The sequence below is a fragment of the Agromyces sp. ISL-38 genome, assembly GCF_018613935.1.
Classification (GTDB): Bacteria; Actinomycetota; Actinomycetes; order Actinomycetales; family Microbacteriaceae; genus Agromyces.
In genome coordinates, this window is sequence record NZ_JAGGPF010000010.1 from 229,418 (window position 1) to 287,088 (window position 57,671).

A 57,671-nucleotide genomic window follows, 5' to 3' on the forward strand; every position below is an offset into this window, starting at 1 on the left:
GACGCTGACCCTGGCGGGTGACGGCACCGCCCTCGAGATCGAGACTACGGTCGATTGGCATGAGCAGCAGAAGCTGCTGAAGCTCGCCTTCCCGCTCGACGTGCACGCCGAGCGTGCAGCATCAGAGGTGCAGTTCGGTCACGTGCACCGGCCGACGCACGTGAACACCTCGTGGGACGCGGCCCGCTTCGAGACGTGCGCCCACCGATGGGTGCACGTCGCAGAGCCGGGTTTCGGCGTCACGGTCGCCAACGACTCGACCTACGGCCATGACATCACCCGGACGACGAGAGCGGACGGCGGCACCACGACGCTGGTGCGGCAATCGCTGCTGCGTGCCCCGCTGTTCCCCGACCCGCAGAGCGACCAGGGCCGTCACCGCCTGCGCACCTCGGTCGGAATCGGCGCCGACGTGCTGGACGCTGCCGGTGAAGGGTACCGGCTCAACCTGCCGCTTCGGATCGTGGACGACGCGAGCACCGTGGCACCGCTGGTTCGCAGCGACTCGCCGAGCATCGTGGTCGAGTCCGTGAAGCTCGCGGAAGACCGATCCGGCGACCTCATCGTGCGTCTCTACGAGGCCCGCGGGGCCCGGGCAGGGGGGATGGTGACGGCTGGATGCGAGGTGTCGGGCATCGTGGAGACCGACCTGCTCGAGCGTGCCGTTGCGGAGCCTGCTGCGCTGGCCGCCGTCGACGTCGATGGTGCGAGTGCCGAGCTGCGACTTCGTGCCTTCCAGCTCGTCACCCTTCGCTTCCGTCGCAACGAGGGCTCCGGAGAGCAGACGCGAGCGTAGTCTCGAGAGATGCCCGAACTGCCCGAGGTCGAAGTCGTCAGGGCCGGGCTCGCGCTCGCCGTCACCGGCGCCCGGGTCACGGCGGTCGACGTGCTCGACACGCGCGCGCTGACACGCCACGACGAGGCATCCGGCGACTTCGAGGCGCTCCTCACCGGCGCGAGCATCGAAGCGGCGGTGCGGCGGGGCAAGTTCCTCTGGCTGCCGATCGGCCACGACCGCGCCGTCGTGGGTCACCTCGGCATGAGCGGGCAACTGCTGCTCCGCACCCCCGACCATCCGGGAGACGACCGGCACGCCCGGATCCGCCTGCACCTCGAGCATCCCGAACTCGGGGAACTGCGCGTGGACTTCGTCGACCAGCGCACCTTCGGTTCGCTCGCCATCGATCGGCTCGTGGCCGCAGCCGACGGTGAGATCGCCGGATTCTCGGCTGGCGTCACGGGGGAGTGGTCGCGATCGCTGCCATCGCAGGTCGCGCACATCGCGCGCGACCCGATCGACCCCGCCTTCTCCGACGACGCATTCGTCGACGCGCTCGCGCGCAGGGCTTCGGCGGTGAAGCGAGTGCTCCTCGACCAGGGCGTCGTGAGCGGCATCGGCAACATCTACGCCGACGAGGCGCTCTGGGCAGTCCGGATGCACGCCGAGCAACCCGCTGCTTCGCTCGGGCGGCGCCGCTCCCGCGAGCTGCTCGCCGCAGTGCGCGAGGTGCTCGAACGCGCGCTCGCCGAGGGCGGCACGAGCTTCGACGCCCAGTACGTCAACGTCAACGGGGCCTCCGGCTACTTTGCGCACTCGCTGAACGCCTACGGGCGGGCCGGGTTGCCGTGCCCCCGCTGTGGCACGCCGATGGTGCGCGAGCCGTTCATGAACCGGTCGTCGCACCGGTGCCCCAGATGCCAGCGGCTCCGGATGCCGCGCCACCCGGCCTCCGCCTGAATGCGGCTCCTCCGGCAGCCGGGCCACGGCGCTCCCTGCTTTTAGTTGACGTATCAACAAGCCTCGCGGCCGGTTCGGTCGCCTCAGTCGCGCTGCCAGACCGCCTCGAGGCCGCACCGGCGGAAGCCGAGCGCGACGTTGATCGCGAGCATGTGGTCGTTCTCGTCGGCGTTCCAGGTGTAGACCACGGTGCGTTCGGGCGCGACCTCGGTGAGCCGTGCCAGGTTCGCGAGCTTGGTGAGCATGCCGAGGCCGTGCCCCCGGTGCGGGCCGACCACCAGGGTGTCGCTCTGGAAGGCGACCTCGCGTTCGAGCGGCAGTTCCAGCTCGGTGTATCCGGCGAGGCTGCCATTGGGAGCCACCGCAGCCGCCACGAGCAGGGTCCTGCCGCCGTCGAGTGACTCGCCTTCGCGCTCGCGAACGCGCGCGGCATCCCAGCGCTCCTCGTCGATCGTGATGCCGCCGGCCGGGACGTCGAGGGCCATGCGCCCCCTGGCAGCCGCGTACGCGTCGACGAGCCGCGCCGGGGTGCGGTCGGTCCAGAGCTCGAGCCGGTAGCCGAGCGCGTTCGCACGCGCCGTGCGCGTATCGAGCTCGCTGCGGAACTCGTCGGCTCGGCCGCTGACGACGAGGCTGCTCACGCGCTCGAGCTGGGCGAGGTCGTATCCGTGCGCCGCGGCGAAGCCGGCGGCGGGAACGGATGCCGGCAGCGCGGCGTCCCCCTCGGGCGCGCGCAGCACGGGGCCGTCAGCCGGGGCGCTTTCGGCGTCCGCATGATCGGAGTACGCGACGATCGTGGAGCGGCCGAGGTCGCGAGCTGCGTCCTCGGCGGCGGCGAGCAGACGTGAGCCGACGCCCTGTCGCCGATGCCGCGGCTGCACGCCGAGGGTGAGCTCGACAGTGCTCGCCCCGGCGTCGCGCTCCCACTCGAGGCCCGCCCGGCCGATCATCGTGTCGCCGTCCCAGGCGCCGATCCAGGCGTGCCCGCGGTGGCGATCGTTGCGGTGCGCGGCGAGGAGCTCGGCCGCGCTGTACGCGAAGTCCTCGTGTCCCCAGTTCGCGCGCTCGAGCTCGACGCCGAGCTCCGCGGACGACTCGAACTCCCGGGCCGCGGGCGTGCCCAGGGCATCGGGCACGGCCACCGGGCGGATGTCGATGGGCATGTGCTCTCCTCCCGCCACGTCTGGGCAGCCGCCCAGACTAAACCCGGTGCCGTCGTCATGGCAAGAGCGATCCGCGTCATCGCGGCGAGGGCGAATGGGGAGGGAGGCGAACCTCGGATACGGTAGTCCGCAGCGCGCTCGCGAGTCGGAAGGGTGGGACGTGTACCTCAAGAGCCTGACGCTGAAGGGATTCAAGTCCTTCGCGCAGCCGACGACCTTCGCCTTCGAACCCGGCGTGACCTGCATCGTCGGCCCCAACGGCTCCGGAAAGTCCAACGTCGTCGACGCGCTCGCCTGGGTCATGGGGGAGCAGGGGGCCAAGACCCTCCGCGGCGGCAAGATGGAGGACGTCATCTTCGCCGGCACCTCCACCCGCGGTCCGCTCGGCCGCGCCGAGGTGAGCCTCACGATCGACAATTCCGACGGTGCGCTTCCGATCGAGTACAGCGAGGTCACCATCTCGCGCACGCTGTTCCGCAACGGTGCGAGCGAATACGCCATCAACGGCGAGACCTGCCGGCTCCTCGACGTACAGGAGCTGCTGAGCGACTCCGGCTTGGGCCGTGAGATGCACGTGATCGTCGGACAGGGACAGCTCGACGCCGTGCTGCACGCCACCCCCGAAGACCGCCGCGGCTTCATCGAAGAGGCCGCGGGCATCCTGAAGCACCGGCGCCGCAAGGAGAAGACCCTCCGCAAGCTCGATGCGATGCAGGCGAACCTCACCCGGCTCTCCGACCTCGCGGGCGAGATCCGGCGCCAGTTGAAGCCGCTCGGACGCCAGGCCGAGGTCGCACGCGAGGCTGCGACGATCGCCGCCGTCGTGCGCGATGCACGCGCGAGGCTCCTCGCCGACGAGGTGGTCGGCCTCCGCCGCGCGCTCGAGGAGCACGGCAAGAGCGAGCATGAACGGCACAGCGAGCGCCTCGTGCTGCAAGATGAGCTCGAGCAGCATGAGGCGCGCGTCGCGCGGCTGGAGCAGGCGCAGGGCGGCGACGCCGTCGATGCCGCCAGGTCGACGACCCACGCGCTCGAGTCGGCGCAGGAGCGGCTCCGCGCGCTCGACTCCCTCGCTCGGCAGCGCATCGCCCTGCTCGGGGGAGCGAGCGAGCAATCGGATGCCGCGCCGAGCGTCACCCGCTCGATGATCGACGACGCCGGGGCCGAACTCGACACGATCCGCGCCGGCGTCGGCTCGGCGGCATCCGCCCTCGACGTCGCAGTCTCCCAGACTCGCGAGGCCCGCGACGCGCTCGACCTCGTCGACGAGCGGATCGCGGCGCAGAGCGCTCGCGTCACCGCATACGACCTCGAGGTCTCGAAGCTCGCCGGACAAGCCGACACCGCCGCCTCGAACCTCACCGCCGCTCGCGGCGAAGTGCTCCGGCACACGAACGCGATGGAGGCGTCCGCCGCCCGCGGCCGGGTCGCCGCGGAGGAACTCGCCCGGATCGAGGCCGAAGCCGACGCAGGCGAGATCGGCGAGACCGATCTCGACGAGGCCTACGAGCTCGCGCAAGCCGCCGTGTTCGAGGGCGAGGGCGAGATCGAACGACTCCGCGAGGAGCTGCACACGCACGAACGCGAACGCGATGCGCTCGCAGCCCGCAGCGCGGCGCTCTCGCTCGCCCTCGACCAGAAGGACGGCTCGGCCGCGCTCGTCGCGGCCGGCGTCGGCGGCGTACGCGGGCTCCTCGCCGAAGCGCTGCATGTCGAGCCGGGCTTCGAGCCGGCGATCGCCGCCGCGCTCGGCTCGCTCGCCGATGCCGTGCTCGTCGACGATCGAGCCGCCGCCTACCGGGCGCTCTCGCACGCCGAAGAGGGCGCCATGGGCCGGGTCGCGCTCGCGTTCGCCGACCCGGGCGTCGCTCCGGCGGCAGCGCCGGCGATCGAGGGGCTCACCGCGGCATCCGAGGTCGTCACCGCTCCAGCCGGCGTGCTGGGCCTGCTCGCCGAGGTGCTCATCGCCGACGACCTCGCCGCGGCTCGCGCCGCCGAGGAGCGCGTCGCAGCGCTCGCCCGGCCCGCCACCGTCATCACGAAGGATGGCACGGTCGTCGGCCGCTTCGTCATCCGCGGTGGAACCGGCCAGCAGCAGAGCCGCATCGAGCTCTTCGCCGAGCGCGACCGCGCGAGCGCGCGGCTCGAGGAGGTGCGCAGCGAGATCGAGCGCTCGCGCTACGACCTCACCGAGCAGCGCGCGATCGTCGAGCGGTCGAAGGAGCAGTCGAAGCAGGCCCTCGCTGCACTTCGCGAGTTCGACGCGCAGCTCGCGCAGCGCACCGAGCGGCTGAATCGCGCCCGAGTGCAGGTCGAGGCGGCGACCGCGGAGACCGAACGCCTCGAGCAGGCGGCGCAGAAGGCACAGGAGCGCGTCGCCGACGCCGAGCTCGCGGCGACCGAGGCGAAAGCGGCACTCGATGCCGCCCGGGCAGTGGCTCGGCCGGTGCTCGACACCACGGAGCGCGACGGAACACTCGCTGCGCTCGAACGCGCCCGCGAAGGCGAGGTCGAGGCGCGGCTCCGGCTCGAGACGGCGAAGGAGCGCGTGCGTGCCGAGGAGGCGCGTGTTCGAGCGATGGAGCGCCAGTTCGAAACGGAGCAACAGGCTGCCGCGGATGCCGCGCGCCGCGCCGTCATCCGTCGCGCCCAGCTCGAGGCGGCCGCGCGCGTCGCCGAGTCACTGCCGGCAGCCCTCGCCTCCGTCGATGGTTCGGTCGCCGAGGCGCGCGTCGCGCTCGGGCGCGCAGAGGCCGAGCGTGCCAGCCGCAACGAGGAGCTCCAGGGGCTCCGACGTCAGGAGGCCGTGGTGCGCGAGCGCCTGCACGCCGTCACCGAAGACGTGCACGGCCTCGAGTTGCGCATCTACGAGAAGAAGCTGCACGTCTCAGGACTCGTCGAACGGGCAGAGTCCGAGCTCGGACTCACCGAAGCGGTGCTCGTCGCCGAGTACGGGCCCGACGAGGAGATCCCCGCCGAGACCGAAGACGGCGAGCCCCGCCCGTTCCGCCGCGAGGAGCAGCAGCGCCGGCTGCAGGGCGCAGAACGCAAGCTCGCGCAGCTCGGGCGGGTGAACCCGCTCGCGCTCGAGGAGTTCGCCGCGCTCGAGCAGCGCCACGTGTTCCTCACCGAGCAGCTCACCGACCTCGCCAACACCCGGAAAGACCTGCTCACGATCATCGACGAGATCGACGGCAAGATGGAGTCGATCTTCCGCGGCGCCTTCGAAGACACCCGCGATGCGTTCGCCGCGGTGTTCCCGGTGCTCTTCCCGGGCGGCACGGGCAGCATCTCGCTCACCGACCCCGAGAACATGCTCACGACGGGTATCGAGGTGTCGGTGAAGCCGGCCGGCAAGAAGATCGAGCGCCTGTCGCTGCTGTCGGGCGGCGAGCGCTCGCTCGCGGCGGTCGCCTTGCTCATCGCGATCTTCAAGGCTCGACCGAGCCCGTTCTACATCCTCGACGAGGTCGAGGCGGCACTCGACGACGCGAACCTCGGGCGCCTCCTCACGACGCTCGAAGACCTGCGCGAGTCGAGCCAGCTCATCGTCATCACCCACCAGAAGCGCACGATGGAGATCGCCGACTCGCTCTACGGGGTCTCGATGCGCCAGGACGGCGTCTCGGCTGTCGTCGGGCAGCGGGTGCGCGAGGACCGCGAGGCGCGCGCGAGCTGAGCGGATGCCGCGGCATCCACTCGACCGGGCTCACGTGAGCCTGCGGTCGTCGGGCTCGACGATGCGGAACCAGCGATAGCCGTAGGCGTCGAGCTGCACGTCGATGCGCCCGGACGCGTCGAGGTCGTAGCGATCGTCGTGGAAGAGATCGGACAGGACCGACTCCTCGGCGACCGGCCCGAGCGCAAGACTGACGATCGCCGGCCTCGATGCGAAGTTGTGCAGCGCCACGAACCGGCCCACATCAGCCGTGATGCGATGCGCGAGCACGGCGTCATCTCCGCTCTCGAGCACATCGAGGGCACCCCAGCCGATCTCGGGAGAGCTGCGATACCGCTCCGCGAAGCTCCTGATGGTGCCGAACAGTGATTCGGGGTCGTGCATCTGCGCCTCGACGTTCACGTGCGCCGGTGCATAGCCATCGGTCGGCGGCGTCGCGATGAGCTTGCGCGGCGCGGCACGGGAGAAGCCCCCGTTCGCCTCGCCGGTCCACTGCATCGGCGTGCGCACCGTCATCCGGCCGCCCTCCTCGCGGTTCTCGCCCATCCCGATCTCCTCGCCGTAGAAGAGCGCCGGAGTTCCCGGCAGCGAGAACAGCAGGCTGTAGACCATCCGGATGCGGCGGGGTTCGCCGTCGAGCATCGGCGGAAGGCGCCGGGCGATACCTCGTCCGTAGACGCGCATCCACTCCTCCGGCGCGAACGCGTCGAACACCTCCCGGCGTTCGTCGTCGCTCAGCTTGTCGAGCGTGAGCTCGTCGTGGTTGCGCACGAAGTTGACCCATTGCGCCTCGGGTTCGAGCGCCGGGCGCCGGGCGAGCATCTCGGCGAGCGGCCGGGCGTCCTCCCGGGCGAGCGCGAGGTAGAGCCGCTGCATCCCGAGGAAGTCGAACTGCATCGTGAGCTCGGGCGGATCGCCCGGTTGGCCGAAGAACTCGAGTTGCTGGTCGTACGGCAGGTTCACCTCACCGAGGAGCACCGCGTCGCTCGAGCGACGCTGCAGGAACCGGCGGATGTCGCGGAGGAACTCGTGCGGGTCGCCGATCTCGACCCCTACGGGCGGCTCGATGAGGAACGGAACGGCGTCGACCCGGAATCCCGAGATGCCGAGCTCAAGCCAGAAGCCGATGGTCTTCGCGATCTCGTCCCGCACCCCCGGGTTCGCGATGTTCAGGTCGGGCTGGTGCCGATAGAAGCTGTGCAGGTAGTACTGGCCGGTGCGCTCGTCGAGCTCCCACACGCTGTCCTCCTCGCCCGGGAAGACCGTCTTCGCCTGCTTCGCGGGCGGTTCGTCGCGCCAGACGTAGAAGTCGCGGAGCGGCGCCGTCCGGCTCCGCCGCGCGGACTTGAACCACGGATGCCGGTCCGACGTGTGGTTCATGACGAAGTCGATGATGACCCGCATGCCGCGATCGCGCGCGGTGCGCGTGAACTCCGCGACGTCGCCGAGCGATCCGAGGCGGTGATCGACACCCGTGAAATCGGTGATGTCGTAGCCGTCGTCTCGGTCGGGCGTCGGCTGGAACGGCATCAGCCAGATGCAGGTGACACCGAGATCGGCGAGGTGGTCGAGCCGATGCGCGAGGCCCTCGAAGTCGCCGGTGCCGTCGTCGTTCCAGTCCATGTAGGTCTCGATGTCGAGGCAGTAGACGACGGCGGTCTTCCACCAGAGGTCGCTGCGGTCGGTGATCTTCATCGGCCCACCGCCTTGAGCGCCGGCAGCACGTGCTCGCCGAAGGTGTCGATGAACGCGTCCTGCTCGGTGCCGACATGATGCAGGTAGATGCGGTCGAAGCCGAGTTCGGCGAGTTCGGTGAGCTTCGCGAGATGGCGCGCCGGGTCTGCCGAGACCTGCACGGTCCGGGCCACGTCGTCGGGCGTGGCATCCGCCGTGCGCTCGTCGAAGGCCTGGGGCGTGTCGAGCTCCCAGGCGAGGGGCGCGGGCACGAGGCCGCTGCGCCACTGCTCGTGTGCGATCGCACGTGCCTCCTCGTCGGTCGGCGCCCAGCTCAGGTGCACCTGCACGGCGGTGGGACCATGACCGCCGGCGTCGCGATACGCGTCGATGACGTCGCGCAGGGCGTGCCGGGGCTGGTCGACGGTGATGAGGCCATCGGCCCACTCCGCTCCATCACGCGCGGTCTCGGCGCTCACGGCCGCGATGATGAGCGGCGGCGGCACGTCGGGCAGGCTCCAGATCCGAGCCCGGTCGACTCGTACGAGGCCGTCGGTCGTCACTTCCTCGCCCCTGAGGAGGCGCCGGATCACGTCGACCGTCTCGCGGAGCCGCGCGTCGCGTTCCTCCTTCGGCGGGAAGGGCTCGCCGGTCACGTGCTCGTTGATGGCCTCGCCGCTGCCGAGCGCGGCCCAGAACCGGCCCGGGAACATCGAGGCGAGCGTCGCGGCGGCCTGCGCCGTCAGCGTCGGATGGTATCGCTGGCCCGGCGCGGTGACGACCCCGAACGGCAGCCCGGTCGCCTGCATGGCGGCACCCAGCCAGCTCCAGGCGAAGCCCGACTCGCCCTGCCGGACGCTCCATGGTGCGAGGTGGTCCGAGCACATCGCGGCGTCGAAGCCCGCCCCCTCGGCGCGTTGCACCGCGTGCAGGAGACGTGCAGGGGGGAGTTGTTCGTGCGAGGCGTGGAATCCCACGATCGTCATCCGCTGTCCTTTCGTCCAATCGAGGCTCTCGTGGCGGATGGAGGGCGACAACCCCTTGCGTCGCGGCGCACGATCGGTGTAACCGCGCGCTCTAGGCTTGACGCATGGCAGAACGCGCATCCTGGTCGCTCGGATCCGCCCTTCGCGGCGTCTTCGGGGCGAAGACGATCGACGACGAAACGTGGGACGACCTCGAGGCAGCGCTCATCCGGGCCGATTTCGGTCCTGCCGTCACCGAGGAGATCGTCGAGGCCATCAAGGCGCAGGTCGAGCGATTCAAGACCACCGACCCGCGCGACGTGCAACGGATGCTGCGGGAGCTCATCGAGGAACGCCTCTCGAAGTACGACCCCACGCTGAAGCTGACCGAGCGCCCCGCCGTAGTGCTCGTCGTGGGCGTGAACGGCGTCGGAAAGACGACGACGATCGGCAAGTTCGCGAAGTTCCTCCGCAACTACGACCGCAGCGTCGTCGTCGGTGCGGCCGACACGTTCCGCGCCGCGGCGGTCGACCAGCTCGCGACCTGGGCCGAGCGCGCGGGCGCGTCAGTGGTTCGGCCCGAGCGCGAGGGTCAAGATCCGGCATCCGTCGCCTTCCAGACCGTGGAGCAGGCCAAGCGCGACGGCACCGAGATCGTGATCATCGACACCGCCGGCCGCTTGCAGACCAAGGGCGGGCTCATGGACGAGCTCGGCAAGATCAAGCGCGTCATCGAGAAGCAGGCGCCGATCTCCGAGGTGCTGCTCGTGCTCGACGCCACGACGGGCCAGAACGGGCTCGCACAGGCCGAGGCGTTCATCCTGCACGCGGGCGTCACGGGACTCGTGCTCACGAAGCTCGACGGCTCGGCGAAGGGCGGATTCGTCATCGCCGTGCAGGAGAAGACCGGGCTCCCGATCAAGCTCATCGGCCAGGGCGAGGGCATCGGCGACCTCACGGGATTCACCCCCCACGTCTTCGCGCAGAAGCTCGTCGGCTGACAGAAGAGGAACGACATGGCGATCGAACACGACTACTTCGGACTCATCGGCGACTACTGGGCGGAGCGCAAGGAGTACGGCGACCAAGACGTCGAGGTCGTGCTCGACGCCGACGACGACAGGGTCTCGACGGCGTCGCTCGACGCGGCAGCCGGCATGGTCGGCGAGCTCGAGCTCATCGACGACGAACTGCGCTCGTCATTCGTGAACCAGATCGACTCGGGCGGCAGCGCGGTGATGCGCTTCCTCGAGGCGATCCTGAACGGCGAAGAGGCGGATGCCGCCCGCGCGGCGATCCACCGCGACTCCGGCGATCACGACATCGACGTGCTTCGCTCACTGAGCCTTGTTCGCGTCGACCTCCGGCCCGACGCCGATGGCCCCGGCGAGGTCTTCGCCGAGTTCGAGTACGGGCTCGCCCCAGAAGACACCGAGGCCCGGCTCGTCGCCTCGATCGACATCGGGCGCGAGATCGTCGACGTGCGCTTCGACGCCTGAGCTCAGGCCCGAGAGCCGGCGCGCGCCGCGAGTGCGTTCGCGGCGTCGCGGTACCGTTCGCGCATCGCGGCATCGGGGTGCGCGGGCACCGACGTCGCGATCTCAGCCGACCACGCGGGGAGTGCCCCGTTGAGCGCCCACGCCGCTTGCCTCGCTGCACCGTCGGCGACGTACTCCGAGGGCGCGGGCACGTCGACGGCGACGTCGAAGACGCGGCCGGCGATCTCGCGCACTGCGGGATTCGCAGCCGCGCCCCCGATGAGGAGCACGCGGTCGACCACGACGCCGGCGCGACGGATGCCGTCGAGCCCGTCGGCGAGTGCGCAGAGCATCCCTTCGACCGCCGCTCGTGCGAGGTTCTCGCGCGTCGTCGAGGCGAGCGACATGCCGCTGAGCTCTGCGCGCGCGTTCGGCACGTCGGGAGAGCGTTCGCCCTCGAACCACGGCACGAGCACGAGCCCGTCGGCGCCCGACTCGGCGGCGAGTGCGAGCGTCGCGAGCTCGTCTGCGTCGACGCCGAGGAGGGACGCGATCGAGCCGAGCACGCGCGCCGCGTTCAGCGTCGCCACGAGGGGCAGGAAGGCGCCGCTCGCGTCGGCGAACCCGGCGACGGCGCCAGTCGGATCGTGCACCGGTCGCCCGGTGACGGCGAAGACCGTGCCGCTCGTGCCGATGGAGACGACGGCATCGCCCTGGCCGGCGCCGAGTCCGAGTGCCGCGGCGGCGTTGTCGCCGGCGCCGGCTGCGACGAGCGCTCCGGCGGGTGTGCGTCCGGCCGCTTCGGCGGGCCCGAGCACTCGGGGCGTGCGGGGCGTCCGGCCGAGCGCGAGCTCCAGGAGCTCGGCGTCGACCTCCCCGGTCTCGGGGTTCCAGTAGGCCGTGCCCGACGCGTCGGACCGATCGGTCGTGAGTGCGTCGAGGTCGGGGCCGAGCGGGGCATCCGCGGCATCCGCAGGGCCGTAGCCCCGAAGCCGCCATGTGAGCCAATCGTGGGGGAGGGCGACCGCCGCGACCCGCTCGGCGTTCTCGGGCTCGTGGTCGCGGAGCCAGCGCAGCTTCGTCGCGGTGAACGAGGCCACCGGCACGAGACCCGTGCGGCGCGCGTACTCGGCGGCGCCGAGCTCCTCGGTGAGGGCCGCGGCGGCATCGGCGCTACGTGTGTCGTTCCAGAGCAGGGCTGGGCGGATGACGCGGCCCGACGCGTCGAGCGCGACCATGCCGTGCTGCTGCCCGGCGATCGAGACCGCCGCGACATCGTCGAGTCCGCCCGCGTCGTCGATCGCGGCCTGGAGCGCGAGCCACCAGTGCTCGGGATCCACCTCGGTGCCGTTGGGGTGCGGCGCCCGGCCGGTGCGAACGAGCGCACCGGTCGCGGCGTCGCGCACGACGACCTTGCACGACTGCGTCGATGAGTCGACGCCGGCGACGAGCGGCATTGAATGTTCTCCCTCAGGTCGTTGCATGTCTCGATCTCGAGGCTCGCGCTGCATACCCGTCGGCGCTGGAGGCGCCTCCGGGTATGCAGCTGCCCCCTTCGGGCGAGGCTAGAGCCTCGCGCCCAGCAGGTGCTCGGTGGCGAGCTGCTGCAGGCGCACGAAGCCGAAGCCGTGGCCGCCGAGGTAGGCGGCCGTGTCGAAGTCCTCGAAGGCGCTGCGGTCTGCGAGGAGGTCGTCGTACGACTCGCCGTCGTTCAGCGTGGGCTGGCCGAGTTCGAAGACCTGCGCCGCCTCGAGCGCCTCCTGCACCTCGGGGTCGGCGCGGAAGGCCGCGGCGCGCTCCTTCAGCAGCAGGTAGGTGCGCATGTTCGCGGCGGCCGAGTCCCAGACGCCCGTCTCGTCCTCGGTGCGGCTCGGCTTGTAGTCGAAGTGGCGGGGACCGGTGTAGGTCTGCCCGCCGTCCGAGCCGGCGAACTCGAGCAGGTCGACGAGGGCGAAGGCGTTGTGCAGGTCGCCGTGCCCGAACACGAGGTCTTGGTCGTACTTGATGCCGCGCTGGCCGTTGAGGTCGATGTGGAAGAGCTTGTCGTGGTACAGCGCCTGCGCGATGCCGGCGGCGAAGTTGAGACCCGCCATCTGCTCGTGTCCGACCTCGGGGTTCAGCCCGACGAGCTCGGGTCGCTCGAGCGAGTCGATGAACGCGAGCGCATGGCCCACCGTCGGCAGCAGGATGTCGCCGCGCGGCTCGTTGGGCTTCGGCTCGATCGCGAAGCGAAGGTCGTAGCCCTTGTCGGTGACGTAGTCGCTGAGCAGGTTCACGGCTTCGCGATAGCGCTCGAGCGCCTGGCGGATGTCTTTGGCTGCGTCGTACTCGGCGCCCTCGCGGCCGCCCCACATCACGAACGTCTTCGCGCCGAGCTCGGCGGCGAGGTCGATGTTGCGGAGCACCTTGCGCAGTGCGAAGCGGCGCACGGCGCGGTCGTTCGACGTGAACCCGCCGTCCTTGAACACGGGCGCGCTGAAGAGGTTCGTGGTGACCATCGGCACGATGACGCCGGTGTCGGCGAGGGCCTGCTTCAGCCGGTCGATCTGGGTCTGGCGCGCGGCATCCGTCGATCCGAAGGCGAACAGGTCGTCGTCGTGGAAGGTGAGGCCGTAGGCGCCGAGCTCCGAGAGCTTCTCGACGACATGCACGACGTCGAGCGCTTCGCGGGTCGGGCCGCCGAATGGGTCGGTGCCGTTGTAGCCCACCGTCCAGAGGCCGAAGGAGAACTTGTCGTCGCGGGTGGGCGCGCTGGCCATGGGGATCCGCCTTTCAGCGTCTTCGATGATTTGTTGGCAAAATCAACATAACCTGCTCGTGGGGTGGATGCAAGCCGGCGAGCCGCGATCCGCCGGGGCGAGCCCGGCGGATCGCGTCGTCAGCGCGGCGGGACCACGTGCAGGACCTCCGACACCGCCAGGTCGTCGCATGAGGGACCCGCTGCGACCCGGTACGCACCGGGTTGCACCCGCAGGGCCCCGGCGTGCACCCAGTCGTCGGGGGCGCCGTCGATGCGCACCTCGTCGTCCCACACGGCGAGCCGCTCGGCCGCGAACCCGAGCTCGACCACGCGCACCTCGCCGGGCTCCAGGCGCACGCGCTCGAAGGCCACGAGCAGGCGGCGCGGAGCCGCCAGGCGCAGTGCCGGGTCGGGCAGCGCGTAGAGCTGCACCAGTTCCTCAGCCGCCCGGTCGCCGAGATTGCGCACGGTGACGAGCGCGCGAACGTCGCGATCGCCCGGCGCGGCGACGAGGGCGGGATGCCGGTGCGTCGGCGACGGCGGCGTCGTTTCGTCGTCGACGAGCTCGACGCGTTCGTACGCGATGCTCGAGTACGTCAGCCCGTGCCCGAACGCGAAGGCCGCCCGGCCGGGCCGGTGCCGATAGGTGGCCTGCTGGCGCAGCGTGTCGTAGTCGAACAGGTCGCCGGCCTGCGCCGGGTTGGCCGGCCACGACTGCGTGAGGCGTCCCTCGGGCTCCCGGTCGCCCGACAGCACGTCGACGAGGCCATGCCCGAGCTCCTGACCGCCGTGGCTGCTCCACACGATCGTCGCCGCGTCATCGGCGTCGCCGAGCACGTAGGGATAGCTCGACACGATCACGAGCACCGCCTGCTCTGAAGACCCGCTGGCGGCCCGCCAGACGTCGACCGCCGCGTCGGGCAGCATGAGATGCGGGCGGTCCTCCGTCTCACGGCCGGAGAGGTGCGGATCGTTGCCGACGGCGACGATCACCACGTCGGCCGCGGCCGCGGCATCCGCCACCGCGTCGAGTCCGCTTCGCACGGTGCGCACGTCGAATCGCTCCGCTTCGGCGAGCGTGACCGCCTCAGCGGCGAGCAGGCCCGCATCGCGCGCCACCCGCACCCAGCGGCCGGATCCGCGGTGCAGCAGCGACCACGTGCCGTCGGCGTGCACGTGGCGGAGGAAGCTCTCCTGCACGACCCAGCCGCCGACCCGGGAGGCGTCGGCCCGCATCGGCCAGGCCCCGCCCGTGAGCAGGCCCCCGCTGGCGTGGGAGCGCAGCGTCAGGATGCCGTCGCCCCAGTCGACGACGTCGAACAGCGATGCGGTCGACTCGCCGTCGCCCGCGGCCTCGACCACGGAGCCGGCCTCGTCGGCGACGACGTACCGGCCGTTCGAGGCGGCGCGCAGCGCGACCGTGTCAGCACCGGTCGCGACCTCGACGGCGGCGTCGGGGAAGCGCTCCGCGAGCGCGGAGGCGAGACCCACGGAGTACGGCGGCGTGCCCGAGTACCAGTCGGTGAGCACGGTGTCGGCCATGGGACCGACCACGGCGATCGACGCGGGCGGACGCAGCGGCAGCGCACGCCGGTCGTCGCGCAGCACGACCACCGAGCGGCCGACGGCCTCCCTGGCCAGCTCGCGGGCCGCCGGCAGGTCGATCGCGTCGGGCCCGGTCGCCGCGTACGGGTCGCCGTCGCCGTCGAACTCGCCGGTGCGCACCCGCAGTTCGAGCAGCCGCAGCACCGCCCGGTCCACGTCATCCTCGTCGAGCAGGCCGGCCTCGAGCGCAGCGGTCACGTTGTTGATGGTGGGCACGGCGTTCGCGCCGTCGTCGGTGAACGAGTCGACGCCCGACCGCACCAGCGCCGCGGCGCCGTGCACGTGATCGGGTTGTGCACGCTGGATGTTGACGAGGAACGACGGCGCACCGGCATCCGAGACGACCGCCAGCGATCCGTCCGACCAGCCGCGCGCCTCAGCGACCAGCTCCGGCTGCGTATGCGCGGGCGTGCCGTTCACGCGGTTGTAGGCGAGCATCATGCCGCCGGCCACGCCCGCCTCGATGGGCTCGCGGAACGCCGGCAACTCCTCCTCGTGCAGCGTGCGCAGCGACATCTCCGACGAGGTGGCCGAGCGGTCGGTCTCGTTGTTGTAGGCGAGGAAGTGCTTGAGCGCCGGCACCGTGCGCCAGACCCGCTCGTGGTCGCCACGCAACCCGCGGCAGTACCCCGTCGCCAGGTGCGCCGTCAGGTGCGGGTCCTCGGCGTATCCCTCCTCGTTGCGCCCCCAGGCGGGATGGCGCAGCGTGTTCACGACCGGCGCCCACGCGTTGAGGCTGACCAACGGGTCGGCGGCCTTCTTCGCGCGGACCTCGGTGGAGACGACCTCGCCGACCCGGCGGAGCAGGTCCGCATCCCACGAGGCGGCCAGGCCCACCGGCTGGGGGAACACCGTCGCCGTGCCGAGCCACGCCACGCCGTGCAGCGCCTCGCAGCCGGTGCGGAACTCGGCGATCCCGAGCCGCTCGATCGCGGGCGCCACCTGGTGCAGCATCGCGATCCGCTCCTCGCGGGTCAGGCGGCCGAGCAGGTCGCCGGCGCGTTCGGCGGCGGGCCTGCTCGGGTCGCGGAACGGCTGGCGGAACGCGTCGCCCGTCATCACGCCGCGAGCAGGGGCGTCATGCCCGGTCTCGTCAACGTAGTCATCCGTGAACTTCACGCCGTTCGCCTTTCGCTCAGTACTCTCACGTCTTCGGGTGCCACGACGACGGTGGCTCCCGTGCGCTCATCGGTCAGGAGATCGACCGCGCCGGTCGGCACGTGGACTGAGACGGGTTCGTCCCCGTGGTTCAGCAGGAACAGGAGGGAGCCGCGACGCACCGCCTGGAGGCCGGGCGGCAGGAACTCGTGGCGCGCGTCGGCCGGCAGGTCGTGTGCCTCGGCAGACGGCTGCAGGGCGCCGTGCACCCCGGCGTATGCGAGCACCTCGTGCAGCACCGCCGACAGCAGGTCGTCCGACGGCACCGCGCCGACGTACCAGGCGACGCCGTTCCCGACCGCGTTCCGGGTGACCGCGGGACGGCCGGCGAGGAGGCCGGTCGCGAAGGTCGCGCGGACCTCGGCGCCGTCGGCGCGCAGCTTCTCCGCGATGGTCGAGGCCGCGAGCTCGCCGTCAGGAGTCCAGCCCGCCGCGGCGCGAATCGGCGTCGTGCCGGGCAGCGGGCACCATTCCTCGCCGCTCACGCCGACGAGGTCGCGCAGCAGCACAGGCGATCTGCCCTGCAGGATGTGACCGCGTTCGTCGGCGACACCGCTGAACGGACCGATCGCCAGATGAGCGCCGGCGGCGACGGCGTCGTGAAGTGCAGCGGCGGCGGCCGGCTCGATCACGTAACTGTGCGGCACGAGAATCGCGCGGTACGCCGAGAGGTCGTCACCCGGCGCGACGATGTCGGCGGAGATGCCGCGCCGCCACAGTTCGCGATACCAGCGCCTGAGCTGCTCGAGGGTGGAGAGCCGATCGGTGGGCCGGCCCGGTGTCTCGCCGGCCCACCAGCTCGTCCAGTCGAAGAGCAATGCGACGTCGGCGGATACCGTGGTGCCGACGACCTCGCGCAGCGCGCGCAGCTCGGCGCCCTGCCTGCAGATCCCGGCGAAGACCTCGGTATCGGCGCCGGCGTGCGGCAACATGCCGGAGTGGAAGCGTTCCGCGCCGGCGCGGGACTGGCGCCATTGGAAGTAGCAAATGGCGTCGGCGCCGCGCGCGACGGCCTGCAGCGAGTCGAGCCGGGCGCGCGCGGGCGACTTCGGCACGTTGTGCGGCCGCCACGACATGGTGGCGGCCTGCTCCATGAGCATCCAGGGGCGGCCCCCGCCGAGGGAGCGCATCAGGTCCTGCACGAGGGCGTAGTCGGCGGGCGAGTCCGGGTCGGAGGGGTCCGGGTACTGGTCGTCGGCGATGACGTCGACCTCGCCGGCCCACGACCGGTAGTCGACGTGCTCGAACGGCCCCATGAAGTTCGTCGTGATCGCTTGCCTCGCCCCGGCGTCCCGGATCGCGTCGCGGAGTTCGACATAGCAGCGCAGCAACTGGTCGGAGGTGTACCGACGGAAGTCGAGCGACTGCGTCGGGTTGACCAGGTACGGCATGCGCCGCGGCGGCATGATCTCCTCGAAGTCGTCGTATCGCTGCGACCAGAAGGTCGTCGCCCAGGCCTCGTTGAGCTGCTCGATGGTGCCGTAGCGAGCACGCAGCCAGCTGCGGAACTCGCGGGCGGCCTCGTCGCCGAAGTCGAGTTGTCCGAACTCGTTGCCGACATGCCACATGTGCACGGCCGGATGATCGGCGTACCTCGCGACGAGGTCGCGCGTGATCGCGAGCGCGTGCTCGCGATAGACCCTCGACGCGGGGGAGAACTGGTTGCGCGAACCGGCGACGAGGCGCACGCCGTCGGGGTCGACGGGCAGGGTCTCGGGATGCCGCACCCCGAGCCAGGGCGGCGGCGACGCGGTGGGCGTGGCGAGGTCGACGGCGATGCCGGCAGCGTGCAGCAGGTCGAGCACCTCATCGAGCCAGGCGAAGTCGCGCACACCGGGAGACGGCTCGATGCGCGCCCAGCTGAAGACGCCGACCGTGACCAGGTTGACGCCGGCCTGCTGCATCAGCTCGACGTCTTCCCGCCAGACCGACGGCTCCCACTGCTCGGGGTTGTAGTCGCCGCCGAACAGGATGCCGCGTTCGGCCGTCAAGGTCCCGAATGCGCCGGTGGCAGGTGTCTCCATCGACATTTTCTCTCTCATCTGTGCGATTGTCGAAGCGCTTCAACAACGAGACCATATACTAGCCACGTGCCGATGTCCACGATGCTTCGCGAAGCCCTTCACGTGCTGCGTTCCGATCGCACGGCCGAGCGGTGGACCGACGCCTTCCCGGTGGGCAACGGCGTGCGCGGGGCATCCTGTCAGGGCGGCCCCGGCGCCGAGCGTTTGTGGCTGAACGACATCACCGCGTGGTCCGGCATACCCGGCGATCCGTTGGCCGGCGTCGCCGATCGCGGTGACGCCGCACTCGACGCGGTGCGCGCCGCCATCGCTCGCGGCGATGCCGCAGAGGCCGAACGGCTCCTCCTGCGTCAGCAGACCCCGTGGGTGCAGGCGTTCCTGCCGCTGGGCTGGATCGACGTCGAGGTCGACGGCGTCTTCGGCGACGGATGCCGCCGCAGTCTCGACCTCACGACGGCGACCGCCCGGCTCGAGTACGGGCGCGTGCGGCACGAGACCTGGGCGGACTCCGCTGGCGGCGCGATCGTGCATCGAATCGAGTCGGATGCTCCGGTGCGCGTGCGGCTGCGCGTCGGGAGCCTGCTTCGACCGGCCGGGCCGGATACCGCCGTGCCGAACGGCCTCGTCCGTGAACTGCTGCTGCCGATCGACGTGGCCCCGGGGCACGCGACCACGTCGGAACCGGTCCGCTACGGCGAGGGGCGCAACGGCGCGATCGCCGTGCGGTCGGCGGGCGCGGCATCCATCGAGCACGGAATGCTGGTCACCGAGCCCGCACGCACCCACACCTTCGTCATCGGCACCGCGACGGCGCCGTCGATTCCCGGTGAGCCCGAGTCGGATGCCGATGCCCCGACCAGGGCGGTCGCCGCACTGGGTGAGATCGGGGCGGATGCGGCCGCCGAGGCCACCCGGCGATACGAGGCGCACCTCGCCGCACACCGCGAGCTGTACCTGCGCTGCGCAGTGACGCTCCCGTCGGCAGACGATGCGGTCGAGCTCAGCACCGAGGAGCGGATCGCGGCCGCACAGGGGCGCCCCGACCCCGGGCTCGCCGCCCTCCTCTTCCACTACGGCCGCTATCTGCTGCTGTCCTCGTCGCGGCACACCGGGCTGCCGCTCACGCTGCAGGGCCTGTGGAACGCGGAGATTCCGGGCCCGTGGTCGAGCGCGTACACGACGAACATCAATCTGCAGATGGCGTACTGGGCCGCCGAGACGACGGCGCTCAGCGAGTGCCACACCCCGCTGCTGCGTTTCATCCGGCGGCTCGCCGCAGGATCCGGTGCCACTGTCGCGCGCGAACTGCACGGCGCCGACGGCTGGGCGGCGCACCACAACTCCGACGCCTGGGGGCATGCGGCACCGGTCGGAGCGGGCCACGGCGATCCGGCCTGGGCGTTCTGGCCGATGGGGGGCGTCTGGCTGAGCCTGCACCTCTGGGAGCGCTACGCGTTCACCGGCGACATCGACGAGCTGCGCGCGCAGTCGTGGCCGGTACTCGCCTCGGCCGCGCAGTTCGCGCTGTCGTGGATCCAGGCCGACGGCACACGGACCTACACCAGCCCCTCGACCTCGCCCGAGAACCACTTCCTCGCAGACGACGGCACCGTGACCGGCGTCGGCGAGTCCTCGACGATGGACGTCGCGCTGCTCCGTGCCCTGGCGACGGCCTGCGTGCGGGCGGCGGCCGTGCTCGGCGTCGACGAGTCGTGGATCGCCGAGCTTCTCGCTCTGGTCACCGTGCTCCCCGACTCCGCGGTGGATGCCGACGGCACCATGCGCGAATGGGACCGGCCCCGAGAGGACACCGAGCCGCATCACCGGCACCTGTCGCACCTGGTCGGCCTGTTCCCTCTCGCGCAGATCACACCGACTCGCACACCGTCGCTCGCCGCCGCGGCGGCCGCATCGATCCTCTCCCGCGGGCGGGAATCGACCGGCTGGGCGCTGGCCTGGCGCACCGCGATGTGGGCGCGACTCGGCGACGGCGCACGCGTGCACGAACAGATCACGATGGCACTGCGTCCGGCGCCCGTCGACGGCCACGGGCACCGTGGCGGCCTGTACGCGAACGGGTTCAGCGCGCACCCGCCGTTCCAGATCGACGGGAACATCGGCCTCACCGCCGGCGTCGCAGAGGCACTGCTGCAATCGCACGAAGAGCGGATGCTGTTGTTGCCCGCGCTGCCCCCGCAATGGCCGGCCGGAAGCGTACGCGGATTGCGCGCCAGAGGCGGCGTGACCGTCGACATCGACTGGGAGCGCGGCGAGGTCGCGAAAGTGCGGCTTCGCAGCGACCGGCACACCACAATAGAGATGAGCGGGCCCGGTATCGGCATCCGATCCATCGTCCTCACCGCAGGACAGCCCGCTCTCATCGAACCAAGGGGGAACCGATGGTGACCATCGCAGACGTCGCACATGCCGCCGGGGTCTCCATCTCGACCGTCTCATACGTGATGAGCGGCAAGAGGACGATCTCGCAGGACACGAAGGAGCGCGTCGAGCGCGCGATCGACGCGCTCGAGTACCGACCGCACGCGAGCGCCCGGTCTCTCGCGTCGCGATCCACGAACGTGATCGGCCTGCAGGCGCCGCTGCGCTCCGGAGTCGACGTGCACGTCGTCATGGAGATCGTCGCCGGCATCGTGCGCGAGGCACGGGTGCACCACTACGACATCCTGCTGCTGACCAGCGACGACGCAGAGGGTCTGCACCGGGCGACCGGCGCTTCGATGGTCGATGCGCTCCTGCTGATGGATGTCGAGTCCGACGATCCCCGCATCGCCACGCTGCGTGAACTCGCCGCCCCGAGCGTGCTGGTCGGCCTGCCCCGCGGCGCTGAGGAGTTGACCTGCGTCGACTTCGACTTCGAGGCCGCCGGCCGCCTGGCGGCCGAGCGGCTGATCGCGCTGGGCCACCGCCGGGTGGCCCTGCTCGGCTCGCCGCGCGAGGTGATCGACCGGCACACCTCCTACGCCGAACGACTCACCCGCGGCTTCCTCGCCGCGTGCGCGGAGCACGACATCCCGGCGACGGTGCATCAGTGCCCCACCACGCACGAGTCCGTCCGGGTGCTGAACGCCGTGCTCGTTGAGCACCCCGATGTGACGGGCCTCTTCATCCACAACGAGGGTGCACTGGCCCACGTCGCTGCGCGCGCCGCGACGGTCGACGGGCTCGAGGCGGTCGCCCTCTGCCCGGCGGACATCGCGCGCACTGTGCCCACCCTGATCGACAGCATCGACCTGCCGGCGGAGGGGCTCGGAAGGGCCGCAACGCAGGCGATCATCGCTCTGCTCGCCGGTGAGAGCACCCCGAAGGTGCGCCTGCTGCCGGCGGTTCTCGCCTCGTCGCGCGGCGCGTCCGCGCCCGAGCGGGCGGAGGTCGCCGTCCGATGAGGATCGACCCGAACAGCCGCTCCGTGCAAGGGCTGTCGACGTTCATCGAGTTCGTCGCACTGAATCTGATGTACCTCGTCTCGTGCGTTCCGATCGTCACGATCGGCGCCGCGACAAGCGCGCTGTTCGAGGTCACCATCCGCTACTCCGACGACGAGACCGGCCGCCCTGTGGCCGACTTCTTCCCCGCGTTCATGCGCAACTTTCGCCGCGGCGCGCTCACCGCCCTCGCCCTGCTGGGGCCCGTCGCGCTGCTCGCGTTCAGTGCCGTGTTCTGGCTTTCCACGCCGACGTCGCTGGGCACCGCCGCCGGCGTGATCGCCGCACTCGCCGCCGTCTACCTCTTCGCGGCGTTCCTCTACGCCATGGCACTTGTGGCGACCTTCGACGACGGCATCCGCCGCACCCTGAAGAACGCCCTGCTGCTCGCCGCCGCAGAACCCGTGCGCACGTTCGGCCTGCTGATGATCCCGGTGGCGCTCGTGTGCATCAGCGTGCTCTTCCCGCCGTTCCTGGTGATCATGGGAACCATCGGCTTCTCGGTCGCCGCCTACGCCGCCGCCTTCCTGTTCCGCAGCGCCTTCGCACGGCACCGCCCGTAGCATCCGAGAGATCCCGTAGCTTTCGGCGACCGGCTCTGCGGCACGCCGCTGGGTCCACGGCACGCAGTACCGGCTTCCCTGCCGATCGCATGATCGGCTGTCGCACCCGCCGTCTTGGGCCGAAGAGGTCAGTCGCGCTGCACGCCAGCGACATTCACCTCACACGCAGAACACCCCCGGACAGATGCCCGGGGGTGTTCTCCTTCACGCGTGGATCAGCCGAATTCCTTGGCCACCTTGTCGCGCTCCTCGTTGCGCTTCTTGGCGCGCTCCAGGTCGACCTCGAGGACCTTGTCGTACCCCAGCCCCTTCGCCTCTGCCTGCATGTCGGCCTTCAGCTGGTCGAACTCGGCGTCGCTTCCGGCGAACACCATCTTCCACGAATACTGGACGATCACCGGCTCGACCTGCTTGCGCAATGTCTGGATCTCCGAGGAGTCCGTCGGCGTGGTGTAGCTGGCGCCGGTCGCGACGAGCAGCTGATCGTTGTCCTTCAGGTAGTCCATCGTGGTCGGAGCGTCGCCCATCTTGGCTTTCCAGTCCTCCGAGAGCGGCGTCTTCACGAGTTCCTGGTACGACGGCCAGGACTTGTAGCTGAACGGGAGGCCGGTCGCCTCGTCGATGTCGGCCGGAAGCACCATGGAGACGTTCAGGGCTGAACCGCCGTCGATGTAGCTGCCACCGCCCCACTCGGCCGGAACCTCGGCCTCGCCGCCGATGAAGGCCTGCTTGCCGAGCTCGGTCAGTACGGGCTGCCCGGAGTCGTCGAGATCCCAGGTGAGGCCCTTCGGCCCCGCAGCGCCCATGGTCTGGCTGTTGTTGGCGTAGGTGCCCTCTGGCGAGTACAGCCAGTCGATGAAGGCGGCGACGCGCTCCGGGTCCTTCGCCTTCGAGCCGATCGAGGCGGTCTGCCCGGCGCCGTACACCTCGGCACCGAACGCGAGCACGTCCATGTCCTCGAGCGGGGCGATCTGGAAGCCCTTCCCTGCCTGGGTGTTGGAGTCGGTGTTGTACGCGGCCTGGCCGAGCCACGGCCACCAGGAGAACAGCACCTGCCCGTTCTGGAACTTCGAGAACATGGTGTCGTAGTTCTGCGTCGTCGACTCGGGGTCGATGAGTCCGAGCTTGTTGGCCTCGTGGTAGAACTTCAGCGTGCGCAGGTACTCGCTGTCATCGTCGAGGAGGGCGTGGTAGTCCGAGCCGTCCGGCTTCGCCACAGCGAAGCCCATCTCCTCGTAGCCGTAGAACGCGGGCGGCTGCTTCGCCGTGACGATCCCGCTGCCGTCCCAGTCCTTGAACAGGGAGAGGGCGTACACCTTGGCGCCGTTGGGGGCGGTGGGCTCGAGGTCCTGCATGCCCTTCAGCACCGGAAGGAGATCCTCGAGAGTGTTCAGCTCCGGGTAGCCGAGCTGCTTGTAGAGGTCCCAGCGAACGTACGGCCCGAAGGTCGGGTCGATGCCTTCCGAGGGCTCGGTCGGCTTGATCGACGACACCTGCGTCGGGAAGGCGAACACGCCGTCCTTGCCGTCGTTGAGATGCGTGACCGCGGTGTCGAACTTCTCGACGTTCTCCATCGCCGGGTAGAACGGCGCGCTGTCGAGCACCAGGCCGCCCTGGATGAGCTCGTCGAGCTTCTTCCCCTTGCCGACGAAGATGAGGTCGCCGAGATTGCCGGCCGAGACGCGGGTGTTGTAAAGGGTGTCGCCGCCGCCGGCGACGTTCGGGGCGATGATGTTCAGCTTCATGTTGAACTTCTTCTTCACGAGATCGGCGAACCAACCCTCCTGAACGCCCATGTAGTTCGCGACCTCGTCGAAGACGTCGATCGTGATCTCCTCGTCCCACTTGTCGGGGAACTCGGAGATGGCGGCGCGTTCGCCCTCTGGGGCGCCGCCGATGCACGAGGTCAGCAGGCCGACCATCGCCAGAGCGGACGCCACGGCGACCGCTTTCTTTGGGAGCTTCATTGCTTTCCTTTCAGATTGTGCCCGGAGGCGGTCAGCTCTTGACCCGCGTCGAGGCATGATGCCCTTCACGAAGAAGCGCTGGAACAGGGGATAGATGAGATGACCGGCAGCAGATTCTGCAGGTGTACAGACCCTGATCGGTCACGTAGATCACGGTGTACGTCTTCACCAGGATGATGAAGAACGGCTGCACGATGAACGGCAGGACGTGCACCACCGGGATGAGTCCGGGTATTCATGCGCCCACTCATGTCACTCCTTTGTGATGATGTGCAGTTCGAATTTGTTCGGTGGTGCAACAATCGAACCGCTTCGACGATATCCAGTCTGAGCCGGATTCGTCAAACCTTTGTCGATAACGCCTCCATAACGTTGGGCGCGCTCTCACCATTGCCGGTCGAGGCACGGTGTTCGGCTCCCGACCCATCGCATGCTCTGCAGCCTCATCCGCCGTCCTGGGCCGCAGGACATCCGTCGGCCGTGAAGCGACACCAAAGGCAGCGCCTCGCACGCAGAACACCCCCGGACGCACGTCCGGGGGTGTTCTGCTTCACGCGAAGATCAGCCGAGTTTCTCGGCCACCTCCTCGCGCGCCTCGTTCTGCGCCTTGGCGGTCTCCATGTCGAACTCGAGCACCTTGTCGTACCCCAGCCCCTTCGCCTCTTCCTGCAGGTCGGCTCTCAGCGTGTCGAACTCCGCCTCACTGCCGGCGAAGGACATCTTCCACGAGTACTGGACAATCACGGCCTTGACCTGGTTGCGCAGCGTCTCGATCTCCGACGGGTCGGCCGGCGGCGTGTAGCTGGCACCGGGCGCGACGAGCAGCTGGTCGTTGTCCTTCAGGTAGTCCATCGTGGTCGGCGCGTCGCCCATCTTGGCCTTCCAGTCCTCCGAGAGCGGCGTCTTCACGAGTTCCTGGTACGACGGCCAGGACTTGTAGCTGAACGGCAGGCCGGTCTCCTTGTCGACGTCGGCCGGAAGGACAGCCGACACGTTCAGCGTCGATCCGCCGTCGATGTAGCTGCCGCCACCCCACTCGGCCGGAACCTCGGCCTCGCCGCCGATGAAGGCCTGCTTGCCGAGCTCGGTCAGCGCCGGCTGGCCGGAGTCGTCGAGATCCCAGGTGAGACCCTGCGGACCGGCGGCGCCCATGGTCTGGCTGTTGTTGACGTAGGTGCCCTCCGGCGAGTACAGCCAATCGATGAAGGCGGCGATGCGTTCCGGGTCCTTCGCCTTCGAGCCGATCGTGATGACCGGCCCTGCGCCGTACGCCTCCGCACCGTAGGAGAACACCGTCATGTCCTTGAGCGGAGCAAGCTCGAAGCCCTTGCCCGCCGCGGTGTTCGCGTCGGTGTTGTATGCGGCCTGGCCGAGCCACGGCCACCAGGAGAACAGCACCTGCCCGTTCTGCACCTTCGACCACATGGTGTCGTAGTTCTGCGTCGTCGACTCTGGGTCCACCAGTCCGAGCTGGTTGGCCTCGTGGTAGAACTTCAGCGTGCGCAGGTACTCGCCGTCGTCGTCGAGGAGGCCCTGATAGTCCGAGCCGTCCGCCTTCGCCAGCACGAAGCCGCGCTCGTCGTAGCCGTAGAACGTGGTCGGCTGCTTCGCCGTGACCATCATGTTGCCGTCCCAGTCCTTGAACAGGGAGATGGCGTACACCTTCGCGCCGTTGGGGGCGGTGGGCTCGAGGTCCTGCATGTCCTTCAGCACCGGAAGGAGGTCCTCGAGGGTGTTCAGTTCCGGGTAGCCGAGTTGCTTGTAGAGGTCCCAGCGAACGTACGGCCCGAAGGTCGGGTCGATGCCTTCCGAGGGCTCGGTCGGCTTGATCGACGACACCGACGTCGGGAAGGCGTACACGCCGTCTTTGCCGTCGTTGAGATGCGTGACGGCGGTGTCGAACTTCTCGACGTTCTCCATCGCCGGGTAGTACGGCGAACTGTCAGACACCAGTCCCCCTTTGACGAGCTCGTCGAGCTTCTTCCCCTTGCCGACGACGATGAGGTCGCCGAGGTTGCCGGCCGAGACGCGGGTGTTGTAGAGGGTGTCGCCGCCGCCGGCGACGTTCGGGGCGATGATGTTCAGCTTCATGTTGAACTTCTTCTTCACGACGTCGGCGAACCAGCCCTCCTGAACGCCCATGTAGTTCGCGAGTTCGTCGAAGACGTCGATCGTGATCTCGTCGTCCCACTTGTCGGGGAACTCGGTGATGGCGGCGCGTTCGGCCTCTGGGGCGCCGCCGATGCACGAGGTCAGCAGGCCGACCATCGCCAGAGCGGACGCCACGGCGACCGCCTTCTTAGGGAGCTTCATTGCTTTCCTTTCAGATTGTGCCCGAAGGCGGTCAGCCCTTGACCGCGCCGAGCATGATGCCCTTCACGAAGAAGCGCTGGAACAGGGGATAGATGAAGATGATCGGCAGCACGACGAGCACCGACACGGTCATCCGGATCGACGTCGGCGTCTGGGTGGTCGCCGCAGTGATGATGCCGGAGAGGTTGCCGCCGGAGTTCTGCGCGGCCTGGGCCAGGCTGTTGGCCTGGTTGATGAACATGTAGAGCAGGTACTGCAGGGTGTACAGACTCTGGTCGGTCACATAGATCAAGGTGTCCTGGAAGGAGTTCCACTGGGCGACCGCCGAGAAGATGGCCACCGTCGCGAGGATCGGCGTCATGTTCGGCAGGAAGATGCGGAAGAAGATCTGCAGGATGTTCGCGCCGTCCATCTCGGCGGCCTCCTGAAGCGACTCCGGCATGGCCTCGACGTACGTCTTCACCAGGATGATGAAGAACGGCTGCACGATGAACGGCACGACGTACACCCAGAAGTTGTTGGTGAGGCCGAGGGTCTTCATCACGATGAACACCGGGATGAGTCCGGCGCTGAAGTACATGGTGATGATGACGAACCGGTACCAGAACTGCCGGCCCCACATCTTGCTCTGAGAGAACATGAAGCCGAGGAAGGCGGAGGCGAGCACGGCGGCCAGGGTGCCGATCGCGGTGCGAGCGATGCTGACGATGGCCGCCATGGGCAGGCCGTTCAGCTGCAGCACCTGCGCGTAGTTCTCGAGGTGGACGTCGACCGGCAACCAGCGCACCTGCCCGAGGGCGGAGACGTCGTTGGCGCTGATCGAGTTGATGATGAGGAAGTAGAACGGGTAGGCGCACAGGAACGCAAGCGCGATGAACACCGAGTAGTTCGTTATCGCGAAGATGATGTCGCCGCCACCGCGCCGGCGTACCCCGAAGGTCGTGTTGCTCATGGGTGTCTCCTTCTCAGACGATCGACTGGCCACGGACGCGCTTGGCGATCCAGTTGACGGTGAGCAGGAGAACGACTGAGATGACGCTCTTCAGCATGCCGATCGCCGTGGCCATCGAGAGGCTGTTGCCCGTGATCCCGATGTTGTAGACGTACAGGTCGAGAACCTGGATGGTCTCCTTGTTGAAGGCGTTCTGGAACACGAAGTACTGCTCCATGCCGTTGTTCAGCAGGTTCGCGACCGACAGGAGCAGCAACACGAGGTAGGTCGGCATCAACTGCGGGATGGTGATGTATCGCATCAGCTGGAATCGGCCGGCGCCGTCGATCTTCGCCGACTCGTACAGCGACTGGTCGATGCCGGCGATCGCGGCGAGGTAGATGATCGCACCCCAGCCGAGCCCCTTCCAGACGCCCCAGAGCGTCATCGTGAGCCAGACGTTCTGATCGGTGTCGAGGAACTTGAGCGGCTGGGTGATGAGTCCTGCGTCGTTGAGGATGTTGTTCACCAGACCGGAGCTGGAGAACAGGGAGAACGCGATCATGTAGACCAGCACCCAGGAGATGAAGTTCGGGAGCGTGGTCAACGTCTGCACGGAGTTGCGGAACCACGGCGCCCGCACCTCGTTGAGGAAGACCGCGAAGATCAGCGGGAGCACCGAGGTGGCGATGCCGAGGAAGCTGATGGCGAGCGTGTTGAGCAGCACTTGGCCGATCTGAGCCACCTGCGTCGGCGAACTGACCAAGAGCTCGAACCACTGCAGTCCGACGAACTCACTGCCGGAGAGCCCGAGGGCCGGCCGGTAGTCGAACAGCGAGTAGATCCAGCCGTAGAGCGGGAAGTAGGAGAAGACGAAGACCAGCACCATGAACGGCACGATGCACAGGAACATCCCCATCGAGCGGCGGCCACCGGCCTGGCGCCGCCACTTGCGCGACGCCTTCTCGGTCGCCGGGCTCTCCTCGAGCTCGGTCGCGGCGACTTCCTGCAGCACGAGCTGGCTGGTCATGTCGTCGCCCGCCGCGCCGCGGCTCGCCGGGTATTCACGCACCCATTCATGTCACTCCCTTGTGATCGTGTGTGGTTCGACAATTTGTTCGGTGTTCCAACAATCGAACCGCTTCGACAATAACCAGCCGAGCCGGATCCGTCAAACCCTCGTTGACAACTCGTCGATAACGGCGCGATAACGCTGGGAGCGCTCTCATACGCGCAGGTCGAGGCCGCGGTCCGCGACATCACTCGGGACCTCACGACTCGGTGATCGCGATACGGCGCACAATGGCGACGCCTCGCTCGACGCGCACACCGGCGACCCGCCCTGTGAAGCCGGCCGCGACCTCGGTCGAGAGATAGCGACCGTCGATCGCCCCCAGCGATCGCCCGTCCGCAGTGAGCACCACGTCGTCGGGTCCACCGGTAGCGGACGCGACGGATGCGATCTCCACGCGTCCGCGCGTCGCGTCGACGCTGCCGAGCTCGACCACCGCGCCGCCGACCGTCCAGAGGGCCGTGGCGATGCCGGCCGCGATGCGTACACCGACCCGGTGCCGGTCATCGAGGCGTATCTCCGCGTGCACGACCGAATCGACCCCCTCGGGGTCGACCTCGAACGCGGCGCTCCAGTGCAATGGCTGGAGCCGGGCGTATACGCCCGCGCCGTCGGCGTCGCGCACCTCGAGGCCGCCGCGCACCGGGATGGCGAAGTCCTCGATGCGAGCCCGCGGCGAGACCCAGCGCGGATGCAGGTGTTCGAACCGGTCGTCGACGTCCCAGGCGCCTGCGGGCGGAATGGCGTCGGAGGGCCGGAACGCCGGCCAGTCGTCGACCCAGTCGACCTCCGCGAGGAACGTCTCCCGGCCGTTCACGTGGAACGAGGGCGTCATGCCGCGCGGCCGGACGCCGAGGTGCACGGCCGCCCACGTGCCATCGGGCCGCTCGACCAGGTCGGCGTGTCCGACGTTCTGCACGGAGTGCTCCGTGCTCCGATGCGTGTAAACCGGATTGTGCGGTGCCGACTCGAAGGGCCCGCGCGGATTCCGCGACCGGGCCACAGACACGCCGTGGCCGCGCTCGGTACCGCCTTCTGCGACGACCAGGTACCACCAGTCGCCTCGGCGGTACAGGTGCGGACCTTCGGTGTGGCCGAGCTCGGTGCCGCCCCACAGCAGGCGTGGGGGATCGAGCACGCGCCCCGTGTCCGCGTCGATCGCGGCCTGCCAGACGGCCGACGGACCGCCCGTCCACGAGCAATAGGTGACGAGGCACTCGCCCTCGTCGGTGAAGCACAGGTCGGGGTCGATGCCCCGGAGTTCGGGCAGTTCGATCGCGTCCGACCACGGCCCGTCGATCGCATCGGCCCGGAACAGCCGCTGGCCGCCATGCGGATCCCCGACGTCGGAGGTGATCAACCAGAAGCGTCCGCGATGGTGGCGCAGCGTCGGCGCGTAGATGCCGCCGCTGTCGCCTGCCCGTGCAGCGGGGAACTGCTCGTCCCGCACGAGCGCATTGCCCACTTGCGTCCAAGCCACCAGGTCCCGCGAATGCCAGATCGGCACCGCAGGCACGTATTCGAACGAGGAGTTGGCCAGGTAGTAGTCGTCGCCGACCCGGCAGACGCTCGGGTCGGGGTGGAACCCCGGGATGATTGGCACGGTCGCGGCGGTGCGGCTCATCGTGCGGCTCCGCTTCCCTCGCCGGTGCGGGCATCGATCACCGGCGCGAGGGTCAGAACGAGTCGGAGCACGTTCCGCGCCCCCCGCTGGAGTTCGCCGAGCGTGAGCCCATCGGCTCGCGCGATCGAGTCCTGGATGGTGTCGTCGGCGTACGCCTCCGGCCCGTCTTCGGTCTTCACCCCGCCCGGCATGAGCACGTCGACCTGGGCGCGGACCCGATAGGCGTTGTCCTCGAGCGCGGAGAAGTCCGGGTCGACGGCGGACTCCATCCACCAGTCGGTGATCACGCACCCGTCGTAGCCCCACTCGTGCCGCAGCACCGTCGTGACCAGGTCGTGGTGGTAGTGCGACCACACGCCGTTGACCTTGTTGTACGAGGTCATGATGGCCATGGGCCGCGCCTCGCGAACGCACAGTTCGAACCCGCGCAGGTAGATCTCGCGCAGCGCACGCTCCGAGACCCGCGAGTCGTTGCGGGTGCGGGACTCCTCCTGGTTGTTGGCGGCGAAGTGCTTGGGACAGGCCGCGACGCCCTGCGACTGCACGCCGGCGACGGCGGCGGCCGCCATCCGTCCGGTCAGCAGCGGATCCTCGGAGAAGTACTCGAAGTTGCGCCCGCAAAGCGGGTTTCGGTGGATGTTCATGCCGGGACTGAGCAGCACGTCCGAGCCCTTGCGCACCATCTCCTGCCCGTGCAGGGCGGCGAGCTCTCGCACGAGTCCCGGATCCCACGTCGAGGCGAGCGCCGTTCCCGAGGGAATCAACGAGGCGAACGCGGACAGCCGGATGCCGCTCGGCCCGTCGGTGGCGGTCACGGGGCGTACGCCCTTCGCGCGCAGCGACTCCGAGATTCCTCCGAGCACTCCCGCGTTGCCGGGCGTGCCGAGGGGGCTGTCCATGGTGAGGTCGCCGCGAGACAGCAGTTCGAGCTCGTTGACCGTGAGTTGTGCGACGAACTCGTCGAGCGAAGCAGTGCCCGCGGCGACCGCGTCGAGGACGATGCCGCGATCCCCGGTGAGCGGGGTTGCGGCGGGCAGGTCGCCCAGTACCCGTTCGCGGCGGTCGACCGTCGCGACCGGCACGTCCTCCCAGCCGGCCAGGGCGCCGCCGTCGGCACCGCGCTGCACGGTCATGCGGCGGAACGGCGTGGTCGGGTCGACGGCGGCCGCTTCGTGCACGCGACGGACCACGCGCAGGGTGTCGAGGGTGAGTGACGCGGCCGTTACCGCGCGGCGCACGTCGGTTCCGACGAAGAAGCGGTACTCCCCGGGCTCGAGCACCCAGCACGAGCGCTGCCCGGTCGAGCCGTCGTCGTCGTAGGACGCGAGGTCGGCGAGATCGATGGTGATGGCGACGCGCTCGCGCTGTCCGGGCGCGAGCAGTGAGGTCTTCGCGAAACCGGCGAGTTCGCGTGCGGGTTGCGCGAGTGTCGTGCCCGGCTTCGAGACGTATGCCTGCACGGTCTGGCGGCCGGAGTGCACCGCGCCGACGTTCGCGACCTCGACGACCAGCTCGACGCGGTCGGCGCCGGTCGTGGCGCGAATGACCGTCTGCTGGAACTCGGCATAGTCGAGTCCGAACCCGAACGGGAACAGCACACGCTCGGGCGCGAACGTCTCGAAGTACCGGTAGCCGACGAAGATGTCCTCGGCGTAGACGGTCGCGTCGGCGTCGCCGAAGTGCCCGGCGCTCGGGTAGTCCTCGTACGCCGCGGCGATGGTGTCGGTGAGGCGGCCGGTCGGAGCGATCTCGCCGGCGAGTACTGCCGCGACGGCGCGGGCGCCCTCCATGCCGCCCTGCCAGGCGTAGACGACGCCGGCAATGCGGTCGCCGTAGCGGGCGAGCCATCCGAGATCCATGACGTTGCCTGCGTCGACGACCACCACCGTGCGCTCGAAGGCGCCGGTGACCCGATCGAGCAGCTCGGTCTCGGCGGTGGTGATGTAGTAGCTGCCGGGTTCGAGCACGCTGTCGCGGGCTTCGCCGGCGGCGCGACCGACGACGACGAGGGCGACGTCGTTGCGCCCGGCGGCGGCGGCCGCGAAGTCGTCGTCGATCGGCATCTCGGGCAGGTGGTGCGGCCAGCGCCCCCACACCTCCGACGACGCCGGGCGGTGCGCGGCCGTCCAGCGAACGTAGGTCTCGGCGACCTGGTCGTCGACGCGCACGCCGGCGTCGCGCAGTCCGGCGAGCAGGTTCCACACGTAGGGGACCTTGACGTCTCCGCCGGAGCCGTAGCCCACGGCGAACCAGTCGATCTGCACGCGCCCGAACACGGCCACCCGGCTTTCGGGGCCGAACGGCAGTACACGGTCGTTCCGCAGCAGCACGGTGCCGTCGGCTGCGGCCTGGCGGGCGAGCGCCGCCAGCCGTGGATCGAGGGTGGGGTCGGCGTCGCGCAGGATGCTCGAGATCTGGGCGACGGATTCGACGGGCACGAGGGTGTGCGAGCGGGCGCCGGATTCGACGGCTGGTGTGTGGGTCATGTGGGCATCCCGTGGAGAGAGGAACGACGGTCGGGCTCCAGTATGGGGTCGAAGCGCTTCGAAGCAAAGGGCGGATCGCGCATCCGAGACGCTGTGTTTCACAACATGTCAACGGATGTCGGCGGAGATCGACTCCTTCTCGAGTTCGACGTGATCTGGTCGATGGTGCTTTTGTTCATAAAAACGACAAACCAACTTGCGGTCGCCTCGGGCCTCTGCGTAGAGTCCATTGGGGTGCCAGTCGAAGCGTTTCACCAATCGCCCCGCACAGTGAGGGAGAGATGGCGAGCATCCACGAGGTGGCGAAGGCGGCCGGCGTGTCGATCAGCACCGTGTCGTACGCGCTGAGCGGCAAGCGATCGATCGGCGCCGACACTCGGCGGCGAATCGACGCGGCAGTAGCCGAGCTCGGCTATCGAGCGAACGCCGGTGCGAGAATGCTCGCCGGCAGCCGCACGAACATCCTCGCCCTCACCGCGCCGCTGCATGAAGACACGTATCACCCGGCGCACATGCGCTTCGTGATGGCCGTCGCGAACGCGGCGAGGGCGCGCGACTACGACACGCTCCTGCTCGTCCAAGACGACGCCACCGCGGGGCTCGAGCGCGTCACGTCGAGCGCGCTCGCCGACGGGGTCGTCGTGCTCGACGTCGACATGCACGACGAGCGCATCGAGCGATTGCGCTCGCTCGGCGCCCGTTCGGTGTTCGTCGGCATCCCCGCGGACACGACGGGACTGCGCTGCGTCGACCTCGACTTCGAGGCGGCGGCGGCGCTCGCGGTCGATCGGCTCGTCGACGCGGGCCGGCGGAGCATCGGGCTCGTCGGGCACCCCGAGCGCCTCTACGGGCGCGGCTCGAACTTCCCGCTGCGGTTCCGGCGCGGATTCGCCGAGGCCGTCGAGCGACGTGCCGTCCTCCACGCCGAGGTCTTCCCCGAGGAGACCCAGGCCGCCGCACGGTCGGCCGTCGCGACGCTCGTCGATGGTCTTCCCGAGCTCGACGGGCTCGTGCTGAACTGCAACGAGCCGATGGCCCGTGCCATCCTGGCGGACCTCGCGGCGAGGGGCATCGACGTGCCGGGTGCCGTCTCGGTGGTCGCGGGCGGGGCCAACTACAGCACTCGCGACTTCGCTCCGCCCCTCGATGTCATCCCGCTCATCGCCGAGGAGTCCTGCGAGCGCGCCGTCGAGCTGCTCGTCGAGGCCATCGAGCACGGCGACGCCGGCGAGCGCGTCGAGCTCGTCGCCCCGCGATACGTCACCCGAGGCTCGGTCGTCGCCTACGCGGCATCCGAACCCGGCCCACGAAGGGGTGCCCGAGTGTGACGGCCCGCGAAACCCGAAGCACTCAACATTGAAACGCTGCGACCACACCCAGCACCAATAGCCGCACCTGCGGCCCTACAAGGAGGTAGCCGAAATGAAGAAATCGACCACGGCATTCGCGGCGGTCATCGCCGCGAGCGCGCTCGTCCTTTCCGGATGCGCGGGCGGCGGCGATACGGCCGACGACAAGACCCTCACCCTCTGGCATTTCGAGGGTGAAGACAGTGCGATGGGCAAGGCGTGGGACGAGGCGATCAAGGTCTTCGAGGAGGAGACCGGCGCCAAGGTGGAGTTCGAGGCGAAGGGATTCGAGCAGATCCGCTCGACCGCGAGCCAGGTGCTGAACTCCGACGAGGCGCCCGACATCCTCGAATACGCCAAGGGCAACGGCACCGCTGGGCTCCTCGCGAGCCAGGGCCTGCTCACCGACATGACCGACGTGGTCGAGGAGTACGGATGGGACGACAAGCTCGCCCCCGCGCTGCAGACGACCGCGCGCTACGACGAAGACGGCATCATGGGCTCGGGCCCCTGGTACGGGGTGCCGAACTACGGCGAGTTCGTCACCGTCTACTACAACAAGGATGCGTTCGCGGCCGCCGGCGTCGAGGTTCCGACGACCTACGACGAATTCGTGGCCGCGATGCAGACGTTCAAGGATGCCGGCACCACGCCGCTCGCCGAGGCGGCGCTCGAGTACCCGCTCGGCCAGCTCTGGTACCAGCTCGCCCTGAGCAAGGCCGACCGGTCGTGGGTCGACGACTACCAGCTCTACACGGGGGAGGTCGACTGGCACGGACCGGAACTCACCGAGGCGACCCAGACCATCGTCGACTGGACCGACGCGGGCTACATCTCCAAGGACATCACGGGCCTGAAGGCTGAGGACGCCGGTGTCTCCTTCATCAGCGGCGAGGCGCCGATGTTCGTGTCGGGGAGCTGGTGGTACGGCCGGTTCCAGTCGGAGATCGACGGCTTCGATTGGGGCATCTTCGAGTTCCCCGAGTCGCAGCTGAACCTCGGCTCCGCGGGCAACATGTGGGTCGTGCCCACGAACGCGAAGAACCCCGAGCTCGCCTACGAGTTCATCGAGATCACGATGCGGCCCGAGATCCAGGCGATTCTCGGCAACAACGGTGGCCTGCCGGTCGCCGCCGACATCAAGGACATCACCGACGAGAAGAGCAAGGAGCTCATCGAGCAGTTCAACGCGATCAATGAGCGCGACGGCCTCTCGTTCTACCCCGACTGGCCCACGCCGACCTTCTACGACACGATCGTCGCCGAGCTTCAGGAGCTCGTGAACGGCACGAAGTCGCCCGACGAGGTGCTCACGAGCCTCGGCGAGGAGTACGACGGCTACGTCGCGGACTTCCGCGAGTGAGCCTCCTGCCCGGCCGGTCGGCTCGACCGGCCGGGCAGGCTCCCCGCACGCCCGAAAGGAGAACACCCGTGGCAACCATCCCGCTCATCCGTGCGCCGCGGACGCGCGCACCGGCGCGAGCCGCCGAGGAACCGCTCATCCCGCATCGCGGTGACCGCCCGAGCCTCGGGTACTGGCTCTACCTGGTGCCCGGACTCGTGCTCGTCACCGTGATCGTGCTGATCCCGCTCGGCTGGAACGTGTACCTTAGCTTCACGGAGTGGCGCGGCATCCGCCCGCCCGTGTTCATCGGCCTCGAGAACTGGGTCGAGCTGTTCGGCGACCAGACCTTCTGGGCGTCGTTCCGCAACTCGGTCGCGATGATCGTCGCGATGGTCGTGCTGCCCACCGTGGTCGGCCTCGTGCTCGCGGCACTCCTCTTCGACCTCATCGGCCGGCGCTTCAGCGGCCGGCTGGCGAGCTTCCTGCGAGCCACCTACTACCTGCCGCAGATCCTGCCGGTCGTGATCGCCGGCATCGTCATCGGCTGGGTGCTGCGACCCGGCGACGGCGCACTCAACCAGATGCTCGACGCGGTCGGGCTCGGCTTCCTCGCCCAGAACTGGCTCGGCAATCCCGACACGGCACTCCTGAGCATCATGGTCGTGCTCGTGTGGGTACAGCTCGGGTATCCGATCGTCGTCTTCATGGCGGCGCTGCAGCGAGTGGACCCCGAACTCTACGAAGCCGCCGAACTCGACGGCGCCAACTGGTTCCAGCGATTCGGCGCGATCACCCTCAGCATCATCCGTCCCGAGATCTTCGTCGTGACCCTCACCTGCACGATCGCGGCGCTGAAGGTGTTCGGGCCGATCTACGTGCTCACGCGCGGCGGACCGGGCGACTCGACGATCGTGCCGGCGTACTACGCGTACAGCGAGTTCTTCCAGGCGCAGCAGGTCGGCTACGGCGCGACCATCGCCACCGCCCTCACGATCGTGATCGGCGTCGTCGCCTTCGTGTTCATCAGGTTCCAGCTCTCCTCCGAGCGGAAGGAGTCGGCATCGTGACCGCCACCTCGACCTCCGGCCGGCCCGTTCGGCCGACCCCCGCCCACGAGCCAGGCGATTCGAACCGCGTCGTGCCGAAGCGGCGGCGCCGACCGCGCACCGTGACCGAGTGGGTGCTGCTCCTCGGCGCGGTGATCGTGGCGATCGTCATCGCCTTCCCGTTCCTGCTCATCCTCGTCAACTCCTTCAAGTCGCCCTCCGACTACGCGAGCGGCGGGCCGCTGCAGTTGCCGGCCGAGATCTACCTCGACGGCATCGTGGCGTTCTGGGAGCGCGTCGATTTCCCCCAGAAGCTCTGGAACAGTGTGCTGATCTCCGGCCTCGTCTCGGTGTTCGCCGTCGTGGTGAGCGTGCTGAACGCCTTCGCGATCGGCATCGGGCGCGTGCGCGGCCGCACATGGGTGATCGGGCTCTTCCTGCTCGCGAACATGCTGCCGCAGGAGGTGCTGCTCTACCCGCTGTACTACATGTTCAAGCAGATCGGCCTGTACAACAACGTGTGGGCGGTCATCATCATCTTCACGGTCATCCAGAGCGCCTTCGGCACTTACCTGCTCTCGGCGGTGTACGGCACGTTCCCGAAGTCCGTGCTCGAGGCGGCCGCGATCGACGGCGCCGGGCGCTGGCGCATCCTCTGGCAGGTGATCGTGCCGATCTCCCGTCCGACGATCAGTGTGCTGCTCATCTTCTTCTTCATCTGGACGTGGAACGAGTTCCTGATCCCGCTCACCTTCCTCGTGAGCAACGAGAACCAGACGGTGCCCGTGGCGATCAGCGTGCTGCAGGGCGATCGGCTCATGGATGTCACCACGACGAGCGCCTCGGCACTGCTCGGCCTCGTGCCCACGCTCATCTTCTTCCTCATCTTCCAACGCACCCTCACCAGGGGCATCACGGCAGGAGCAGTCAAGTAATGAAGTTCACCGACGGGTTCTGGCAGGTGCGTCCCGGCGTCACCGCGCTCTACGCTCAGGAGGCGTACGACCTCGATGCACGCGGCGACCGGCTGGTGGTCACCGCGCCCACCAAGGTCATCGAGAAGCGTGGCGACGTGCTGAACCGCCCGGTGCTGACCGTCACGCTCTCCTCGCCGCTCGAGGGCGTCGTGCGAGTACGCATCGAGCATCACCGCGGCGGGAAGTCCTCGCCGGGCTTCGATCTGCCCGGCGCCGTCGAGGGAGCCGGTACGGCGGAGGCGGATGCCGCGGGCGGCACCCTCACGACCGGCGGTCTCACGGCACGCGTCAGCGCGGGGCATCCGTGGCGCCTGGAGTTCTTTCATGAGGGTCGCCCGCTCACGGCGAGCGGGGCGAAGTCCGTCGGATACGTGAGCCTCGGCGCAGGCGCGCCGGTGACCGCGGAGCCCACGGGCGTCACGGGCATCTCGACCACGGGACTGGCGACCGCCGCGCACTACGTGCACGAGCAGCTCGAGCTCGGCGTCGGCGAGCTCGTCTACGGCCTCGGCGAGCGCTTCGGCCCGCTCGTGAAGAACGGCCAGACCATCGACATCTGGAACGCCGATGGCGGCACCTCGAGCGAGCAGGCCTACAAGAACGTGCCGTTCTACCTCTCGAACCGCGGCTACGGCGTGCTCGTGAACCATCCCGAGCATGTGTCGTTCGAGGTCGGTTCCGAGGCCGTCGAGCGCGTGCAGTTCTCGACGGCGGGGGAGTCGCTCGAGTATTTCGTGATCGCCGGCCCCACCCCGGTCGAGGTGCTCGAGCGCTACACCGCGCTCACCGGGCGCCCCGCTCGCGTGCCTGCGTGGTCGTACGGGCTGTGGCTCTCGACGTCGTTCACGACCGACTACGACGAGGAGACGGTCGCGTCGTTCGTCGACGGGATGCGCGAGCGCGACCTGCCGTTCTCGGTCTTCCACTTCGACTGCTTCTGGATGCGCGAGTTCAACTGGACCGACCTCGAGTGGGATCCGAGGACCTTCCCCGACCCCGAGGGCATGCTCGCCCGCCTTCGCGAGCGCGGGCTCAAGGTCAGCGCGTGGATCAACCCGTACATCGCCCAGCGTTCGGCGCTCTTCGACGTGGCCCGCGACGCCGGCTACCTCGTCCGCCGGCCCGACGGCAGCGTGTGGCAATGGGATCTCTGGCAGGCCGGCATGGCGCTCGTCGACTTCACGAACCCCGACGCGACGGCGTGGTTCCAGGAGCAGCTCCGCGGGCTGTTGCGCCAGGGCGTCGACGCCCTGAAGACCGATTTCGGCGAGCGCATCCCGATCGACGTCGTCTGGCACGACGGCTCCGACCCCGAGACGATGCACAACCTCTACACGCAGCGCTACAACGAGGCCGTGTTCGCGGTGCTCGAGGAAGAGCGCGGCGAAGGCGAGGCGGTGGTCTTCGCGCGGTCGGCGACGACGGGCGGACAGCGGATGCCGGTGCACTGGGGCGGCGACAACTCCTCGAGCTTCGTGTCGATGGCCGAGAGCCTTCGCGGTGGCCTCTCGCTCGCGATGTCGGGCTTCGGGTTCTGGAGCCACGACATCGGCGGCTTCGAGGGGACCCCGGATGCCGCGGTGTTCAAGCGGTGGCTCGCGTTCGGGTTGCTCTCGAGCCACTCGCGGCTGCACGGGTCGACGAGCTACCGGGTGCCGTGGTCGTTCGACGACGAGGCCGTCGACGTGGCCCGCGGGTTCACCGAGCTCAAGATGTCGCTCATGCCCTACCTCTACCGGGCCGGGATCGAAGCCCACGAGCGGGGGATCCCCGTGATGCGGCCGATGCAGCTCGCGTTCCCCGACGACCCCGGCGCCGCCTACCTCGACCGGCAGTACCTGCTCGGCCCCGACCTGCTCGTCGCCCCGGTGTTCTCGGAGCACGGCGAGGTCGACGTCTACCTGCCGGCCGGTACGTGGACGTCGCTCCTGAGCGGCGAGGTCGTCGAGGGCGGCGGCTGGCGCCGCGAGCAGCACGGGTTCGACTCGCTGCCGCTCTACGTGCGCGGCGGTGCCGTGCTGCCGCTCGGGGCGCGCCGCGATCGGCCCGACTACGACTACGGCACCGGGCTCACGCTCGCCGTCGCGCCGGGCGGCGTCGACGGCGTCGAGTCGGTGCAGGTCGTCGAGCCCGATGGAATCCTCATCGCGTTCGAGGCGGAGCGCCGCGGCGATCGGGTGCGGCTGCGCTCGCTCGACGGCCGCGACTTCGTCGCTAAGGTGATCGGGACGCCCGGCGAGATCCAGTCGGTCGACGGTGAAGTGGAGTTGCAGAGATGACCACGGGCAACGCGGACTACCGCGACGCAGGCCTCGCCTTCCCCGACACGTTCGTGTTCGGGTCGGCCACGGCGGCATACCAGATCGAGGGGGCGGTCGACGAAGACGGCCGCGGGCCTTCGATCTGGGACACGTTCAGCCACACTCCCGGCAAGGTCTGGAACGGCGACACCGGCGACGTCGCCGACGACCACTACCACCGTCTCGAGTCCGACCTCGACCTCATGAGCGACCTGGGGCTCGAGGCGTACCGGTTCTCGATCGCCTGGCCGCGGATCCAGCCGACGGGCCGCGGGCCGGCGAACGAGGCGGGGCTCGCGTTCTACGAGCGCCTCGTCGACGGGCTCATCGCCCGCGGCATCCGTCCCATCGCGACGCTCTATCACTGGGACCTGCCGCAGGCACTCGAAGACGAGGGCGGCTGGAACAACCGGGCGACGTCCGAGGCGTTCGCCGAGTACGCGCGCCTCGTCGGCGAGCGCCTCGGAGGTCGGGTCGCCGTGTGGACGACGCTCAACGAGCCGTGGTGCAGCGCGTACCTCGGCTACGGGTCGGGCGCGCACGCCCCGGGGCTCACCGACGGTGCGAAGGCGCTCGCCGCGGTGCATCACCTGAATCTCGCGCACGGGCTCGCGGTGGCGGCGCTCCGCGAGGTCGTCACGAACGACCCCGGCTACTCGATCACGCTGAACCTGCACGTCATCCGCCGATCGGGCCCGACTGGCGCCGAGGCGGCACGCCGAATCGACGGACTCGCCAACCGGGTGTTCCTCGGACCGCTCCTCGGCGACGGCTATCCGGCCGACGTCATCGCCGACACCGCCGGAGTGACCGACTGGTCTTTCGTGCGACCGGGCGACACGGAGCTCATCGCGCAGCCCCTCGACCTGCTGGGCGTGAACTACTACTCGACCGTGACCGTGCAGATGTGGGACGGGAAGACCCCCAAGGCCAACGCCGACGGGCACAAGGACATGGGCGGCACGACCTGGCCCGGATCCGATGACGTGGAGTTCCTCGTGCAACCGGGGCCGTACACCGAGATGGGCTGGAACATCGACCCCTCAGGCCTCGAAGACCTGCTCGTCTCGCTGCACGAGGCACACCCGTCGCTGCCGCTCATGGTCACCGAGAACGGCGCCGCCTTCAACGACGTCGTGACCGAGGGTCCCGACGGGCCGGTCGTGCAGGACGACGACCGCATCGACTACCTGCGCCGGCACTTCACGGCCGCGCACCGGGCGATGCAGCGCGGAGTGGACCTGCGCGGCTACCAGGTCTGGTCGCTCATGGACAACTTCGAGTGGGGCTACGGCTACTCGAAGCGGTTCGGCATCGTGCGGGTCGACTACGACACCCTCGAGCGGCTTCCCAAGGCGAGCGCGCACTGGTACGCCGAGCTCATCCGCACGCGCACGATTCTGGCGTGATCATGAGTGCACGGGGCAACAACCTCGACCACGTGCGGCGGCACAACCTCGCCACCGTGCTGCGCCTCGTGCACCACGACCGCGGGGCGGCGCGCTCGCAGCTGACCCGGGCGACGGGCCTCAACCGCTCCACGATCGCCGCGCTCGTCGCCGAGCTCGTCGAACTCGGGCTCGTCGCCGAGACCGAGCCCGAGTCGACGAAGCAGGTCGGCCGCCCGTCGCCCGTCGTCGCACCCCGGCCGGATGTCGCCGTGCTCGCGCTCAACCCCGAGGTCGACGCCGTCGAGCTCGCGCTCGTCGGACTCGGCGGTGAGATCCTCCGCAGGGAACGCCACGTGCAGCGCGAGGTGCCGTCGGTCGACTCCGTCGTGGAACTCGTCGCGGGCCGCCTCGCGGAGTGGTCGGCGGCCGACGTCCCTGCCGGCGGCGGCGCCACGGTCGCCGGCATCGGCGTCGCGGTGCCGGGGCTCGTGCGCGCCTCAGACGGGCTCGTGCGGCACGCCCCTCACCTCGGCTGGCGTGACGCTCCGCTCGCTGCCGAGCTCGCCGCCGCCACGTCGCTGCCCGCCTACTCGGCCAACGACGCGAGCCTCGGCGCGCTCGCCGAGCGACTCTTCGGCGCCGGGCGCGGCATCGGCGAGCTCGTGTACGTGAACGGCGGCGCGAGCGGCATCGGCGGTGGCATCATGGCCGGCGATCGTCTCCTCGGCGGTCTCGACGGCTACGCGGGGGAGTTCGGGCACTTGCGAGTCGGCGGCTCGGAGCAAGTCGACACGGCCGGCCTCTCCGGCACGCTCGAGTCGGAGGTGCGCCGAAGCCGGCTGCTCGAGCTCGGCGACCTCGGAACGGTCGACGATGCGGAGCTCGAGCGTCGCGTGCGCGCCGACGGCGGTGCCCTGAGCGCCGAGATCGAGCGTCAGGCCGGCTACCTCGGCGTCGCGATCGGCGGCATCGTGAACGTGCTGAATCCCGAGCTCGTGCTGCTCGGCGGCTTCCTCGGCATCCTGCTCGATGCGGCACCCGACACGGTGCGGGCAGCGCTCGCGGCCACCTCGCTCGATGCGCCGCTCGCCTCGGTGCGACTCGAGCGGCCGGCGCTCGGCCGCGACATCCTCATGATCGGCGCCGCCGAGCTCGCGTTCGAACCGGTGCTCGCCGACCCGGCCGGCTTCGAACGCGGCCGCGGACCCACGGTCGCCCGATCGGCGAGCGGGTTCGGCTCGCTCGCTTAGAATCGATGGATCATGGCTACCTTCGGAACCCTCTCTGACCGGCTCGCAGAGACCTTCAAGAACCTCCGCACCAAGGGCAAGCTCTCGGCGTCCGACGTCGACGGCACCGTGCGCGAGATCCGCAGGGCCCTGCTCGACGCCGATGTCTCGTTCGACGTCGTCAAGCAGTTCACGGCCAAGGTGCGCGAACGCGCACTCGGCGACGAGGTCAATCGCGCGCTGAACCCCGCACAGCAGGTCGTGCAGATCGTCAACGAAGAGCTCGTCGCCATCCTCGGCGGCCAGCAGCGCCGCCTGCAGTTCGCGAAGAACCCGCCGACGGTCATCATGCTCGCGGGCCTCCAGGGAACGGGGAAGACCACGCTCGCCGGCAAGCTCGCGAAGTGGCTCGTGAAAGACGGGCACACGCCGTTGCTCGTTGCGGCCGACCTCCAGCGCCCGAATGCCGTGAATCAGCTCCAGGTCGTGGGCGGCCAGGCCGGGGTGCCGGTCTTCGCGCCCGAGGTCGGCAACGGCGTCGGCGATCCCGTGAAGGTCGCGAACGACGCCGTGAAGCATGCCGAGCGCGGCCACCACGACGTCGTCATCATCGACACCGCGGGTCGCCTCGGCGTCGACGCCGAGCTCATGAAGCAGGCCGCGAACATCCGCAACGCCACGAAGCCCGACGAGGTGCTCTTCGTCATCGACGCGATGATCGGCCAAGACGCCGTGACCACCGCGAAGGCGTTCCAGGAGGGTGTCGACTTCACGGGCGTCGTGCTCACGAAGCTCGACGGCGACGCGCGCGGCGGCGCGGCGCTCTCGGTCGCCTCCGTCACGGGCCGTCCCATCATCTTCGCCTCTACCGGTGAGGGACTCGACGACTTCGAGCCGTTCCACCCCGACCGCATGGCGAGCCGCATCCTCGACCTCGGTGACATCCTCACCCTCATCGAGCAGGCCCAGCAGGCCTTCGATGAAGAAGAGGCCATGAAGGTCGCCGAGAAGTTCGCGACCGACCAGTTCACCCTCGAAGACTTCCTCGGCCAGATGCAGCAGTTGCGCGGCGCGGGCTCGATCAAGAAGATGCTCGGCATGCTGCCCGGCGCCGGCGGCATGAAGCAGCAGCTCGAGAACTTCGACGAACGAGAGATCGTGCGCACCGAGGCGATCATCCAGTCGATGACCCTCGCCGAGCGGCGCAACCCGAAGCTCCTGAACGGCTCGCGGCGGCTTCGCATCGCGAGGGGCTCCGGCATGACCGTCACCGACGTCAACCAGCTCGTCGCCCGCTTCGAGCAGGCCGCGAAGATGATGAAGACCGTCGCGCGCGGCGGCATGCCGCAGATCCCCGGCATGGGCCCGATCCCGGGGGCCGGCTTCTCCGGCGGCGGAAAGCGGCCGCCGAAGGGCAAGAAGTCCTCGGGTTCCCGTTCGGGCAATCCGGCCAAGCGTGCCGCCGAGAACGCGGCGCTCGCCTCGGGAGCGCCCGCCGGGCCAGTGGCGCCCACCGGGTCCGGCTTCGGCCTCGGTGCCGGCGCGGGTGCAGGCCCGAAGGGTGCGCCGAGCGAGGAAGAGCTCGCCGCGCTCCAGAAGCTCCTCGGGCGCTAGCGAGACTCACTCCGAATCGAGGCGCGCCTCGATCTCGAGGAGCCGATCGACCTCGAGCGACTGCGCGGTCGCGATCGCGCGCGCCCATCGCGCGACCGCGGGGTCACCCTGCTCGGCGAGCCGATCCTCCGCCATCTCCATCGCCCCGCGATGATGCGCCACCATCGTGTCGATGAACAGGTCGTCGAAGGCCGCGCCGTCGAGCTCCGCGGCGCGGTCGAGGGTCGAGCGGCTGATCTCTCCTCGCATCGTCTCGGCATGATCGTGCTCGTCGGGCACGTCGCGTGAGCGTCGCCGGTCGAGCCAGGAGCGCATCGCCTCCGCCTCGGCCGCTTGGACCGAATGCATGCGACCGGCGAGGTCGGCAAGCTCCTGGTCCGCGGCGCGCCCCGGCGCGAGTGCGGTGAGCTCCACGGCCTGCTCGTGATGCGCGATCATCGCGTCGATGAATGCGAGGTCGGCCGCCGTCGTCCCGGATTCCGGGGTGATGTCGTCGCCGTGCTCACCGCCGGAGGGGGTTCCGCCTCCGGGAGGAGCCGGGGTCACGAATGCGGTGGCCGCGCCGGCGTCGTCGGGCGTCGACACTGTGCACCCCGACACCGACAGGGCGACGGCGAGCACGCCCGCCAGGGCGGCGCCGAGGACGAGGGCGTTCCGCGGCATCCGCTCGCTCATGTCGGCCTCCTGCGGCGCCGCAGGACCACCACGACGACGGCCGCGCCCAGGAGCAGCACTGCCGGAACGACCACGAACGGCCACCACGACGCGCTGTCGCCGCGCGCGGTTTCAGGAGTCGGTGCCGGTGCCACCACCGCGAGGCTCGCGAGCGCGATGCGCGGCGCCGACGCGTCGCCGCGCACCACGAGGTCGTAGCGTCCGGGATCGAGAGGACCGGGCACTCTCACCTCCGCCGCGGCGAGCGAGCCGTCTTCGCCCGCCGTGAGGGTCGCGAGCACGGATTGCGTCGGCATCCACCAGACGTCGGCGGTCTCGCCCGGCGTGAGCGAGCCAGGCGGCAGCGAGACGGTCACGGTCGCCGTCGCGGCGGGCTCGAGCTCGGCGGGCTCCACCGACAGCGTTTCGAGCGGGGCGCGCTCGGCGCTCGCCGTCGGCACCACGGGCGCCTCGCGCCACACCCAGGCGTACTCGGGCTGCGTCTGCGGGTTCAGGCCGGTGCTGTCGTACCGGGCCGCGTCGGCGAAGAGCGGATCCGTCAGGCGCAGCACCTCCAGTCCCTCGTACATGTCGCTCGCGTAGAGGTACCCGTCGTACGGGTACACCGCCCAGATGCCCGCCGTGTAATCCATCGAGTAGCCGTAGCCGGGGCGGTCGAACCACGTGAGCTCGACCGGCGCGGCCGGGTCCGTGAAGTCGACCACGGAGACACCTCCCTCGAGCCATGCCTGCGACACGATGAAGCGCCCGGGCACGGGCACGAGTCCTCCCGAGTGGGCGACGCACTTCTCGAGGTCGGACTGGGTCCGCGGCAGCTTGTAGGTGCCGACCTTGGCGAGGCCGCCCGGCTCGATGAGCCACACCGCGTCCGCGCCGCGGTCGGCGCCGAAGTCGGGCGAGCACGTGTTGACGAAGCCGTCGCCGAGTTCGTCTTGGAACACGATGCGGGTCGCGTCGTTGTCGAAGATCCCCGAATGCCAGAACGCGACGGCCGGGTCGCGCACCCGTTGCAGCACGACGGGGGCGAGCGGGTCGGCGATCGAGAGGAGCAGCCCGTCACCGCGGCACGAGGCCACGGCGAGCGCCTTGGCCGGGTACGCGGTGATGTCGTGGCATCCGGTGGTCGACCGGGTCTCCGCGCCGCCCGCGACGCGATCCTCGGTTCCGAACGCCGTCGCATCGTCGAAGAGGTCGAGGGCTCCCACGATTGCGGCGTCCTCAGGGGCGTCGAGCGGGACGTCGATGATCTGCAGGGGGTTCCGGCCCGTGCAGTCGATGGATGCGCCGCGGCTGTACGAGCTCACGTAGACGAACACCCGCGCCGAGCTCGCGGGATCCGGCACGACGGTGTGCGTGTGCGAACCGCAGCGCGTGCGCACGGCGGCGGCGTAGCGGGGCGCGCTGGGATCGCTGATGTCGAAGATCCGGATGCCCTCCCAGTGCTCGATGGTCTCGGGCACGCGCGCGGCCTCGCAGGAGTCGTCGGACATGGTCTCGTCGATCGAGACGAACACGAGGTCGCCGACGGCGCTCACGTCGCCCTGCCCTCCCGGGCACGAGACCGCGCTCACGAGCGTGGGCGCCGCGGGATCGGCGATGTCCCAGACGGAGAACCCGGCGTAGTTGCCCTGCACGAGGTAGTCGCCGGTGAACGCGAGATCCGAGTTGATGAAGTTCGGATCGTCGCCCTGCCGGAAGGGATTGTCGCGATGGGCGACCCACTCGAGTCCCGGCCCGATCGACGGCTCCCGGTCAGCGGGTTGTGCCGTGGCGGGCGACGCGAGCAGCGCCGCTCCGATCGCGATGACCACGGCTCCCAGAGCGGCCGACCTCGCCCGCTGCACGGCGCCGCCGCCGGGCACGGCTCAGTCCAGGATGTCGTCGTCGCGGCGCACGGGAGCCCCGGCGATGAACGCGTCGAGCGCTCCGCCGCGGAGGAGGTCGATGCGGCGCGGGCCGGCGTTCGCGCCGCGCTCGATCTCATCGTCTGCCAATGGCGCTGCGGATGCCGCGAACACGACGTTGCCGAGGCTCGCGTCCGCCACGACGGCGGGGGAGGCGAGGGCGACGACCACGGGATGGAGCGACGCGAGCGTCGCGCCGACCTCCCGGCTCATCGCGAGCCCCGGTGAGGCGAGCGTATTGACGACGATGACGCCGTCGGGTGCGAGGAGCTGCCCGAGCTCCGTGAAGAACTCCGCCGTCGACATGTGCCGGGGCGACACGCTGCCCGAGAAGACGTCGACGATCGCGAGGTCATAGCCGCCGCCGGTGCGCGCCGCTCGCTCGACCGCTGCGCGCCCGTCGTCGAACTCGACCGTGAGCTCGAGCTCATCGGCGAGCGGCAGCGCGTCGAGCACGAAGTCGAAGAGCTCCCGGTGCAGCTCGATGACATGCTGAACCGAGCCAGGACGAGTGGCGCCGACGTACCGCGGGATGGTGAGGCCGCCTGCGCCGAGGTGCAGCACCCGGATGGGAAGGCCGCGCTCGCGGCACCCGTCGATCACCGAGGCGATCATGCGCGTGTACTCGAGCTGGAGATCGAGCGGATCGCGCGGATTGACGTGCGATTGCGTGGTGCCCTCGATCACGAGGGAGTATCCGCCGTGCGTTCCGCGTTCGGGCAGCAGTCGCGCGCTCACCCGCTCACCATCGAGTTCAAGCCGGGGTTCGCCCATGTCCACCACACTAGGTCGGCGCGGTCCGGCAGGCCAGACGGCGCGGCGATTTCGGAATCATCGGGGTGGAGTCCTCCTGCCGCACGCCTCAGCGCCATAAGATGTGCGCCAGAAGCCGTGCATCCCAAGGGCGGGGGCAGTTCGGTCTGGAATGTCCGGCAGACGGGGGCACACGGTGCGCACGGCTCAATCGGAAGACATCTCGGTGGGGTGGGACGATCGCGTCCTCGCGACGCATACGACCCCCCATTTCATGCAGAGCAGCACGTGGGGGTCCATCCGGTCGGATGGCCCGTGGCACGTGTCCCGGCGCGGATTCGGCGCCGAGTGCGACTACCCCGTGCTCGTGTTCGAGCGGCACGCGGAGGGGTTCGGCACGCTCGCGCACGTGGCGCGGGTGAGCGGCCTCGCCCCGGCGGACATCGCACCGCTCAGCGAGCGCATCCGAGCCGACCGCGGCAGGGCGTTCGCGACGAAGATCGAGGTGTACCAGCCGCGCGACGAGCGGCTCGTCGCGGCCTTCGAGTCGCTCGGATGGCTCCCCACCCGTGCCTCCCAGTACCGGTTCTCCGTCGTCATCGAGACCGCGATGGGCGAGGAGCGGATCTTCGCGAGCATGAAGAAGCGCGCGCGCAACGAGATCCGGATCGCCGAGCGGAAGGGCGTCGTCACGGGCCGGGTGCAGCTCACCGACGAGAATCGGCGGAGCATGCTCGGTCTCGTGCGGGAGACCGAGGATCGGTCGGGCGCGTTCTTCCGGCCGGCCGAATACCTCGAGCGGGTGTGGCAGGCGTTCGTCGGCGACGACCGCGGCCGCTTGTACTTCGCCTGGCACGACGGTCGGGTCGTGGCCGGGGCATTCGTCACGCTCTTCGGGAGGAACGCGTGGTTCAAGGACGGCGGCTCGCTGCGCGACCAGCCCCAGCTGATGGCCTCGCGCCTGCTGCAGTGGGCGATCATGCGCGACCTCGCGGCATCCGGAATCGAACGCTACGACCTCGGCCACGTGCCGCCACCGGCCGAGCCCGACGCACCCGGCCAGGGGGTGCTCACCTTCAAGAGCGCATTCACGAGCGACGTGCTCGAGTACATGCCGGCGTTCCAGCTCTCGCACGCCGACGGCGCCGAGGAGTGGCGCCTCAGCGAGAGCGGATTCCTCGCCCGTTACCGCGAGCGCACCGGCGACTACTGGTATTGAGCGCTGGCGGCACTTGCGTCACGAGGCGGATGCCGCGGCATCCGTCGCCGGCACGACCCCGTCGCGGAGTTCCCGCGCGAGGTGCGCGACCACCGCTCTGAGGTCGCCGCCGGCGGCCTCCGCGACGCGGAGCTGGCGCTGGTAGCTCGCGCCGCCGTCGAGCGTCTGGCGCACGCCCTGCAGCTCGGCGGCGCACCCGAGGCGCTCGGCGATCGGCGCGAGGGTCGTCAACAGCTCGCGCAGGTCGTCGGTGACGAGCCGCTCGGTGCCCGCGACATCCGTGATCACTTCGGCGTCGAGTCCGTAGCGCGCGGCACGCCACTTGTTCTCGCGAACGTACCAGGGCTGCAGCACCGTGAGGGTGTGGCCCTCGTCGAGTCGCGTGCTCATCCACTCGACGAGACACTGCACGAGTGCGCCGATGGCCGCGATCTCGGCTGCCGTCGAGACGCCGTCGCACACGCGCACCTCGACGGTGCCCCAGCGAGGGGAGGGGCGGATGTCCCAGCGCACCTCGCTGTGGTCCTCGATCACGCCGGTGCGCACGAGGTCGCCGACGTAGCGCTCGTACGCCGCCCAGTCGGCGAGCGGATACGGCAGCCCGGCCGTGGGCAGCTGCTGGAACATGAGCGCCCGGTTCGAGGCGTACCCCGTGTCGACGCCCGCCCAGAACGGGCTCGACGCCGAGAGTGCCTGCAGGTGGGGAAGGTAGGCGAGCAGGCCGTCGAGGATCGGCAGTGCCTTGTCGCGCTCGTCGATGCCCACGTGCACGTGGATGCCCCAGATCATCATGTTGCGGCCCCACCACCGGGTGCGGTCGATGAGCTTGTGATACCGCGGTTTGTCGGTGAGGTGCTGGTCGTACCACTGGCTGAACGGGTGCGAGCCGCTGCACACGAGCTCGTACTCGCCGAGCCCGTCGATCACCTCCCGCACCTCCGCGAGCTGGCCCTCGAGATCGGCGACGGCGCCCGCGACGCGCTCGTGCACGCCGCTCACGAGCTCGACCGTGTTCGTCAGCAGCTCCGAGGTGATGAACGGATGCCGCCCCGACGTGCTGCCCGCATCGAGGATGCGGAGCACCTCGTCGGCGACCGAGGCGAGCTCTCCCGTGGCGCGGTCGACGATCGCGATCTCCCACTCGAGTCCGACCGTGGAACGGGCGGATCGGGCGAAGTCGATGTGCATGCTGGGCCCCCATCCGGGCAGGGCGTGTGGGCGTCTGTCGGCCCATCATGGCATGCACACCGGGCGATTATCCTTGCGGCGGGATTTCTGCAAGAATGGTCAGTCGAGTTCAGTATCGCCCGACCCTCTATCCGGCGCGCAGAACCCCATAGAGCTTCCGCCGAGTGTGCACCCCACGCTCACGGCTGTCAGTTCGCTTACCTCACAACATTTTTCAGGAGAATTGTGGCTGTCAAGATCCGTCTCAAGCGCCATGGCAAGATCCGTGCGCCCTATTACCGCATCGTCGTCGCCGACTCGCGCACCAAGCGCGATGGTCGAGTGATCGAGGAGATCGGCAAGTACCACCCCACCCAGGAGCCCTCGTTCATCGAGGTCGACTCCGACCGCGCCCAGTACTGGCTCTCCGTCGGCGCACAGCCGACCGAGCAGGTCGCGGCCATCCTCAAGCTCACGGGCGACTGGGGCAAGTTCAAGGGCGACAAGGACGCTGTGTCGACCGTGCGCGTCGCAGAGCCCAAGCCCGCCTTCCAGGTCGACGAGACCAAGAAGCCGGTGCTGAAGCCCAAGGCCGAGAAGCCCGCCAAGACCGAGGCTCCGGCCGAGACCGCGACGGACGAGGCGTAAGCCTTGCTCCAGTCCGCGCTCGAACACCTCGTCAAGGGGATCGTCGATCACCCTGACGATGTGAAGGTCGTCTCCGCGTCGAGCGCACGCGGCGAGGTCCTCGAGGTTCACGTGAACCCCGAGGACCTCGGTCGCGTCATCGGCCGTGCAGGCCGCACCGCGAAGGCGCTCCGCACCCTCGTGACCGCCCTCGCCGACGGTCGCCGCGTTCGCGTCGACGTCGTCGACACCGACGACTGACGTGTCCGACGCACCAGGCACGCAGCTCCGCGTCGGTCGTCTCACGAAGGCGCACGGGCTCAAGGGCGCCATCAAGATCGAGCTCTACACCGACGACCCCGACCGGCGATTCGTGCCCGGCGCCGTCTTCACCCTGCAGGTGCCCGACACCTCGCCGTGGCACGGCAAGAGCCTCACGCTTCGTGAGCTCCGCTGGTACAACGGGCACGCCGTCGGCTTCTTCGAGGGCGTCGACGACCGCTCGGCCGCTGAGGGCCTCGCCAAGGCGATCCTCTGGGTCGACTCGAGCGCTGAAGAGGCACCGGAAGACGACGCGTGGTACGACCACCAGCTCGTGGGTCTCGCCGTCGTCCGCGACGGCGAGCGCATCGGCGAGGTCAGCCACGTCGAGCATCTCCCAGCGCAAGACCTGCTGATCGTGAAGGCGCGCGGCCGAGAGGTCATGGTGCCGTTCGTGTCGGCGATCGTGCCCGAGGTCGACCTCGCGGCCGGCACGGTCACGGTGACGCCGCCGCCGGGGCTCTTCGAGGAGCTGCCCGAGGCCGAGGAGGCCCAGGCCGGTGGCGCGGCACTCGAGGGCGACGCCCCGGAGGCCGAGGCCGGCGCATCCGACGGGACGCAGCACGCCGAGGCATCCGAGTCGACCGCCGATGGAACAGGCGACGACACCGGCGACCACGCCGGCGCGTAGGCTCGCCCCCATGCGGATCGACATCGTCACGATCTTCCCGGAGTTCTTCTCGGTGCTCGACGTGTCGTTGCTCGGGCGCGCCCGGCAGGCCGGCATCCTCCAGGTCGCGACCCACGACCTGCGGGAGCACACCCACGACCGCCATCGCACGGTCGACGACACGCCCTACGGCGGCGGTGCCGGCATGGTGATGAAACCCGAGCCCTGGGGCGAGGCGCTCGACGCGCTCGTCACCGACGAGACCGTGCTCATCGTGCCATCGCCCGCCGGTGAGCCGTTCACGCAACAGCTCGCACGCGAGCTCGCGCACGCGCCGCATCTCGTCTTCGCCTGCGGTCGCTACGAGGGCATCGACCAACGGGTCGTCGACCACTACGCGAGTCGCATCCCGGTTCGCCTGATCAGCCTCGGCGACTACGTGCTGAACGGCGGAGAGGTTGCTGCGATGGCCATGATCGAGGCCGTCGGCCGACTCGTGCCCGGTGTCGTCGGCAACCCCGAGAGCCTTGTCGAGGAGTCGCACGAAGACGGGCTCCTCGAGTATCCGAGCTACACGAAGCCGGCCCTCTGGCGGGGGCTCGAGGTGCCACCCGTACTGCTCTCGGGCAACCACGGCGCCGTCGCCGCCTGGCGGCGCGAGCAGCAGATCGAGCGCACCCGTCGAGTGCGTCCCGAGCTGCTCGACGATCGAGGCTGAACCGGGCCGACCGGCCGTCCCGCCCACGAACGGGTGCATGATTCACGTGCGTGAAACATGCGGGTGTCCGCTCCGAAACACGCCGTCCCTATGTTCGTAACGACGGACGCGGCTCCGTCGATGCGCAACGACGGGAGCGGCGATGAGCGGGTCTGGGCCTGACGAGGGCAACGCGATCGGAGACCCGCCCCTCACGCTCCTCGCCGTGACCCACGGCGAGCCGTCGGCCGACAACCGCTCGGCGATCATCGGCCTCGTCGACGCCGTCGCCGCCGAGGTGCCCGCAGTCGAGATCGGCATCAGCTTCGTCGATGCCCAGAACTCGGATGTCGCCGCAGCACTCGCGCAGCACGCGGGCACGCCGGCCGTGATCGTGCCGCTCGTGCTCTCGGCGGGGTTCCACGTGCGAACCGGCCTCTCACAGGGAATCAACCAGCTTCCGCCCGGGGGCCCCGGACTCGCCGAGCCGCTCGGACCCGACGCGAGGATCGTCGAGGTGCTCGCCGAACGGCTCGAGGCGGTCGGTCTCGGTCCGACCGACGCCATCGTGCTCGCGGCCGCAGGGTCGAACGACCCGCGCGCCGTGCGCGAGTGCTTCGAGACCGGGCGCCTGCTCGGTGCCCGGCTGGGTCGGCCCGTCACGGTCGGGTTCATCGCCGCAGCCATCCCGCGCCTGCCCGACGCGATCGAGATGATCCGCGAGGTGCACCCCGGGTCGCGCGTCATCGTGGCCACCTACCTGCTCGCGCCCGGCGCGTTCAACGATGCCGCGAACGCGGTCGGTGCCGATGCGGTCTCCGAGCCGCTCATGCTTCCGGGCCGTCCGGCGCCCGGTCCGATCGTCGAACTCGTCGTCGACCGGTACCTGGCGGCCGTCGAGCGCCTCGACCGGCACATGTCCTGATTCAGCGTGCGCCGATGCCCGCCGCACGGCTCGTGCCCGTGAGCGGGAGCCGTGCCGACCGGTACCGGTCGATGGCGAGCTCGGCCAGGCGAGGATCGGGTGCGAGCGGCGCCGAGACGAAGTCGGCACCGGCTTCGAGCAGCCGGTCGTGGAAGTATCCAGGGGCGAGCAGATACGACGCGATCACGACGCGACCGCCACTCGTCGCGCGAGCGGCGGCGACGGCGGCCGGAACGCTCGGAGTGGCGCTCGCGCCGTAGCCGATCGTCACGGTGCCGGGCCAGGATGCCCGAAGCAGCGTCGCGAGTCGTTCGACGTCGTCGGCGGCGCGCGGATCGCTCGACCCGGCAGCGGCGAGCACCACGTGGTCTGCCGGCGTGGCACCGGCCTGGACGAGCCGCTCCACGAGGATCTCGGCGAGCACGGGGTGCGGCCCGAGCGAGGCCGCGACGCCGACCTGCGAGGCCGCGCCTCCGGCAGCCCGAGCGATGTCGACGCGCACGTGGTATCCGGTCGACAGGAGGAGCGGCACGATGATCGCGTCGCCATCGGGGTCGAGCAGGGAGACGACCTCGCCGAGGTCGGGACCCTGCACGTCGACGAACGCCTCGTGCACCGAGAGCGCCGGGCGGGAGCGACGTATCCCATCGACGATCGAGCGGATCGCCATGCGCCCGGCGGCGTCGTTCGTTCCATGCGAGCACGCGATGAGGGTGGTCATGAATCGTCCCGACTGGTCACTGCGAGCCGGTAGCCCCGCTTCACGATCGTCTGGATGAGGCCCTTCGCCCCGCTCGCCTCGCGGATCCGCGCGACGGCGACCTCCACGGCATGCACGTCGCTCGTCGCGCCCGGCAGCGAAGCCAGGAGCTGGGAGCGGTTCACGACGTCACCACCCGCGTCGGCGAGGGCGGAGAGCACGGCGTGACCGGTTCGAGTGAGGGGCAGCAGCTCGCCGTCGAGCAGGGCGCCCCCGCACCGCACCTCGAGCACTCCGGCCGCTGTGTCGATCGCCGAGGCTCGGCGCTCGGCGAAGTGCGAGACGACCGAGCGTACGAGCGACCCGAGCCGACCGCGATCGGGCACTCGAGGCGACATCCCCACTTGCTCGAGCGGACCCGCCGTGATCGGGCCGACCGCGGCGATCAGCAGGGTGCCGCGTTCCTCCTGCTCGAGGATGCCGTCGAGCGCGTCTTCGGCGATGGCCGCTTCGATCCATGCGTCGGCGCCCGGAGCGGAGGTGAAGAGCACGGCGTCGTAGGCTCCCTCCGCGGCGCTGCGCACCGAGCGGGCGACGAGCCCGGGATCAGGCGGAGGACCCCAGCGGTAGACGACGAGGCTCGTGACGTCGGCACCTGCGCCGCGGAATGCCTCGTCGAGCCCGTCGGATCCGGAGCCGTGGTGCTGGACGACGACGCGGAGTCCGGAGATGCCCTCGTCGAGCAGGTACGCGCCGAGCTCCGACGACGTCTCGGACTCGGCGACCCAGTCCGCACTGAATCCGGCCTGCTGGATGGCGCCGCGGGCCTTCGGGCCTCGCGCGATGAACCGCGCGCCCGCGAGCGCGGCGTGCAAGTCGTCGAGGAGTCCGGCCGAGTCGGCGGTCTCCATCCAGCCGTGGAAGCCGACGCCGGTGGTCGCGACGACGACGTCGGGAGGGGTGGCGATGACGTGGAGCGTCTGCTCGATGAGGGCTTCGTCGCCGATGTGCGGTTCGATCGTGAGTGCCGGGGCGTGCACGACACGCGCTCCGCGCCGCTCGAGGGCGGCGCCGAGTTCCGCCGACCGGCGATCGGCGGTGATCAGGATGACGCAACCGAGCAAGGGCGTCCCCGGCGTGGCAGGGGGGTTCGTCATCCGGTGCGGCTCCGTGCGGGGTCGGCGAGTCGGGTGAGGAGTCCGGCGGCGGCGACCTCGCCGACCACGATGACGGCCGGCGCCTGCACGCCCGCTGCAGCGGCGGCGGCCGCAACGGTACCGAGGGTCGCCCGGGTGGTGCGCTGCGACGACGTCGTGCCGCTCTCGACGATCGCGACGGGCCGATCATGCGGGGCGCCGGCGGAGACCGCGGCGTCGGCGAAGCCGCCGAGCCGCTCGACGCCCATGAGCACGACCGTCGTCGTCGTGTCGTCGGCGAGTGCCGCAAGGGTCGCCTGCGAGGGGTCGTCGTGACCGTTGACGAGCAGCATCGAGGTTGCGGTGCCTCGGTGGGTGACCGGGATGCCGGCGGCTTGCGGCACGGCGATCGCGCTCGAGATGCCGGGCACGACCTCGACGGCCACTCCGGCATCGAGGCACGCGGCGACCTCTTCGCCGCCGCGGCCGAACACGAACGGGTCGCCGCCCTTCAGCCGCACGACGTGCTGGCCGGCGAGCGCCCGTTCGACGAGGATCCGGTTGATCTCCTGCTGCGGTACCGGATGCCGCCCAGGGGCCTTGCCCACGTCGACGATCTCCACGCCGGGTTCGAGCTCCGCGAGCAACGCGCGAGGTCCGAGGCGGTCGGTGACCACGACATCCGCCTCGGCGAGTGCGCGTCGACCGCGCAGGGTGATGAGGTCGGCGGCACCGGGGCCGCCCCCCACGAGCACGACGCGGCCGGGGCCGCCTATGCGTCGGCGGCGAACGGGCAGTCGTCCTTCGGCGAGGGCGTCGGCCACGGCATCGCGTACCGCGCCGCTGCGCCGGGGGTCGACGCCGCCCTCGGACACGACGCCGACGATGAGGTCGCCCGAGCGGGTCTCCGCCGTCATGCGTGCAGTGCCGTGGTCACCGTGGCCGGCGTTCACGCAGAAGATGCGCGCCTCGTCGGCCCACGCGGAGACCGCGTGGTCGACGGCGGGAACGCCCGTCGCGGTGTGCACGAGCCACGCGTCGGCGAGATCGTCGCGCACGACCGGCCGCGCCGTCCATGCGATGCGACCTTCGTCGACGAGCACCGCGAGTGACGGATCGAGCTCAGGGGCGACGACGACGACCTCCGCGCCCTCGTCGACGAACCGCACGACACGACGTGTCGAGACGGGGCCGCCGCCGACGGCGACCACGCGCCGCCCGGTGACGTCGAGTGCGATGAGCATCAGCGTGGGTCCTTCCGGATGTGCACGATCCCGTGCTCGACCGCGACAGGCCAGGTGCGCAGGTCGTGCCGCTCCTTGCCGAGGGTGTCGAGGCACGTTCCCGTGCGAAGGTCGAAGACCTGCTTGAACATGGGGGAGGCCACCGTCGGGGCGTCTCCGCGACTCCCGACGATGCCGCGCGACATGACGTACGCGCCGCTGTACGGGTCGCGCTGCTGGACGGCGTGGATGCTGCCGTCGTGCAGCAGGAAGAGGGCGAGCTGCTCGCCGTCGATGAGCGCCGCTGCGCCCCGTTCGACCTCGAGCTCGTCGACCCGGCAGACGGGCACCCAGTTGCTCGTGCGGGTCGGCTCCATGATTCGGGCAGTGTCGGCGATGGTCATCGGCGTACCTCCAGGGTGGTTCCGGCGATGAGCACGCCACCGGTCTCGCGCTCGGCGTCGGTCGCCGGCCGGGGCTGCCCGCGCTCTGCGGTGTAGGCGAGTGAGGGGTCGGGCGTCGTCGGCGCGTTGACGAACGAGGCGAAGCGCTTGAGCTTCTCGGGGTCGTCGAGCGTCGCCTTCCACTCGTCTTCGTAGGCGTCGACGTGGAGTGCCATCGCGGCGTCGAGGTCGTCGACGATGCTGAGTGAGTCGTCGATGATGACCGCGCGGAGGGCATCGAGGCCGCCCTCGAGCTCCTCGAGCCACGGGGCGGTCCGCTGGAGGCGGTCGGCGGTGCGGATGTAGTACATCAGGAACCGGTCGATCGTGCGGATCAGGGTCTCGGAGTCGAGTCCCTCGGCGAGCAGTTGCGCGTGCCGCGGCGTGAACCCGCCGTTGCCGCCCACGTACAGGTTCCAGCCCTGTTCGGTCGCGATGACGCCGACGTCCTTCCCGCGGGCCTCTGCGCATTCGCGGGCACATCCCGAGACGCCGAGCTTCAGCTTGTGCGGTGAGCGCAGGCCGCGGTAGCGCAGCTCGAGCTCGACGGCCATGCCGACCGAGTCCTGCACGCCGAAGCGGCACCACGTGGAGCCGACGCACGACTTGACGGTGCGCAGCGACTTGCCGTAGGCGTGGCCCGACTCGAAGCCGGCGTCGACGAGTCGCTGCCAGATGTCGGGGAGCTGCTCGAGGCGCGCGCCGAACAGGTCGATGCGCTGGCCGCCGGTGATCTTCGTGTAGAGGCCGAAGTCCTTTGCGACCTGGCCGATCACGAGGAGCCCCTCGGGCGTGACCTCGCCGCCGGGGATGCGGGGGACCACGGAGTAGCTGCCGTCCTTCTGCAGGTTGGCCATGACGTGGTCGTTCGTGTCCTGAAGCGAGGCGCGACCGCCGTCGAGCACGTGCCCGGCGCCCTGCGATGCGAGGATGCTCGCCACGACGGGCTTGCAGATGTCGCAGCCGCGGCCGGTGCCGAACCGCGAGACGATCTCGCTGAACGTCGTGAGTCCGGCCACGCGCACCTGGTCGAAGAGCTGCGCGCGAGTGGAGGCGAAGTGCTCGCAGAGCGCGCTGCTCAGGGTGACGCCAGCGGCCTCGAGTTCGGCGCCGACGAGGCGCTTGACGAGCGGGAGGCACGAGCCGCACGCGGCGCCGGCCTTCGTGCACGCCTTCACGCCCGCGACATCCGTGCATCCGTCGTCGGTGACCGCGGAGCGGATGCGGCCGGCGCTGACGGCGTTGCAGCTGCAGACGAGCGCCTCGTCGGGCAGCGGACCTGTGGCCGGGCGGGCACCGTCGGTCTCGGGAAGGAGGTAGGCCGACGGATCGCCGCCGAGTTTCGCGCCGATGAGCGGCCGGAGCGAGGCGTATGCCGTGGCATCGCCGACGAGGAT

The 57,671-nt window shown here is 69.9% G+C and carries 44 protein-coding genes (2 of these 44 running past the window's edge); 22 read left to right on the forward strand and 22 right to left on the reverse strand.

Annotated elements, in window-relative coordinates; all coding sequences use genetic code 11:
• Both J7E25_RS11330 and mutM read left to right on the forward strand, forming a co-directional pair.
• Positions 1–796, forward strand: partial view of a glycoside hydrolase family 38 C-terminal domain-containing protein gene (locus tag J7E25_RS11330; protein ID WP_214870247.1) — the 3' portion only. The gene continues 2,267 nt to the left of window position 1, outside the view; the window shows 796 of its 3,063 coding nt (coding positions 2,268–3,063); its start codon lies beyond the left edge, outside the window; its stop codon occupies positions 794–796.
• Positions 797–805: 9 nt separating this feature from the next.
• On the forward strand, positions 806–1,738 hold the full coding sequence (gene mutM / locus J7E25_RS11335; protein WP_214870248.1) for a bifunctional DNA-formamidopyrimidine glycosylase/DNA-(apurinic or apyrimidinic site) lyase: 933 nt from the start codon (positions 806–808) through the stop codon (positions 1,736–1,738).
• Between the two features lie 83 nt (positions 1,739–1,821).
• Here the strand turns inward: mutM and J7E25_RS11340 are convergent, their stop codons facing one another.
• The gene (locus J7E25_RS11340) at positions 1,822–2,901 is read right to left on the reverse strand and encodes a GNAT family N-acetyltransferase (RefSeq protein WP_214870249.1); all 1,080 of its coding nucleotides are present in this window, start codon (positions 2,899–2,901) and stop codon (positions 1,822–1,824) included.
• 160 nt (positions 2,902–3,061) lie between these two features.
• Here J7E25_RS11340 and smc point away from each other — a divergent pair, with 160 nt between their 5' ends.
• Positions 3,062–6,580 carry a chromosome segregation protein SMC gene (gene smc, locus J7E25_RS11345; protein ID WP_214870250.1) on the forward strand — a complete coding sequence of 1,173 codons (3,519 nt, stop codon included), beginning with the start codon at positions 3,062–3,064 and terminating at the stop codon, positions 6,578–6,580.
• Positions 6,581–6,610: 30 nt separating this feature from the next.
• Here smc and J7E25_RS11350 read toward each other — a convergent pair whose 3' ends face one another.
• Both J7E25_RS11350 and J7E25_RS11355 read right to left on the reverse strand, forming a co-directional pair.
• Positions 6,611–8,275, reverse strand: coding sequence for an alpha-amylase family protein (locus tag J7E25_RS11350; protein WP_214870251.1), 1,665 nt, complete (start codon positions 8,273–8,275; stop codon positions 6,611–6,613).
• On the reverse strand, positions 8,272–9,240 hold the full coding sequence (locus J7E25_RS11355) for a TIGR03885 family FMN-dependent LLM class oxidoreductase (RefSeq protein WP_214870252.1): 969 nt from the start codon (positions 9,238–9,240) through the stop codon (positions 8,272–8,274). Before J7E25_RS11355 ends, J7E25_RS11350 begins: the two co-directional genes overlap by 4 nt.
• Positions 9,241–9,344: 104 nt before the next feature.
• Between J7E25_RS11355 and ftsY the strand changes: the two genes are divergently transcribed.
• Entirely contained in the window at positions 9,345–10,220 is an 876-nt protein-coding gene (ftsY, locus tag J7E25_RS11360; protein ID WP_214870253.1) for a signal recognition particle-docking protein FtsY, read from the forward strand.
• A gap of 15 nt (positions 10,221–10,235) precedes the next feature.
• On the forward strand, positions 10,236–10,718 hold the full coding sequence (locus J7E25_RS11365) for a DUF2004 domain-containing protein (RefSeq protein WP_214870254.1): 483 nt from the start codon (positions 10,236–10,238) through the stop codon (positions 10,716–10,718).
• Between the two features lie 2 nt (positions 10,719–10,720).
• Here J7E25_RS11365 and J7E25_RS11370 read toward each other — a convergent pair whose 3' ends face one another.
• From J7E25_RS11370 to J7E25_RS11385, 4 genes are all read right to left on the reverse strand, one after another.
• Positions 10,721–12,154, reverse strand: coding sequence for a xylulokinase (locus J7E25_RS11370; protein WP_214870255.1), 1,434 nt, complete (start codon positions 12,152–12,154; stop codon positions 10,721–10,723).
• Between the two features lie 108 nt (positions 12,155–12,262).
• Positions 12,263–13,456, reverse strand: a complete 1,194-nt coding sequence (gene xylA / locus J7E25_RS11375) for a xylose isomerase (protein ID WP_214870256.1) — start codon at positions 13,454–13,456, stop codon at positions 12,263–12,265.
• Between the two features lie 119 nt (positions 13,457–13,575).
• Positions 13,576–16,161, reverse strand: coding sequence for a glycoside hydrolase family 3 C-terminal domain-containing protein (locus J7E25_RS11380; RefSeq protein WP_215005062.1), 2,586 nt, complete (start codon positions 16,159–16,161; stop codon positions 13,576–13,578).
• On the reverse strand, positions 16,158–18,230 hold the full coding sequence (locus J7E25_RS11385) for a beta-galactosidase (RefSeq protein WP_374196229.1): 2,073 nt from the start codon (positions 18,228–18,230) through the stop codon (positions 16,158–16,160). The genes J7E25_RS11380 and J7E25_RS11385 overlap by 4 nt, the downstream gene beginning before the upstream one ends.
• Positions 18,231–18,296: 66 nt before the next feature.
• Here J7E25_RS11385 and J7E25_RS11390 point away from each other — a divergent pair, with 66 nt between their 5' ends.
• From J7E25_RS11390 to J7E25_RS11400, 3 genes are read left to right on the forward strand one after another with little or no spacing between them, the layout of a single operon-like run.
• The gene (locus J7E25_RS11390) at positions 18,297–20,630 is read left to right on the forward strand and encodes a glycoside hydrolase N-terminal domain-containing protein (RefSeq protein ID WP_214870609.1); all 2,334 of its coding nucleotides are present in this window, start codon (positions 18,297–18,299) and stop codon (positions 20,628–20,630) included.
• Positions 20,624–21,628, forward strand: a complete 1,005-nt coding sequence (locus J7E25_RS11395) for a LacI family DNA-binding transcriptional regulator (protein WP_214870258.1) — start codon at positions 20,624–20,626, stop codon at positions 21,626–21,628. The genes J7E25_RS11390 and J7E25_RS11395 overlap by 7 nt, the downstream gene beginning before the upstream one ends.
• The gene (locus J7E25_RS11400) at positions 21,625–22,230 is read left to right on the forward strand and encodes a YesL family protein (RefSeq protein WP_214870259.1); all 606 of its coding nucleotides are present in this window, start codon (positions 21,625–21,627) and stop codon (positions 22,228–22,230) included. The genes J7E25_RS11395 and J7E25_RS11400 overlap by 4 nt, the downstream gene beginning before the upstream one ends.
• A gap of 215 nt (positions 22,231–22,445) precedes the next feature.
• Here J7E25_RS11400 and J7E25_RS11405 read toward each other — a convergent pair whose 3' ends face one another.
• From J7E25_RS11405 to J7E25_RS11430, 6 genes are all read right to left on the reverse strand, one after another.
• On the reverse strand, positions 22,446–24,197 hold the full coding sequence (locus J7E25_RS11405) for an ABC transporter substrate-binding protein (RefSeq protein ID WP_214870260.1): 1,752 nt from the start codon (positions 24,195–24,197) through the stop codon (positions 22,446–22,448).
• 561 nt (positions 24,198–24,758) lie between these two features.
• Positions 24,759–26,510 carry an ABC transporter substrate-binding protein gene (locus tag J7E25_RS11410; protein WP_214870261.1) on the reverse strand — a complete coding sequence of 584 codons (1,752 nt, stop codon included), beginning with the start codon at positions 26,508–26,510 and terminating at the stop codon, positions 24,759–24,761.
• Between the two features lie 31 nt (positions 26,511–26,541).
• Positions 26,542–27,462, reverse strand: coding sequence for a carbohydrate ABC transporter permease (locus J7E25_RS11415; protein WP_214870262.1), 921 nt, complete (start codon positions 27,460–27,462; stop codon positions 26,542–26,544).
• 13 nt (positions 27,463–27,475) lie between these two features.
• Positions 27,476–28,513, reverse strand: coding sequence for a sugar ABC transporter permease (locus J7E25_RS11420; protein WP_215005047.1), 1,038 nt, complete (start codon positions 28,511–28,513; stop codon positions 27,476–27,478).
• Positions 28,514–28,712: 199 nt separating this feature from the next.
• Entirely contained in the window at positions 28,713–30,137 is a 1,425-nt protein-coding gene (locus tag J7E25_RS11425; protein WP_214870263.1) for a glycoside hydrolase family 43 protein, read from the reverse strand.
• Positions 30,134–32,623, reverse strand: a complete 2,490-nt coding sequence (locus tag J7E25_RS11430; protein WP_214870264.1) for a glycoside hydrolase family 3 N-terminal domain-containing protein — start codon at positions 32,621–32,623, stop codon at positions 30,134–30,136. The genes J7E25_RS11425 and J7E25_RS11430 overlap by 4 nt, the downstream gene beginning before the upstream one ends.
• Before the next feature lie 281 nt (positions 32,624–32,904).
• On the opposite strand from J7E25_RS11430, the gene J7E25_RS11435 reads away from it, so the two are divergent.
• From J7E25_RS11435 to ffh, 8 genes are all read left to right on the forward strand, one after another.
• Complete coding sequence (locus J7E25_RS11435) at positions 32,905–33,951, forward strand: LacI family DNA-binding transcriptional regulator (RefSeq protein ID WP_214870265.1); 1,047 nt, start codon at positions 32,905–32,907, stop codon at positions 33,949–33,951.
• A 94-nt stretch (positions 33,952–34,045) separates the two neighbouring features.
• Positions 34,046–35,335, forward strand: a complete 1,290-nt coding sequence (locus J7E25_RS11440; protein ID WP_214870266.1) for an ABC transporter substrate-binding protein — start codon at positions 34,046–34,048, stop codon at positions 35,333–35,335.
• Between the two features lie 68 nt (positions 35,336–35,403).
• Positions 35,404–36,384: a sugar ABC transporter permease gene (locus J7E25_RS11445; RefSeq protein WP_308164525.1), complete on the forward strand. Its 981-nt coding sequence runs from the start codon at positions 35,404–35,406 to the stop codon at positions 36,382–36,384.
• Positions 36,381–37,298 carry a carbohydrate ABC transporter permease gene (locus J7E25_RS11450; protein WP_214870267.1) on the forward strand — a complete coding sequence of 306 codons (918 nt, stop codon included), beginning with the start codon at positions 36,381–36,383 and terminating at the stop codon, positions 37,296–37,298. The genes J7E25_RS11445 and J7E25_RS11450 overlap by 4 nt, the downstream gene beginning before the upstream one ends.
• On the forward strand, positions 37,298–39,619 hold the full coding sequence (gene yicI, locus J7E25_RS11455) for an alpha-xylosidase (protein ID WP_214870268.1): 2,322 nt from the start codon (positions 37,298–37,300) through the stop codon (positions 39,617–39,619). The genes J7E25_RS11450 and yicI overlap by 1 nt, the downstream gene beginning before the upstream one ends.
• Complete coding sequence (locus tag J7E25_RS11460) at positions 39,616–41,049, forward strand: GH1 family beta-glucosidase (protein WP_214870269.1); 1,434 nt, start codon at positions 39,616–39,618, stop codon at positions 41,047–41,049. Before yicI ends, J7E25_RS11460 begins: the two co-directional genes overlap by 4 nt.
• A 2-nt stretch (positions 41,050–41,051) precedes the next feature.
• Positions 41,052–42,281 carry an ROK family transcriptional regulator gene (locus J7E25_RS11465; RefSeq protein WP_214870612.1) on the forward strand — a complete coding sequence of 410 codons (1,230 nt, stop codon included), beginning with the start codon at positions 41,052–41,054 and terminating at the stop codon, positions 42,279–42,281.
• A gap of 12 nt (positions 42,282–42,293) precedes the next feature.
• Positions 42,294–43,874: a signal recognition particle protein gene (gene ffh, locus J7E25_RS11470; RefSeq protein ID WP_214870270.1), complete on the forward strand. Its 1,581-nt coding sequence runs from the start codon at positions 42,294–42,296 to the stop codon at positions 43,872–43,874.
• 6 nt (positions 43,875–43,880) lie between these two features.
• Here ffh and J7E25_RS11475 read toward each other — a convergent pair whose 3' ends face one another.
• Genes J7E25_RS11475 through J7E25_RS11485 form a run of 3 tightly spaced genes read right to left on the reverse strand, consistent with a single transcriptional unit; the run spans position 43,881 to position 47,227 of the window.
• On the reverse strand, positions 43,881–44,549 hold the full coding sequence (locus tag J7E25_RS11475; protein WP_214870271.1) for a DUF305 domain-containing protein: 669 nt from the start codon (positions 44,547–44,549) through the stop codon (positions 43,881–43,883).
• The gene (locus J7E25_RS11480; RefSeq protein WP_214870272.1) at positions 44,546–46,411 is read right to left on the reverse strand and encodes an LVIVD repeat-containing protein; all 1,866 of its coding nucleotides are present in this window, start codon (positions 46,409–46,411) and stop codon (positions 44,546–44,548) included. The genes J7E25_RS11475 and J7E25_RS11480 overlap by 4 nt, the downstream gene beginning before the upstream one ends.
• 3 nt (positions 46,412–46,414) lie before the next feature.
• Positions 46,415–47,227 (reverse strand): spermidine synthase, encoded by an 813-nt coding sequence (locus J7E25_RS11485; protein ID WP_214870273.1) that lies wholly within the window; start codon positions 47,225–47,227, stop codon positions 46,415–46,417.
• A 253-nt stretch (positions 47,228–47,480) separates the two neighbouring features.
• Here J7E25_RS11485 and J7E25_RS11490 point away from each other — a divergent pair, with 253 nt between their 5' ends.
• Positions 47,481–48,425, forward strand: a complete 945-nt coding sequence (locus J7E25_RS11490) for a GNAT family N-acetyltransferase (RefSeq protein ID WP_214870274.1) — start codon at positions 47,481–47,483, stop codon at positions 48,423–48,425.
• Positions 48,426–48,443: 18 nt separating this feature from the next.
• On the opposite strand, the gene J7E25_RS11495 is transcribed toward J7E25_RS11490, so the two are convergent.
• Positions 48,444–49,613, reverse strand: coding sequence for a glutamate--cysteine ligase (locus J7E25_RS11495; RefSeq protein ID WP_214870275.1), 1,170 nt, complete (start codon positions 49,611–49,613; stop codon positions 48,444–48,446).
• Positions 49,614–49,838: 225 nt separating this feature from the next.
• On the opposite strand from J7E25_RS11495, the gene rpsP reads away from it, so the two are divergent.
• The 5 genes from rpsP (at position 49,839) to J7E25_RS11520 (ending at position 52,772) form a co-directional block, all read left to right on the forward strand.
• A complete protein-coding gene (gene rpsP, locus J7E25_RS11500) occupies positions 49,839–50,240 on the forward strand; it encodes a 30S ribosomal protein S16 (protein WP_214870276.1) in 402 nt (133 codons plus the stop codon).
• 3 nt (positions 50,241–50,243) lie between these two features.
• Positions 50,244–50,480 carry an RNA-binding protein gene (locus J7E25_RS11505; RefSeq protein ID WP_056651189.1) on the forward strand — a complete coding sequence of 79 codons (237 nt, stop codon included), beginning with the start codon at positions 50,244–50,246 and terminating at the stop codon, positions 50,478–50,480.
• Between the two features lies 1 nt (position 50,481).
• Positions 50,482–51,171, forward strand: a complete 690-nt coding sequence (gene rimM, locus J7E25_RS11510; RefSeq protein WP_214870277.1) for a ribosome maturation factor RimM — start codon at positions 50,482–50,484, stop codon at positions 51,169–51,171.
• A 10-nt stretch (positions 51,172–51,181) separates the two neighbouring features.
• Positions 51,182–51,868 (forward strand): tRNA (guanosine(37)-N1)-methyltransferase TrmD, encoded by a 687-nt coding sequence (gene trmD, locus J7E25_RS11515; RefSeq protein WP_214870278.1) that lies wholly within the window; start codon positions 51,182–51,184, stop codon positions 51,866–51,868.
• A gap of 142 nt (positions 51,869–52,010) precedes the next feature.
• Entirely contained in the window at positions 52,011–52,772 is a 762-nt protein-coding gene (locus J7E25_RS11520; protein WP_214870279.1) for a sirohydrochlorin chelatase, read from the forward strand.
• 1 nt (position 52,773) lies between these two features.
• Here the strand turns inward: J7E25_RS11520 and J7E25_RS11525 are convergent, their stop codons facing one another.
• The 5 genes in view from J7E25_RS11525 to nirB are tightly spaced (each overlapping or abutting the next) and all read right to left on the reverse strand, a layout consistent with a single transcriptional unit that may run on beyond the window.
• Positions 52,774–53,493, reverse strand: a complete 720-nt coding sequence (locus J7E25_RS11525) for a sirohydrochlorin chelatase (protein ID WP_214870280.1) — start codon at positions 53,491–53,493, stop codon at positions 52,774–52,776.
• Positions 53,490–54,629 carry a uroporphyrinogen-III synthase gene (locus tag J7E25_RS11530; protein ID WP_214870281.1) on the reverse strand — a complete coding sequence of 380 codons (1,140 nt, stop codon included), beginning with the start codon at positions 54,627–54,629 and terminating at the stop codon, positions 53,490–53,492. Before J7E25_RS11530 ends, J7E25_RS11525 begins: the two co-directional genes overlap by 4 nt.
• Entirely contained in the window at positions 54,626–55,852 is a 1,227-nt protein-coding gene (gene cobA, locus J7E25_RS11535; protein WP_214870282.1) for a uroporphyrinogen-III C-methyltransferase, read from the reverse strand. Before cobA ends, J7E25_RS11530 begins: the two co-directional genes overlap by 4 nt.
• Positions 55,852–56,235, reverse strand: coding sequence for a nitrite reductase small subunit NirD (gene nirD / locus J7E25_RS11540; RefSeq protein WP_214870283.1), 384 nt, complete (start codon positions 56,233–56,235; stop codon positions 55,852–55,854). The genes cobA and nirD overlap by 1 nt, the downstream gene beginning before the upstream one ends.
• Positions 56,232–57,671, reverse strand: the 3' portion of a protein-coding gene (gene nirB, locus J7E25_RS11545) for a nitrite reductase large subunit NirB (RefSeq protein WP_214870613.1). It continues 1,146 nt past the right edge of the window; 1,440 of the gene's 2,586 nt are visible here — the last part of the coding sequence; its start codon lies off the right edge, out of view; it ends in the stop codon at positions 56,232–56,234. Before nirB ends, nirD begins: the two co-directional genes overlap by 4 nt.

What these genes read in the sequence shown, in the direction of transcription:
- J7E25_RS11350 (WP_214870251.1), bottom strand. Translation starts at nt 8,275, where the DNA reads ATGAAGATCACCGACCGCAGCGACCTCTGGTGGAAGACCGCCGTCGTC.
- J7E25_RS11415 (WP_214870262.1), bottom strand. Translation starts at nt 27,462, where the DNA reads ATGAGCAACACGACCTTCGGGGTACGCCGGCGCGGTGGCGGCGACATC.
- J7E25_RS11435 (WP_214870265.1), top strand. Translation starts at nt 32,905, where the DNA reads ATGGCGAGCATCCACGAGGTGGCGAAGGCGGCCGGCGTGTCGATCAGC.
- J7E25_RS11340 (WP_214870249.1), bottom strand. Translation starts at nt 2,901, where the DNA reads ATGCCCATCGACATCCGCCCGGTGGCCGTGCCCGATGCCCTGGGCACG.
- xylA (WP_214870256.1), bottom strand. Translation starts at nt 13,456, where the DNA reads ATGGCCAGCGCGCCCACCCGCGACGACAAGTTCTCCTTCGGCCTCTGG.
- J7E25_RS11370 (WP_214870255.1), bottom strand. Translation starts at nt 12,154, where the DNA reads ATGCCGCTCGTCGCCGGCGTCGACTCATCGACGCAGTCGTGCAAGGTC.
- nirD (WP_214870283.1), bottom strand. Translation starts at nt 56,235, where the DNA reads ATGACCATCGCCGACACTGCCCGAATCATGGAGCCGACCCGCACGAGC.
- J7E25_RS11365 (WP_214870254.1), top strand. Translation starts at nt 10,236, where the DNA reads ATGGCGATCGAACACGACTACTTCGGACTCATCGGCGACTACTGGGCG.
- J7E25_RS11520 (WP_214870279.1), top strand. Translation starts at nt 52,011, where the DNA reads ATGAGCGGGTCTGGGCCTGACGAGGGCAACGCGATCGGAGACCCGCCC.
- J7E25_RS11490 (WP_214870274.1), top strand. Translation starts at nt 47,481, where the DNA reads ATGCAGAGCAGCACGTGGGGGTCCATCCGGTCGGATGGCCCGTGGCAC.
- J7E25_RS11400 (WP_214870259.1), top strand. Translation starts at nt 21,625, where the DNA reads ATGAGGATCGACCCGAACAGCCGCTCCGTGCAAGGGCTGTCGACGTTC.
- J7E25_RS11475 (WP_214870271.1), bottom strand. Translation starts at nt 44,549, where the DNA reads ATGAGCGAGCGGATGCCGCGGAACGCCCTCGTCCTCGGCGCCGCCCTG.
- ffh (WP_214870270.1), top strand. Translation starts at nt 42,294, where the DNA reads ATGGCTACCTTCGGAACCCTCTCTGACCGGCTCGCAGAGACCTTCAAG.
- J7E25_RS11485 (WP_214870273.1), bottom strand. Translation starts at nt 47,227, where the DNA reads ATGGGCGAACCCCGGCTTGAACTCGATGGTGAGCGGGTGAGCGCGCGA.
- J7E25_RS11405 (WP_214870260.1), bottom strand. Translation starts at nt 24,197, where the DNA reads ATGAAGCTCCCAAAGAAAGCGGTCGCCGTGGCGTCCGCTCTGGCGATG.
- J7E25_RS11495 (WP_214870275.1), bottom strand. Translation starts at nt 49,613, where the DNA reads ATGCACATCGACTTCGCCCGATCCGCCCGTTCCACGGTCGGACTCGAG.
- cobA (WP_214870282.1), bottom strand. Translation starts at nt 55,852, where the DNA reads ATGCTCATCGCACTCGACGTCACCGGGCGGCGCGTGGTCGCCGTCGGC.
- J7E25_RS11525 (WP_214870280.1), bottom strand. Translation starts at nt 53,493, where the DNA reads ATGACCACCCTCATCGCGTGCTCGCATGGAACGAACGACGCCGCCGGG.
- J7E25_RS11430 (WP_214870264.1), bottom strand. Translation starts at nt 32,623, where the DNA reads ATGACCCACACACCAGCCGTCGAATCCGGCGCCCGCTCGCACACCCTC.
- mutM (WP_214870248.1), top strand. Translation starts at nt 806, where the DNA reads ATGCCCGAACTGCCCGAGGTCGAAGTCGTCAGGGCCGGGCTCGCGCTC.
- J7E25_RS11390 (WP_214870609.1), top strand. Translation starts at nt 18,297, where the DNA reads ATGTCCACGATGCTTCGCGAAGCCCTTCACGTGCTGCGTTCCGATCGC.
- trmD (WP_214870278.1), top strand. Translation starts at nt 51,182, where the DNA reads ATGCGGATCGACATCGTCACGATCTTCCCGGAGTTCTTCTCGGTGCTC.
- J7E25_RS11440 (WP_214870266.1), top strand. Translation starts at nt 34,046, where the DNA reads ATGAAGAAATCGACCACGGCATTCGCGGCGGTCATCGCCGCGAGCGCG.
- J7E25_RS11530 (WP_214870281.1), bottom strand. Translation starts at nt 54,629, where the DNA reads ATGACGAACCCCCCTGCCACGCCGGGGACGCCCTTGCTCGGTTGCGTC.
- J7E25_RS11355 (WP_214870252.1), bottom strand. Translation starts at nt 9,240, where the DNA reads ATGACGATCGTGGGATTCCACGCCTCGCACGAACAACTCCCCCCTGCA.
- ftsY (WP_214870253.1), top strand. Translation starts at nt 9,345, where the DNA reads ATGGCAGAACGCGCATCCTGGTCGCTCGGATCCGCCCTTCGCGGCGTC.
- J7E25_RS11465 (WP_214870612.1), top strand. Translation starts at nt 41,052, where the DNA reads ATGAGTGCACGGGGCAACAACCTCGACCACGTGCGGCGGCACAACCTC.
- J7E25_RS11425 (WP_214870263.1), bottom strand. Translation starts at nt 30,137, where the DNA reads ATGAGCCGCACCGCCGCGACCGTGCCAATCATCCCGGGGTTCCACCCC.
- yicI (WP_214870268.1), top strand. Translation starts at nt 37,298, where the DNA reads ATGAAGTTCACCGACGGGTTCTGGCAGGTGCGTCCCGGCGTCACCGCG.
- J7E25_RS11410 (WP_214870261.1), bottom strand. Translation starts at nt 26,510, where the DNA reads ATGAAGCTCCCTAAGAAGGCGGTCGCCGTGGCGTCCGCTCTGGCGATG.
- J7E25_RS11460 (WP_214870269.1), top strand. Translation starts at nt 39,616, where the DNA reads ATGACCACGGGCAACGCGGACTACCGCGACGCAGGCCTCGCCTTCCCC.
- J7E25_RS11385 (WP_374196229.1), bottom strand. Translation starts at nt 18,230, where the DNA reads ATGTCGATGGAGACACCTGCCACCGGCGCATTCGGGACCTTGACGGCC.
- J7E25_RS11395 (WP_214870258.1), top strand. Translation starts at nt 20,624, where the DNA reads ATGGTGACCATCGCAGACGTCGCACATGCCGCCGGGGTCTCCATCTCG.